The organism is Candidatus Scalindua japonica, assembly GCF_002443295.1.
GTDB lineage: Bacteria > Planctomycetota > Brocadiia > Brocadiales > Scalinduaceae > Scalindua > Scalindua japonica.
Map to the genome: position 1 here is coordinate 1 of NZ_BAOS01000013.1, position 57,671 is coordinate 57,671.

Genomic DNA, 57,671 nt, shown 5'->3' on the forward strand with positions numbered 1-57,671 from the left:
CTGGTGAGCTTGCGTACTACCACTCTGCTTTGATCCTTAGAAACCTTTTCGGCTAAGCTCTAGCTAAAGCAATATTCTTGTTGTCTGTTTTGGTATTTCTCATCCTGCGCCTAAACGTCTGAGGTGAGGTGCGCCGTTTGGCGTGTAAAATAATGGAAAAAAATAAAATAAGCAAAGAATCTGAAATCTTAAAAATCGCAAGAGATAAAGGCGTCACCTCCAGTGACTGGTTAGCAATTATTGTACTGAAATAAACCTTGATATTTGCACACTACCGTCGCCATAGTATAGATTATCATAAGTAAATCCAGCGAAAATATTTTTTAACTTGCTTATGTATTTATGCAGATCGACACTAAATTTGTTTGAAAATATGTAGTTTTCTCCCATGATTATTGTTCTTCGGTTGTATTCATTTACTTGATCGCGCTTAGCCAAATACGAGCCGGGTTCAAGATGATGCCCTGCAACGACTAAAGTATCAGAGCTAAGAGGAAATGTTAGTTCAACCCCCTTGATTGCCAAACCAACCCCATAGGGTTTTAAATCATCATAGTTTGGATGAAATAACGCTACAGGGTTATCGGAGGTAACAAATGAATCTGGCTCACTAGCATAGTAGATTTGATAGCTAAGTTGCGATAGTAGACTAATACTCTCAGGTGAAAAACCAACCTCTATCATTTTTTCTATAATTTTCCAGTTCGATATTTTGATGTTTAAAGTTTCGTCAATTCTCTTGGACTCAAACAACTGCTGAAGAACCTCAGGAGGAGAGCCAAACTTTCCAGATCGATACATAATCTTGAAAGTGTCCAAAATCATTTTTCTGTGGCTGTTTTCAATATACGTTGCAAATACAGGAATTCGATATCTCATTAAAGAAATTAATTCTGATAGTTCTCTTATTTGAGAACACGGAATGTCCTTTGAATCAACAATCGATTGAACTAATTTTGCTTGCTTTGATTCAATTGTTGAAAATAGCGATTCGATTGTTTTATGATCATGCTCCTGATCGTGATCCAAAGAATGATAATCGCGAATACAACCCGTATTTGTTATTGCCGGGCTGTAGTGTTTCTGGGATCCTTTTTTTTCAATCTGCCAGATATGAGGCTTCTTACCTTTTTGAGGTAATATTTTAAAACCCTCCAAATAAAACTGTGGCAGATAATGATGTTTTCCGTTTATTGCGATATATTGGGCAAATCATGGAAAACAAGCCAGGGTTCCACCACAAACTATCTTTGCCGTTTTATTTTCTGCACTTCAACTTACTCCAAATATCTATCCAATCAGATTTGTTTTTTTCTTGCTGGCTTAAAATCTGTTCAGTAATGGCCTGATGAACCGGCCCTTTGGCATCACTTCAATAATCCCGATTGCGGCCCTTACAATGTTTGTCAGTTTACGAGAAAGCCTCATTGTTATCAGTCCTTTTTCAAATGACAGTTTATCCATTGAGATCATATCCCAGTATCTTAGATTCATCAGATTTTTTAAAAATATTTCTCTTAATTCAGGTATCTTATTAAGGTCGATAGTATGTGTGCCATCAGGATTAACCGTGAGCGAATCCTGACTGAAAATACTATCTTTTAAACCATCTCCTTTATTGTAAAAAATGCTGATGACTGACAAACTAAACCAGAAGAGAATCTTTGAATAGTAATTATTTGCTTTTTCTATTTTCTTTTCACCAAATTTAAACGTAACACTTCTTTTGTTCTTGTTGAAGATAAAATGCTCAACCGTAAATGGCATCTTTATTACACCATCAAAAAGGTTTTTTTTAACTCTATTAAAAAAGAAGCCTTTCCATCTTCACAGAAAACACTGATCGACCGTAAGCCCCTGTCTTCAATAGAGACTTCACGAAGGTAATCATTGACAAAATCTTCCCTGACTTTAAGGACGCCATTGTCGACATCGAGTGATATATTTTTGCCAAGTCTGGCAAGTGTTTTCAAAAGTTCAATATAAGCAGGCAATTTTTCCCTGATCTCTTCAGAAACACCCTTCGCTCCCCTGCCTAATTTGCCCGCTATATCTTTAATAGACAACCTGCTGTCTTTCATTTTTATCAGCATACTCAAAAGACTCGGCATTTCATCTCATTCGATCCGCCCGGCCCAGCCGTTCGGACGGGAAGAATTCCAGTACTATTATCAGGTGATAGCCTTATTCGCAATGTCCCTGCGATAGTGAGCGCCGCCAAATGATATCTTACTTACCGCTTCATATACCTTTCTCTGCGCATCCTCTATACCGTCACCACAGGCAACAACGTTTAATACGCGTCCTCCATTTGTTATGATGTCCCCGCCTTCTGATTTCGTACCGGCATGAAAAACAGATATATCTTTCTGGTCCTTTAATAAATCCAATCCGATTATTTGTTTGCCACTTTCGTAACTACCGGGATAGCCGCCGGAAGCCATTACGACACAAACCGATGCCTGTGAATACCAATCCAAATCTACCTTGTCCAGCTCTCCTGTAATTGTAGCCAGCATAATCGGGATGATATCGCTTTTCATTCGGGAAAGTATTACCTGTGCCTCCGGGTCTCCAAAACGAACATTAAATTCCAGCACCATTGGGCCGGATGCTGTTATCATCAGACCAATATAAATGACACCTTTATAAGGTCTTCCTTCTCTATTCATTGCATGGACTGTCGGTACAAGTATATCTCTCTCTATCCGGAGATACAACTCATCCGTCATTATTGGAACAGGCGAGTACGCTCCCATACCCCCTGTATTTGGACCTTTATCTCCGTCAAAAACAGTCTTATGGTCCTGGGAACTCTCCATGGCAACGATATTTCTCCCATCAGTAAATGCAAGCAGAGAAACCTCTTCTCCCCTCAGACACTCTTCTATTACTACCTGATTTCCCGCGTTACCAAACACTTTATCCTTCATAATAGAGTCTATTGCCTGTAGCGCTTCATCATTCGTTTTGCATACAAACACTCCTTTGCCCTTACTTAACCCATCTGCCTTTACTACTATTGGCGCCTCTTTAGATGAGAGGTAACGCCTGGCCTGTTGATAGTCATCAAAACACTGAAAGTCTGCGGTTGGTATGTTATGTTTTTTCAAAAGACACTTTGAGAACACCTTACTATCCTCTAAGATTGCGGCTTTTTTATCAGGGCCAAAAACCTTCAATTCGTATTTACTGAAAAAATCCACAATTCCCTCTACTAAAGGAGCTTCAGGTCCCACAACCGTAAGGTCTATCTTCTCTTTAACAGCAAATTCACAAAGAAGGGCCGTCTGTTCTGCAGATATATTGATACATTCGGCAAGCTCTGAAATACCCGGATTCCCAGGCGCACAATATATCTTACTTACAAGTGGTGACTGTGCAATTTTCCAGACAATACTATGTTCTCTTCCGCCACTTCCAATTACCAACACCTTCATTATAAATTCAGCTCCTATTGGCCCATAAGGGCAGGTTGTAAAATTTTTCTTAGTACCTGACAAACGCTATTCTATTAATGTTAAATAATTTGAGCAAGTAAATTGTTAGAAGTATTAAATATCAGTAAATTTTTTATTGGAGAAATTCTATTGTCAATGTTATATTCAATGCGGGCTTGTCTATGTTCAGGTAAGAAACCAATCATAATAGTTTTTACGATCTAATAAATAATATTTAAATGAGTATTAAAAAGATTTTTCTTACAATTGGTATAGCTTTTTCTATATTCTTAATAACCCTTCCACTGATAAGTTACAAGTACCTTAAAACCGCAGTAAAGTCTGCTGCTTTTAATCATTTACTCACCGTCAGAGGGTTGTTAAAACATGAGATAGAAAATTATTTTCAGGAGAGATTTGGAGACATAAATGTCCTCTCCAGGAATCCGGTAATCGGACAAGCATTTTCCAGACTATCAAAGGCGTTTCACGCTTCAGGACTGGAAGGTGAACAATATGTGAAGATTTCTGAGCTTTATCATCCTTTGATGGAGTATTATTTAACCGACTATGGCTATGTAAACTTATATTTTGTTGATACCGATGGGGATGTGATGTATTCCATAATTAGAGAGGAATTTACGGGGACAAATTTATTAACCGGAAGATATAAACAATTCAGTATAGGTCAGATATACGCGAATGGTTTAGACGGAGTAGCGTTTGAGGACTATACATGGCATGAAGCCCTGGAAGAATTTACTTCATACTTTGCTGCCCCTGTATACGACGGACAAATGCTGTTGGGCGTTTTAATAATCGAAATCCCGTTTTCTCATTTGGATGCTATTATGACCAGGAGAGAAGGTTTGGGGGAAACCGGAGAAATGTACCTTGTAGGTGACGATAGCTATATGAGGTCAAATTCCAGGTTCTCTGAAGAACCTACCGTGCTTCAGAAAGAGGTGGATACTATAGCAACAAGAGAAGCATTAGACGGGATAGAAGGAAAAAGGATAATAGAAGATTATCGAAGAATCCGGGTATTGAGTGTGTATACACCGTTGGATCTTAAATTTGTCAATTGGGCATTACTGGTTGAGATAGATGAAGAAGAGGCGTTTGCAGCGGTTAATACTGTTGAAAAAAGAGTGACAATACTTGGCTCACTGATCGCAAGTATAACCTTCCTGTATATTTATCTGGTAACCAGAAGGAAGAAAATAGATATGATTGCTGAATCTTTAGAAGAAGAAGCCAACGCTTGAACACATACTGCTCAATCCATTATAGAATACGTAAAGCGAAATAGAATATGTTCCACTGTTTCAAGAGGATTCCAGGCTGGACTCCTCTTGAAACAGTGGTGTGTTGAACAAACCGAAATTAACAGTACGAATTATTCATCGAACGAGCAAACATTTTCTCTCTCTACTCAGCATAGCCTTATTTAATCGCTATATAACAGGCAATAAACCTAATCAGAACTTTTGTGAGTTTTATTTATTACTCTTTTATCTTCTTTGTTCGATTCTGTGTATATGCATCCTGAATCGCTATATAAGGGTCTATTTGATTCTCTACCAGACCCTCATAAGTATCTCCTTTATCTATGGAAATATCATTAACAGCAATATAGCCCTTGGCCCCTATAGTTGCATAAGGGCTGACGAAAGAGAGGAGCGTTACCGGATCAAGAACAGTATCTACTATAAGCCCAAAGGCATCACGGATGTTAGATGGGCCAATAAAAGGTAATTCAAGAAATGATCCTGGTCCCAGATCATAATTTCCAAGAGTCTGTCCAAAATCTTCATCCTTTAGATCAAGATGAAAGTATTTCTTTGCCGGGTCAGTAAACCCTGCTCCACCTATGGTGGAATTAATTAGAAAGCGTGAAAATTCTGTACCGGCACCCTTAAATTTCCCCTGAAAGATGCAGTTGAAAAAACGCCCTGGCATTCTGACATTTGTAAAAAAATTCCTGACACCTAATCGAGCGACTTCAGGTATGACTGTCTTGTAACCTTTTGATAAAGGCCTGAAAAAGTAATAGTATAATTTATCATTAAAAGTGAACATTGCCCTGTTATAAGTTTGAAATGAATCTTTAACTTTAACAAAAGTTGTTGCTTCCATTGATATGTCTACATAATCTATATCCCCATCGATATCACTAGTATTTGTAGCGTCACTACTCTTATCGGCTGCAACAGCATTAACACCACTACTCTTGTTTACAGCAGGTTGTGCCCTTGATGCAGTAACATCTTCTGCGAACAGTGAAATATTAAACGTGTACATTGTTAAAACAAAAAAACACATCAATAAAACCAATTTCCTCATCTGTAAACTCCTGTATTTATAGCGATCATTAAAAAAAATAATGTATTAAGAATATATTGTAAAATTTGCAAATATTTAATTCTATTATAATTACTACAACTTTAGTTCTCAAATTCTAGCAAAATACTTTCAAATTGGCTACGATAATTTTTGCCAGAATTACTCAAAGTATTTCTATACTATAGCAATAATAATACCAATATTTTACTTTCGCGTACAAAAGTGCACTGCAACACATAACACATTGTAATATAAGCTGTTACACCATAAAGAAAATCATATAGAAACAATGGCCTTGAATACTTGTTGCGAAAAAAGCGTAAAAACTGCGGCCCTACACACAACTATTTACCACCTAAAGCGAAATAAATGCATGTATCGAAAAAAAAGAGTAGCCAAGCTTTACGGCACATATCTATTTTCCAAAAGGCTTAAATGCTATTATCAATCGTGGCAGTAATGTCAATGCAGTGATTAGCGCAATAAACATGGCAAGACTGGTAAGAAGCCCAAAAAGAATCGTCGGAATAAAATATGATAAAACAAGGATAGAAAAACCGGCAATAATTGTGAGGGATGTATAGTACATCGCATTTCCTATACTTCCGTGACAACGATGCATTGAATTCATATAATCTCTGTCAACTTGATACTCTTCCTTGAACCTGTGAATGTAATGAATAGTATCATCAACTGCAATACCAATACTTATTGCTGCGATAGTGATCGTTATAAAGTCAAGCGGTAATCCAGCCAGTCCCATCACACCAAGAACCGCTATGGCAGAAATTATATTAGGTATAATTGCAATCAGCGCTATCTTTATTGAGCGAAATAATAATGTAAACATCACCATTAAAGCAAGCACAACAAACCCAATCGTTAATATCTGAGAACTGAAAAGGCTTTGAAGCATGTTATTATAGAGGACCATCATACCTGCCAGGTGATACTGACGCTTCTGTAAACCAAGTTTATTCTCCATATCAGACGTAATCTTTTTGAGCAGATTGTCCCTTTTTAAACCCTTCAAGGAATCTTTTATCCGCACAGTCAAACGAGCCTGGTTATCAGGAATGGATATATAAGGGGTAAGAGCCATATCTTTAAAATTGTCAGGTAATTGAGTATAAAGTAGTGCAAGCTGGAAATCGTCAAGAGGTTCTCCTTTAGTAAATTGCTCCGCAACCTTTAACATTGTCCCCAAAGATAAAACTTTTCCAATCTCAGGTAAACTATCAAGATAATCATGGACTTTCATAATTTTAGCCATTTTATCAGACGTGAACCAGTATTTGTCTGAATTATCCTCCTCATATAACTCATCAAATTCATCAAATTCACCAAATCCGTCATTCCCTTCAAACTCATCAAGCTCGTCAACTTCACCAGGTTCTTTGCCTGGTTCAGCAATTACATCGCTATTTGCAAAAGAAATATCGTTTGCGTTCTGGTCTGTTTGCTGGTCAGTTTCATTAAAATTCACAAGAATATCCAGGGGAGTCGTCCCACCAAGGTTCTGATCAATAACCTTTAAACCCTGATAAATCTCAGTTGACTCTCGAAAATAATCGATAAAACTATTTTCTACCGTCAGTCTTGAAACACCGGCAACTATCATCACTACCAGCAAACCGGTTACAATAAATACCGTTTTTGCATAATTCTGGGTTACGTTTGCCAGGAAACGAGTAAACCCACCACAAAACTGTCTGTCCTCTCTTGTTTTACCTTTAGGAAGTAAACAGAGGATAGCAGGAAAGAGAAAAAAAGTAACTACAAGAGATACTACAAGCCCGACACTCATCATAAGGCCGAAGTTAATAACGGGTAAAATATCACAAATCAGTAGAGAACCAAAACCGGCAACTGTCGTTAACGTTGTATACAGGCAGGGAATAAATTTCGAAAAGACAGTCTCCTTAACTAATTCCATTTGAGACCACTCCGGATTGTCTACCTGCAATTCTCTAAACCTGACAATCAGGTGAATAGTCAATGCCATGGTAATAATAAGCTGCAGAGAGATAAAGTTTGATGATATGACTGTCACCTCCCAACCAAAAATACCGAGAATCCCAATCATTGCAAGTACGGAGAGAGTACAACAGAGTACTGGTAAGACTATCCAGCAGATTTTTCTGAAAATAATTCCAAGAGCTACAATCAAAAAGATGATAATGCCGATTCCGAATACTTCAAGGTCATTTTTGACGAATGTGATCAGATCATCAGTAATCATTGAAATTCCGCCAAGAAACAACTCAGCATCCTCTCTATAACCATCCATTATTCTACGAACCGAGGCAATATCACTGTGCCTCTCTTTATCCATGCGGATTTTACACGCTCTATATTCACGATTAAGCGCCTCAAGTTCAGAATGCTCTGCCGGAGTGATTGTATTGGTGGCCAGTTTCTGCCGCAGGCCACCTCTCCTGGAGAGAATCCTGTCATACTCATCATCCTCAGCAAAATGGACCATCAGAGCAGTCATCTTCATATCAGTACTAACTAAAAGTTCCTGATAAATCGGACTATTAGCTATCTCTTCCCGTGCAAGCTGTAAATCAACGTTCGGACTTTCCAGACTCTTAATATTTGATATCAACTCCTTGATGGGAACAGGAGGATTTCTTAAAAGTGGTACGTCAAGGAGAGTAAGAACAGAAGATACACGCTTAATCTCTTTTAATTTATCTCGTAATGACGCAAGTTTAGCAAGGGTCTCAGGAGCAAAAATCCCTCCATCTGGCTTATATGTTATAAACATATAACTGTGTGAACCGTATGTTTTGCTTATTTTACGGTAATATTTGAAATCTTTGTCATTCTCCAGTATCAAAGAATCTGCTGAGGCATCTATCCTGAAGTGCCTCGCGTTATATCCGAGATATGAAAACACACCAACCAACACAATAATGACAATAATTGGTTTAGTCAAAATGTACCTGGTGTAGAAGTTAAGAAGAGATGATCGCATAACAGTTAAGTAGCTAAAGTAAGGTGAGAAACTATAAACGAGGATTGCTGTTACAACTCTTTATTTTCTTTTTTTTATTTTTCTCTCTCATTTTTGCCAGTAAATCTTCAACATCACCGCTATTGAGAATGTGGGTATACTGAGACCGGTATGTATGAACCAGACTGACACCTTCAATGGTAATATCGTAAACCTTCCACCCTTCTTTAGTATTGGACATTTTGTATAACATCGAATACTTCTTACCCTTTGACAGCAGGGTTGTTGGTATCTGGATCTTCTTTTTTTTCACCATAGTCGCAGGCTCAAAGACTACCTCTTCGTCGCTGAAAAGATCTAACTTGTCAACATAAAAACCCTGAAACAGTTCAGTGAACAGGTTTATAAACTCACCCTTCTGCTTGTCATTAAATGCAGACCAATGTGCTTTACCTATAGATAATTTTGCCATCAATGGAAAACTAAAGACTGTGTTGGTAATCTTAATGACTTTGGTTTTTTTCTGGTCCATTGTCATCTCTTTATCTAACATTATCGCAAACACTTTATCAACAGACGACTTTAATGTTTTTTCCGCATCAGTTTCAACTTCCGCAACTACAACTTTAGATAACAAGAGAAATAACAACATAAAACAAGAGATCATTTTCATAGTTTACACCTTTACCTTTAATTAGTTTTCACATTAGTTTCACGTATACGGTATATATCCTTATATCGCATGATTGTTCTTGAATACTACTGATTAAATTCTCAACCATCTTAACACATTCAAACGAGAAAAAGATACTCACAATTCTGTTTTTTATAATACATTTTAAACAATCCAATTAAATCATCAATAACTATTGTTGTCAAGAAAGGAAAAAAAGGATATCCAGACAAGCATTTAAAAATCATATAAAAAACAATAATGCTGCCCGTAAAACGTCAAAATCAGTAGAGAGAAAAACCTGATTCTTAACGCCACCATATTTTTGACCGCAGATATTCGATCCATTTGAGTATTTCATGCTCAACATTTACTGCGTCATTTATCATTTTATTAATGTCACTATCAGGAAATGTTGATTTTGTTCTTACTATTTCAAGCGAATAGATGCAAATCCTGACATTCTTTAATGAACGTTTGCAATTTGCTATATTTCCACATAGCGTATCTCTTTCGTATCCCATACCATGCCCTCCTGCTATTTTTGCAGGGACCATAGAAGACGCGGAAATGGCCTCTAAAACATCCTCATCAATATCAATTTCTTTACGGTTAGTAAAATACTTGCTTAGTTTAACATAAAGATCATAACTCTTTTTATAAGCAAAAATACTTTTTATGTTTTCAACATCTTCTTCTGTTGTTTCCTCATATTCTACAGCATTATCAAAAATTTGATTTATCTCATAAACAATGCATTCATCTATATCCTCACAATTTTCACATGATTCATCTTTATGGCCGCAATCTTCGTACTTATGGCCCCACCCCATCTCTTTCGCTATAAGGTTGTCACAATCAGGATCGTTATGTAACGTCTCAAACAACTCAAAGTATTTTGCGGTGCGAACATCAGCCTTCTGCAAGAACCTCTCCCAGTCTGCTTCATCCCAATCCTTGTTTTCGTAAAATTCTTCTTCTTTCATATGGAAGTATTTCCAAATTGTTATAATACTACTAAACAAAATATGGTGCCAGTTTCCCAAATAGGCCTTTAATAAATAAGCCAGTCTGGAAAATTGACACTACTGTTTAGATCAGGGAGTGAGCTTCCCATTTCTGCTTATAATGTTGTAGTAACAATCTCTCTGCATCGCCTCAAAACCCAGATCTTCTATTAATGAAATCATTTCCTCTTTACTCATACGATAATCCACCCCGGCAGCCCTTACCACATTCTCTTCAATCATTGTACTTCCCAAATCATTTGCCCCAAACTTCAATGCAAGTTGAGCAATCTTTGATCCTTGTGTTACCCATGACGCCTGAATATTTGGAATATTGTCCAGAAACAGACGGGAAACAGCAACTGTTCTGAGGTAATCAAATCCACCAATTTTAAAGCCTGTCATCTTCTCAGCAGATAAGAACAAGGCTGTATTCATTGGCTGGAATGTCCAAGGGATAAATGCCGTAAAGCCTCCGGTATCATCCTGTAATTGTCTGATCTTTTCAAGATGTACAATTCTCTCCTCCAGAGTTTCAATATGTCCGAACATCATTGTTGCCGTACTTTTTATTCCTGACAGGTGAGCTTCTCTCATTACACGCAACCATTCATCGGCAGAACACTTATACGGGCTTAATATACCTCTGCATCTGTCAGTAAGTATTTCAGCTCCACCACCGGGAATAGTATCAAGTCCCGCGTTCTTTAATAAGGCCAGGATTTCTTTTGAAGACAGATCATTCAGCTCCGAAAGATGCATTATTTCCGGAGGGGAAAAAGAGTGAATGTGAATATCAAACTTCTCTTTAATTGACGTTAAAAGATCGATATAAAATTCTATCTTCAAATCCGGATGCAAACCTCCCTGCATTAATATTTGTGTACCGCCAAACGAAATCGTCTCTTCAATTTTCTTAAAGATTTCATCTTTAGACAGTACGTAACCATCACTGTGATCATTATCTCTGTAAAAAGCACAAAACGTACAACCGGAAGTACAGACGTTCGTATAATTTATGTTACGGTCTACTACATATGTCCTGTATTGCTCGGGGTGGAGTTTCTGGCACAATCTGTCTGCTGCTGTTCCCAAACCTATCAAATCGTGTGAACCTATGAGGTTTACTCCGTCTTCGAAAGACAATCTTTTTTGAGAACAGATATTTTCAATCACCCTATTGATTGTAGAATTCAATCTTTACCCCATCCTTAACTTCTCCCATTTCGAGGGCGTAATTATAAAATGACTTAAGGCCACGAATTTCCTGCTCATCCAGATTATATTTAATCGACTCCTTGAGATACCAGAGACAACGCTCTTTTTTCATTCCCAGCCTGGCCGCTTCAACATCTGCGATTTCGTCTAAAGACTTAATTCCACACTCTTTTGCATCAATAATAAGTTTGCTGAGTCCTTGTAATCCGGATCCGGATTTTGCTACCCATACTGCGTAAACAAAAGGTAGCCCCGTTAACTCCTTCCACTCCTGTCCCAAATCCAAGACAATAAAACCCTCTTCCCGTACATTCATAGCATCGTCTCCAATGACAAGAAAGGCATCCGCGTATTCATTATAAATTTTCTGTTTGTCTTCCAGTACAATGTATTCCGGCTTCAAAGAGTACTTCTTGCCGAGAATAACTTTTGTAAGAACACACGATGTCATAGAATCTCTGTCCAGAGCAACAGTTCTGATTTTTTCAATTGAAGGCACTTTAATAAATAACTTCACACTTTCTACCAAACCATTTGAAGCGATGGCACTTCCCGGAATGATTTCATAACCGGTACTTCTAAAATATCCCACAGATGGCATTGAGATCAGGTCCAATTCATCATTTACAAGCATTTCCGGTAAAACCGACGGAACACCATACACGATATCTATCTGGTCTGCTTTTTTTAGAAAACCATATATAAATGGTTTCGCATTCATATATGGGACAACACCAATCTTCAATTTGTCCATTTTATTGAGTTTCTGTAATCCAAGTTAAAACCAAGTATTATATCTGTAAAGAGATAAGGAAGCAATGAGAAAGAGCAAATATTTATGGATTACAATAATTACAGGGCAAACCACCTGCTTTACCTGCATCCTGAGGTGATTCATATTCTACCAGATTTCCTGTATTATAGAGAACGGAACAATTCATTTTGTGATACACATTAGAGTCTTTTTGAGTAAATACATTATATGTTTTTCTTTCCAAAACAACTCCTTTATTTATGCCAGTGGAAGATGTTCTGTTTTCTCCTTTAGATTTGTCAGTCTTCAATACCTTCCGACGTTTCACCGTACGTACCGGACGTACAACATAGTAGTTGATATCATCGCTAATGTTACTCCAGTGCACGCTTCCGTTACCGAATTCTACGTCCCAGGCACCATCCGGCCCACAACTGTCGCCTGTCCAAATCCAACTTTGATTTATATCAAAAGCAGTATCTATATGCAGGCCATTAATCCTCTCACCCGGTTCTATTAAGGTTGCCGCTTCTTCTAAAGTCGGTAACCTCCAGTCATAATGGCCGGCATATCCTTTATTATTCAGTCTCTTTACCCATTTCTTCGCTTCTGACCATCCCATATATTTATCAGAGCCAGACTGGTGCCACATTAAGCCGGTTGCATTATCTATTACAACATTATCACCATTTAAATAACTTTTTTCATACTTATGTTTAATTGTACTGTAACCATAAAATCCCCATTTTTCATCACTACGAATTGAAATATATGGCATCGATTGTACTTCCGACACCGATAAATCAGAATAAAAAGAACGAAGCTCTACGTTTGATTCCTTAGCACCAATAACATCAACTATTTTACGTTTCTGGAGATCTGTTACAGGAGGCATTTCTGTATCTTCAACAATAAGCCATAGTTTTTCATTTTGCAGCATTGCCGAGGAGACTTCATCGCCTTTGAGCCTCTGTAAAATACCTGAACGCAACGGGCGCACAAAGCGAAAATTGAGGGTCGTATTCATCCATCCTACGCTACCTTTATGAAGCCGAACTTCCCACACACCTCTATTGATACCTATTGACCACACATCACTATCACCAGATTTGAAACTGTCGCCCGTCCATATCAATTTTTGTTTTTTATCAAATACAGAGTCAATGTATAGACCATCGTTATTCTTTGTCGATTCTAATAACGTTAAAGCCTCTTCTACGGTAGGCAATCTCCAGTCACTATATCCGGCATAACCTTTCTCGTTCAAATCAGTTAACCACGCACTTACTTTTTTCCAACCCAAATGTTTTTCAGAACCAGACTGGTGCCATGTTAAACCAGTAGAATGGTCCACTACAACCTGATCTCCATTTATAGTTTTTTCTTCGTAATTATGATTAACCGTACTGTGACCAAAAAAACCCCATTTTTTCACTTTTCGTATCGATTTATGAGGTAATTGTTGCACTTGAAAAGCCGTTAATTCAGTATAAGTCGAACGCAAGTGTATACCTGCTCCCTCTGTTGTCTGAATAATAGAAGAAGCAATAAAAATGAATATTTCTGCTAACGCAAATACTATTATTTTCTTTTTCATGCTATTTATTCATAATTAATAGGGAGGGTTATCATTTTTCTTCACAAAGAATGACAGGAAGGAGAGATGGATTAAATTCAGTAAAGCAGACATAGACCATCACATAAAGAAAACCAGAGAAGCTGTATACGATTGAAGGTTCTTCGCTTTGTTATAGAATAACAGAAACCCCGGCAGATTAACAAAATATCTTACAACATAACAGGAAGTTAAAGTACTATCCAATATATATCCAAATTAATTCTCAATCAAAATGATTTTTTTTGAGGTCAATCGAGAGATAGTTTCAGCGTAAGAGAGAATCACCTCTTTTTTAGGGTTTCTATCAAAATATAATTTGCCCAGCTCTTTACTGTTCAAACTCATCAGCCAATACCCTGCTCGAATTCCTTTACCCGTACCCCTTGCCGCTTCCCTCTGCATGGCAATAGTCTTACTATTACATACATTTTCCACTATAATTTCGTCTATTTTATCAAATTTAATTTTTTTTACCCAGATCTGGAAGAAGAATTTAAACCTGATGCAAATCTCCCCTAATTCTTTATCTACGACTATCTTTTTATCATAAAAGAGCAAAAAGAAACCAAGAAGAGGAAAAAGTATCAGTGTCCCAATAATAGCGAAAAAGAGGGCCTTATCTATAAATGAATTCGAATAGTAGAGAAGCCACAAATATATTGAAGCGGCTTTGTACATAATAAAAAAAACCACGCTTAGACCCAACATCATCACTCCCATTGCTTTGGGAAACCTGGAACGAGCCATAAGAACTTTGTTTTCATCTGTTTTCGTAATTTGTAATGTTACGACTAATCCCATAGACAGTTACCTTTCTTTGCGTGTTTTAACCGTGTAGATTTTAGCCGGTATCTAAAATGCGTCAACTAATTTTTAAAAAACATTGTTTTTTTATTTAAGAGGATTAGAATTATCACGTATCAGGAACACAGAAGCTGCGTATGGGGGTATCTGCGACACTCCCATTGCAAAAGGAGCCACAACTCCCTTTGTTTAAGGGGGATTAAGGGAGTTCTAATGAGCTGGCAAATATTTCTTTTGTGCCTGATACCACATGATATTTTTTCACGGACCCTAAATCGTGAGGAACTTAAAATCAATGAGTGAAATTACGTGGATTGAAGTAGATCTCAATGCGATTGAGCACAATCTTAAGAAAATTAAGAATAGAGTTGGATCGGAAACAAAAATCCTCGCCATTGTCAAAGCTGATGCATATGGACACGGTGCTGTCAAGGTCTGTCAGACTCTGGAACAAAATGGCACAGATATGCTTGGCGTGGCATATCCGGGGGAGGGGATAGAACTAAGAAAAAATAGCATTAATACACCCATACTTATACTGAACCCTGTTTTATCAGAACAGATAGAAGATGTTATACAACACTCACTTACAGCAACAGTAAGCAGTCTTGATATGGCTCATGAAATATCAATAACTGCAAAAAAATCTCAACGTAACGTAAAGGTTCACGTTGAGATAGATACTGGCATGGGAGGTGCGGGTCTTTGTCCCGACAAAGCTTTACATTTAATTAAAGCACTATTATTAATCGATAACCTGGAGATTGAAGGAGTGTTTACTCACTTCAACTCATCTGATGAAAGAGATAAATCTTTTACCTATGAACAAAATAGAAAATTTAAAGAAGTCATTAATCAGCTTGAAAATAATAAGATCATCATCCCATTAATACATGCCGCTAACAGTGCTGCAATACTAGATATACCTGATTCTCGATTTAATATGGTAAGGCCAGGGTTATTACTTTACGGTATATTCCCATCAAAACATGTATCAAGAAATATTGATTTGAAACAAGCCATGAGCTTCAAGACAAGGATAATTAACCTTAAGCAGCTCAACCCGGGAAGTGTGATTGGTTACGGCAGGACATATGAGATACAACGGCAGACAACCGTGGGGACAATACCAGTTGGCTACAAGGATGGATTCAACAGATGTTTTTCAAGCATTGCTAATGTGCTTATTAGTGGAAAGCGCGTCCCAATCATTGGCCGTGTCTGTATGGACAGGTGTTTCATAGATGTAACTAATCTTTCTGATGTAAAGATTGGAAGCGAAGTTTTACTACTGGGGACTCAGGACACCGAAACAATTTCAATAGAATCAGCAGCGAACTTAATAGGAACTATTCCATACGAAATTGCATGCAACATAGGAACAAAAACTCAAAAAAAGATGTATACATAAATACTTTCTACTGATATACTTAAGAAAGTCTTGACTTTTATTAATATTATGGTAATTTTAATGAATTTTGATAAATTCGTAATAGATTATGGCTCCTTTTATTGCACAGGAAAAAATATCTGAGATCCAGAGGTCTATAAATATAATAGATATAGTTTCTGACTATATTGCGCTTAAGCAAGCGGGAAAGAACCATCTGGGATTATGCCCGTTTCATCATGAGAAGACTCCATCATTCACCGTTAATGAAGAGAAACAGATATATAAGTGCTTTGGTTGCGGAGAAGGTGGGACCATCTTTAACTTTCTGATGAAACAAGAGTCTTTGACTTTTCCGGAGGCAGTTAATGTACTTGCAGAAAAAGCTAATATCAGAATTGATATAATTGGTAAAAAGGAGAAACATCAGGGTCCGAACATTTTATTTAAAGCTAATGAGCATGCAACACGCTTGTTTGTTGATATGTTATTAAAAACTAAGGAAGGTAAACGACCAAGAGATTATATTTCAAGCAGATCAATAAACGACAATTCAATCAGGAAGTTCAAGCTGGGATATTCTCCTAACCGTTGGGATTCGATATTAAACCTGTCAAAGAGATGGGGTATAGAAACAGAGTTACTTGAAAAAGCCGGGCTGATTATAAGAAAGCAGGATAAGTGTTACGACCGTTTTCGAAACAGATTAATGTTTCCTATTTTTGATTCTCAAAACAGACCTGTAGGCTTTGGAGCAAGGGCACTGGACAACTCATTACCAAAATATCTTAACTCTCCGGAAACACCAATTTTTAGTAAAAGTAAAACACTTTACGGGATTAATCTGGCTAAAGAGCCTATGAGAAAGAACCGGAAAGTCTTACTAATGGAGGGTTATACTGATGTTATAATAGCTCACCAGCATGGGATTGATTGGTCAATTGCAGTTCTCGGCACTGCGCTAACACGAGAACACGTGAGGATGTTAAAGCGTTATTGTGATAAGGCTATTCTTGTCTTTGATGCAGATACAGCAGGACAAAAATCTTCTGAAAAAAATTTGGATGTCTTTATAGAAGAGGATTTTGATGTAAATATTGTTCTTTTACCTGAAGGCTATGACCCATATGACTACATTGTTAAAAATGGTAAGCAGAAGTTCCTGGAACAAGTTGAAAAAGCATATGATTTTTTCAGCTTTAAAACAAAACTTTCAGAGAAAAAGTGGGACATGTCTTCAATTTCAGGAAGGACTTCTGCAATAGACGACATCCTATCAACCGTTATTAAAATCCCAGATATTTTGAAGCGTGATTTGACCATTAAGAGAGTCGCGGAAGAGATGTTTATTGATGAACTGCTTATTCGCAACCGTTTAAATACACTTAATGGTTCAACTAAGTTTAATGGTATAAAAAGAAGACAAACTGAGGCAAAACAGTCCCAGGATCAAATAGCAGGCAAATTAAATAAGACTAAATCAGCTGACTATCAGGTTGAAATGTCCATTCTTTGCTTAATGATCAACAGAAATGATTTAATAGAAAAGGTGGAGACGGAAATAGGCTTTGATAGTTTCAGAAACAACGAAATCCTGAGTATTGCGAAAAACATATCTGAAATATATTCTAATAAAGGGAAAGTTATATTAAGTGATATTTTCCCGATGCTAGATTCACCTGAGATGAGCAGAGAAATGGTTGATACAATCTCAAAACAGGAATCTTTGGAAGGGTGTCTTATCTCAGGAAATGCTGATACAGGGGAAAAAATGCTTAAAGAATGTATTCAGTATATCAGGAAGAAGAAAAACAGGAAGAGCCAGGAGCAGGCCAAAAAGAAAATGTCAGACTTGTACAGGTCACAAGGAAATAAACAAGAAGTTGACCAAATACTTGCCGGATTCCACAAAAAAAGTATTACTTTTCACTCTTTCAAAAAATCCGGATAAAATAACTTTCAGTACTTATTAAATAGGAGACTCTTTAAATGGACAAAACGAGTCAAAAGATTAAAGCACTTGTAATAAAAGGTAAGGAAAAGGGATTTTTAACTTACGAAGAATTAAATGACATTCTGCCGGATGACACTTTAACCCAGCCTGGAAAGATCGATGAAACATTGATAATGCTGGATGAGTTGGGTATAGATCTTATTGAAGAGTCTGAAATAGAGGCGCGTGATGCTGAAGATGACGATGATGATTCAAAAGATGATGCAAAATCTAAAATAAGTATAGTTGCAGGCGCTTCAGAAAAAATTGATGACCCAATAAGGATGTATTTAACACAAATGGGAGTCATTCCTCTATTATCACGGGACGAAGAGATAGCACTAGCCAAAAAAATAGAGATGACAAGAAAGAATTTTCATAGAAAAATACTTAAATCTGATTATTCACAAGAAGTATGTCTAAAGATACTGGATGATATCACTAATGGAGAGTTGCCTTTTGATCGTACCCTCGCAATTAATATCGAATTTGATAATCAGAAAGAAAAACTTCTTAAACAATTCCCAATACACTCAAAAGCATTGAGAACGCTTTTAAAGAAAAATAGAGAAGATTATGGTCAATTAAGACTTAAGAGGACTTCTGCAAAAGACAGGTACAGGCTTCTTAAAAATGTTAGAAATCGCCAGAGAAAAGGTTCTGCAATTATCGAAGAATTGTGCATACGCACTAAGAAACTACAGCCAATAATGAAGCGTTTGCAGGAAACTTCTTCCGGAATGAATAGTGCAAAGAAACAGATTTTATTGTGTGAAAAACGTGACAAGATGAAGGGTAAGTTAAAAGACCTGAAAGCCAAACTGAATGAATATGAAGATTTGATGCTTGAATCTCCTGAACGCTTAAGCCAACGAGTTGAATCCATCGAAAGAATTTATAGAGAGCATGAAATTGCTAAGAGGAAACTATCAAGTGCAAATCTGAGGCTGGTAGTAAGCATTGCGAAAAAATACAGAAATCGCGGACTCAGTTTTCTGGATCTCATACAGGAAGGAAACACTGGACTGATGAGGGCAGTTGACAAATATGAGTACAGAAGAGGTTATAAATTCAGCACTTATGCTACCTGGTGGATAAGACAGGCCATAACCCGCTCGATAGCCGATCAAGCAAGGACTATCCGAATACCTGTACATATGATTGAGACAATGAGTAAAATCAGAAACGTTTCTAAGAAACTATTACAAGAGAATGGTAGAGAACCTAGTATTGAAGAGATGGCAAAGGAAATAAAGATATCTGTGTCCGAAGCCAGAAGGGTGTTAAAAATTTCAAGACATCAAATTTCTCTAGACAGGACTGTGGGAGAAAGCGCTGATAGCGCTTTTGGTGATTTTATTGAAGATGATAAAGCAGAATCTCCTGTTTCTGCCGCCGCCCAGGAAATGCTTAAAGAGAAGATAGAAAGCGTACTGGACACACTTACTTATCGTGAACGGGAAATAATTAAACTCCGCTATGGAATTGGAGATGGATATACATATACTCTTGAAGAAGTTGGTAAAAGATTTATGGTAACTCGCGAAAGAGTAAGGCAAATTGAAGCAAAGGCAGTTAGAAAATTGCAGCATCCTATCAGAAGCAGAAAGCTGGAAGGGTTTTTAGATAGTGTCGGAGAAGGTAAGTAAATAACATATTTCACGGATACGGGAAGAGGTAATGATTGAAAAATTTGAAGTATTAAAAAGATTACAGTCGCTGAAAAATAAAATAAATGAATTAGAGGCATCTCAAGAACGCATGAAACAGGATGTCCAGAAAAAGAAAGACCAGATAGAGAACGAAAAAGCTGTTGCTGAAAAGAAACATGAAGAGAAAAAATCAGTGCAGAAGGAAATTGACAGAAAAGAACTGGACCTAAAAACTAATGAAGGGGAATTAACCAAGTATAATGTTCAGTTAAATTCTATCAAAACAAATAAAGAGTATTCTGCTTTAGTTTCTGAAATAGGTAGCAAAAAAGCAGATATGTCGATATTAGAGGATGAAATCCTGAACACGATGTCAAGATTGGAAACAACAAATCAAGAGTATGAGAAAGCAACAGAGCATCTAAGGAATGAAGAAGAAAGCCTGAAAAATCTTATAAAAAGTGTGGATGCTGAGATAAAGGAGGCGGATGAAGAGATTGAAAAGGTTAAGAAGGAACAGGAAAAGTACATAGACTTATTAGATGAACACTCACTAAAGCATTATAACCGGTTATCAAGTATAAAAGGTGGTAAAGCTATAGTGCCGGTAATTGGCAATGTGTGTGGTGGCTGCTTTATGAATATCAGAACACAAACATTAAACGCTCTTATGAGCAGTAAAGATCTTGTTTTCTGTCAAAGCTGCAGTCGAATACTCTATCTTGATGAAAATAACGATTAAGAAGCAGGCAGGATGACCGCTTCAATTATTATTCATATGTCTAATCGTTGAAGAGGAAAGTCCGAGCTCCATAGGATACAGCGCTCTGTAACGCAGAGTGGGAGTGATCCCAAGGAAAGTGCCACAGAAAATATACCGCCCTGCGTGAGAGGCTGAAAGACCATCCACAGGGTAAGGGTGAAAAGGTGGGGTTCAATATAGGACTTAATGTAAGAGCCCACCGCTCTCTGAGTGATTGGAGAGGCATGGTAAACCCCGCTGGGAGAAAGGCTAAATAGAGAGGAATAAAGTAATCCGCTTTTAAACCTCCGGGTAAGCCGCTTGATTCCGATGGTAACATCGGAACTAGATTAATGGTCATCGAAAACAGAACTCGGCTTATGGCCTGCTTCAGTTCTTATATAATGCTAAATCATAGATAAGACATTATCATTTAGCATTTTTTTTATTTTCTAACTTTTTTTAAAAGGACCAAGTGTTATGAAGAACATAGCTTTTATATTTGGTACAGTACTTGTTACTCTCAGTATGATTAGTAACAATGCAGTCTTTGGTTCAGGTGCTAAGTTGAATAAAAAGGTGGTGGCAGTGGTAAATGGTAGCAAAATAAGCCGTGATACACTTGCCAACGTACTGATAAATATATACGGAAGCGAAGGTCTGGAGCGTATAATAAGAAGAACTCTTGTAAAACAGGAAGCAAAGAAACGTAATGTTACGGTAACGGAAAAGGAAATTGCCGAAAGGATTGAATTACATATTAATGGCCAAATTCAACAACAAATGAAACAAGGCGGCTTGAAGGACGAGCAAGACCTTAAACGTGAACTTGAAAAAGCTGGTATGACCCTGGAGCAGTATAGAAAAAACATATCCAAGATGTTTAAACTTACGCATGGCCAGGTCGAAGCTGAGTTATTAGCTGAGAAAATTATAGAGCAAACAGTGAAAATTACAGACGATGAACTGCATGAAGTTTTTGAAGAACAACTTGGAGAAAAAATTCTTGCCAGGCAGATTGTGTTTCGTACTATGAGAGATGCGGAAAGCAACCTGGAAAGGCTTAAATCAGGAGCAAATTTTGAGTCACTGGCAAAGAAGGAATCTATTGATAGAAATTCCGCTTCTCGTGGCGGTAAAATGCGTCCCTTTGGTCCGCAAGGGGTTATGGGAAAAGCAGTAGCAAATTTAAAAAATGGAGAAATCAGTGATATCGTAAAGACTGATAGTGGATACCATATCATTAAGCTTGAAAAACGAATACCGAGAAGCACTAAAAAATTCAGTGAAGTAAAAGACGATCTCGTAAAGCTTGTCACTGTGCAAAAAGTACAAACCAGATTAAATCCATGGCTTATAAATCTTGCTGAAAGTGCAGAGATTACAAGGAATCTACCCGAATAAAAATCAGAATCCTTGATTACATCCAATTATTATGTAGAGATTTTTACATTATTTACATGGTCTTGTACATAATCATTCAGTGCTTCCATTGCAATTAAATTTGCTATACGTTTGTTTGCACAAACCTTATCTGCTTCATCCGTAAAAATGGTGACTAAATCCATTATCGTAAAATGCGTACCATCATGGATATTTACTATATTTGTATTTAGTCTGTTGGTTCTAATCGTATTTGTCATCCTGGCATCATCTGTATCATCGCTTAAGCTGTAGTATAAATTTTCTAACATAGTCTGTTCTCTCCTTTTTAGATAGATTATAACAATCTCTTTGACGCATATACACAGCAACAGAGATGCCGTTACACACTAATATTATTGTACTATTTTTTTGTTTTTTTAAGTGCTGAATTTTTAATAGTTTATGGATTGTAAAAAACCATAAACTTGATTTTATCGATTATATATTGATATGTCTTTGTTTAAAATTTATACTCTTTCTGCCTGATCAGTCTCGATATAGATATGCCTTACAACCCTTACACAAATAAAATCAGAAATTTGATTATATAAATAACGATATTTTAAGTCTTTGAAAATTAAGGATTTAGCCTGTTATTTTAGTTGACTGCATACTTGTTATCGTTATAATGTGCTTTTTAGAAATGAATATAATAAATAATTTTTTTTCAATAGAGTAAGTAATCTAATTAATAATGCTCTATTATAAATAAATATGTCAAAGACGGCGGCAATTATTCCTGCACGATATGCATCGACCAGGCTTCCAGGTAAATTAATTAAAAGCGAAGCCAGTGAACAAACAGGCAAGTATCTTATTGAACATGTATACAATAAAGTAATGGAAGCGGAAAAAGTTAATGAGGTTGTTATAGCGACAGATGACGAACGCATAGCTGAAGTGGTAAGGAGCTTTGGTGGATGTGTCAAAATGACGTCTATAAATCACTCTTCAGGAACAGACAGAGTTGCAGAAATAGCATCAACTCTTGATGTTGATTATGTCGTGAATATACAGGGAGATGAGCCGGATATTAAAGGGAGTATGATAGACGATTTGATTGACGCAATGTCTGGGGAAAAGGAAGCGGTTGTTTGCACATTTGCAAACACGATAAAAACAGTTGATGAGTTCGTTGACCCAAATGTGGTAAAAGTTGTAATAGATAAAGATAATTATGCATTGTATTTTTCCAGGGCGCCAATACCTTTTATCAGAGATGGAAATATTCATTCAAACTTTTCCATTGCAGAAGAACAAACCCTGGATGAAGTTTATTACGGAAGCAAAACATCATTTCATTTTTTAAAACATCTTGGTATATACATGTACCGTAAGGAATTTTTAATGGCATTTTCCAGCTTACCAATACCAGAGGAAGAAGAACTGGAAAAGTTGGAACAACTCAGAATTCTCTTTAATGGATATAAAATTAAAGTTGTCGTTACACCCTTCAACTGTGAGGGTGTAGACACACCAGAAGATTTCGAACGGTTTCTGGAGAAATATCGTAATGATTCTGTGTAATCTGTGGTTAATTTAATAGAGGTTTTTTATGACAAAGCATATATTTGTTACAGGTGGTGTTGTTTCCTCTCTTGGGAAAGGCTTAAATGCCGCGTCGATTGGCATGCTTTTAGAAAGTCATGGCCACAATATCAGTTTGCAAAAATTTGACCCCTATGTAAATGTAGACCCTGGTACGATGGGCCCCTTTGAGCATGGAGAGATTTATGTTACCGAAGACGGGGCAGAAACCGATCTTGATCTGGGCCATTATGAACGATTTACAAATGCAGTAACAAATAGGGATTGTAATTGTACTACAGGTTCAATTTATTACTCAGTGATAACAAAGGAACGTCAGGGAAAGTATCTGGGAAAAACCGTACAGGTAATTCCACACATAACGAATGAGATAAAAAATTGTATCAGTAAGCTGGCGACAACCGACACGGATATAGTAATCTCTGAGATAGGAGGTATTGTAGGGGATATTGAGAGTCAACCATTTGTAGAAGCAATTAGACAATTCGGTCGTGAAATAGGCAGAGAAAATGTTCTGTATATACACCTGACGTTGATACCTTATCTGCGTGCGGCAGATGAGATAAAGACAAAACCAACACAGCATAGCGTTGGCATGTTGCGACAAGCTGGAATTGAACCGGACATTCTGATATGCAGGACCGAAAAAGCTCTTTCCGATGAAATAAAAGAAAAACTTTCTCTTTTCTGTAATGTAGACAAAGAATCAATTATTGAGGAGCAAGATGTAAAACCATATCTCTATGAAATACCTCTGCTCCTCGTTAGAGAAGGGCTTGACAAAATAATATTAAAGAAACTCCATTTACATTCAAACGGAGACCACCTTGACAGATGGCTTAATATGTTGAATATACTGAAGAATGCACAGACTACTATTGAAATAGCTCTCGTTGGTAAGTATATCGCACATCAATCTGCTTACGAATCTATTTATGAGGCATTAACACACGGAGGTATCAGCAATGCGGTAAGGGTAAAAGTGAGAAGAATAGAATCCGGAGACATTGAAAAGGAAGGTGCTGAAAAACATATTCAAGGATGTAACGGAATTTTAATACCGGGTGGATTTGGAGAAAGGGGAATTGAGGGAAAAATAGAAGCGGTAAGATATGCGAGAGAAAATAAAATACCATATTTTGGGTTATGTTTAGGTATGCACTGTGCGTCTATAGAGTTTGCACGAAACGTTTGCGGCTTGAAGGATGCGAACAGTACAGAAGTCAATGCCAACACACCGGAACCAGTCATATGCCTATTAGAAGAGCAGAAAAATATTGAAAAAATGGGAGGTACCATGAGATTGGGCGCACAAAAGTGTAAACTTGAGCCAGACACCATTGCCCAAAAATGTTACGGTCAGGAAATTATTTCAGAAAGACACAGGCACAGGTATGAATTCAACAATAAATATAGAGATATTTTTGAAACTAAAGGAATGGTTTGCAGTGGTCGTACTATAGACAACGAATTGGTAGAGATAATAGAACTGAAAGACCATCCATGGTTTGTAGCCGTACAATTTCACCCTGAATTTAAATCTAAACCAACAAATCCTCACCCACTATTTAGCGAATTTATTAAAGCTTCGATAGATAATGGAAATAACAAATTTTAAAAAAACTTAAAATAATTAAATGGAGACAGAATAATGGATGATGACGGAAAATTGAAACAGTCGGGTTCCGATATAGATAATGAAGTATACGATACAGAACAATCAACAACTACAGAAAAAAACTTACCGAAAATCCCTGAGGCGAGTTTTTCCCTATTTATATCAAGCCTTGTTACTCAAGCATTAATAAGCATGGGAGAAGTGGACAATCCTTTTAGTAAAACAAAAAACCAGAATCTTGATCAGGCGAAGTTTACGATTGATACATTACAGATAATTAAAGACAAGACTTGCGGAAACCTTGCTGATGAAGAAGAAAAGTTGTTGGATACAGCTCTCTATGATTTAAGAATGAGGTATGTTGAAAAGTCCAAGTAATTTATTATTCCTGGATTAATTCAATAAGGCGTTTTGCCAGCTCTATATGACCCTTTTCTTCATTTCTTATCGATTGCAGAATATTGATTGCAGTTTCGTCTTCCAGTTTCTCAATACAGTCGTCATATACTGTTTTGGCATCTTTTTCAAATTGTAAAATTCTCTCGAAAATATCAAAGAGTGCTTCTCTAGAATACACTTTTATCACTCTCCTGGACATGTTGTATTAAATTCTCTACCATGGTCTTATGTCTTTGACAATCGCCGCTTAATTTATTCGTTATGTCACTTAACATCTCTCTTTTATCATCATCCAACCATTTGTAATATTTAAGTGAGTTAGCCGTATAAGTGTAAAAATGCTGAGCAATATCATCCTCGGTATCCAGAATATTATTTAAAATTTCTATAAATTGTTTCTTTTTAATCATAAGACAACTATAAACATTTGAAATAAGTACCTTTGTTAAATAAAATAGACTATAACAAACTGCCTTAATATAAAGCAAGCTTAAAAAAGCCCTATGACTTATCCATTTTTTGCCAGAAAAGATATAGACGGATTTTTTGGTCTCGCCATTGACAATCTTGTACAACTTATACTCATAGTAAGTCTCTGCAAGATGTTATGTGGTATGCCGGATGAACTCATCTTTGGAGTAATACTCCCCGGTGCTGCTATTTCAATATTATCAGGAAACTTTTATTATTCGTGGCAGGCCAGAAGACTGGCAATCAGTTTACAGAGGGATGATGTAACTGCATTACCTTACGGGATCAATACGGTCAGTCTTTTTGCCTTTATCTTTTTTATTATGGCTCCGGTTTATGATGACACCAGAGACCCATACATGGCGTGGAAGATTGGTATGATTGCCTGTTTCCTGAGCGGAATAGTAGAGATGCTGGGGGCACTGATCGGAAGTTGGTTGAGACGCGTTACACCAAGGGCTGCTCTCCTCTCTACACTGGCAGGAATTGCTATTACCTTTATCTCAATGGATTTTGCATTTAAGATATTTGATAAACCGATAATAGCCTTATTTCCACTTGCGTTCATACTTGTCCAGTATTTTTCGAAAGTAAGATTCCCTCTGGGTCTACCGGGAGGACTGATTGCTATTGGGATTGGTACAGGATTGGCGTGGATAATGGGTTATATGGATAATACAAGTATTGTGAACAAAGATGATTTTTTCCACTTTACACCACCTCTTTTTTGTGGTGGAAGCATGATAAACCTGATTCAAAGCAAATACTTACTGCAATATATTTCTATTATTATTCCGATGGGAGTCTTTAATGTAGTAGGATCTTTACAAAACCTTGAAAGCGCGGAAGCAGCAGGAGACAAATACGATACATTTCCATCTCTCCTGACCAATGGGATTGGTTCTGTTATTGCCTCGCTATTTGGCAGTTGTTTTCCTACAACAATATATATTGGTCATCCAGGCTGGAAAGCTATTGGCGCCAGAACAGGATATTCTATCTTAAACGGCCTCTTCGTTACCATCATTTGCTTAAGCGGATTTATAACCGTTATTCTGAAAATAGTTCCCCTTGAAGCTGGTATAGGAATCCTGCTGTGGATTGGGGTCGTAATAGTCGCTCAGGCATTTCAAGAGACGCCAAAGCATCATGCCATGGCAGTTGCCATGGGGCTCTTCCCCGCTATTGCCGCATGGGGGTTATTAATGGTTGAAAGCACTCTTAGATCAGCAGAGACTACACTTTTCATGATCGGTAAGGATGCGTTTACCAATAATCTGGCAATTCACGGAATGATATCACTTGAAAGAGGATTTATATTTACATCTATGATACTGGCTTCCATCTCTGTCTTTCTAATCGAAAAAAACTTCTTAATGGCATGTATCTGGTCGCTGGGAGCAGCGTTCCTCTCCTTCGTAGGTGTTATACACGCATATGAACTCACACCCAAAGGCGTTGTCAGTGTATTCGGATGTGGAGCAGCAAGCGATTTTGCTATAGGCTATTGTTCGTTTGCCATATTGTTCATAGCCATGCATTTCTATATTCATGGTAATGAACAAAATTAATTACTTAATTGGTATTATCTCAGCCCTTCGGTTTAATGCACGCCCTTCCGGAGTATCATTATCCGCAATTGGCTGTGTATACCCAAGACCTATTGTCGTAATTCGAGACGGATCTATACCCTTACCAACCAGATAGTCCTTTATTGCCTGAGCCCTTTTGCTGGAAAGGTCCATATTGTATTTCATTGAACCGATATCGTCAGTATGCCCCTCGATTCTTACCTTCAACCCGAGATTTTTTTCAAAATATTTTCTATATTATCCAGGTTTGAATTAAACTGTTGTTTTACACCCCATTTTTTATAATCAAATTGCACCCCCTTGACCACCCAGCAACCTCTATCATCAACGATAGCACCTATCGGAGTATTTTTACATTCATCACTATTATCATTAACCCCATCTCCATCACTGTCTATCTGACTAACTTTCTGGCATCCATATTGATCTACCACTACACCACTTGGCGTGCCTGGGCACTTATCAAATTCATCATACACTCCATCCCTGTCACTATCTTTCCGAATAATTTCAGGACATCCAGATTTATTAACCACCATGCCAACCGGCGTACCGGGACATTTATCAAACTCATCATACACCCCATCTCTGTCGCTATCTTTACGAATAATTTCAGGACATCCAGATTTATTAACCACCATGCCAACCGGCGTACCGGGACATTTATCAAACTCATCATACACCCCATCTCTGTCACTATCTTTCCGAGTAATTTCAGGACATCCAGATTTATCAACCACTACCCCAACCGGCGTACCGGGGCATTTATCAAACTCATCAAACACCCCATCTCTGTCACTATCTGACCTTCTAACATTTCTGACTTTAGGACAACCATGCTTATCCACCTCAATTCCGGCAGAAGTACCTGGACAGTTATCAATACTATCAAAAACACCATCTCCATCACTATCTAAATTACGGCCTTCGCCAGTTGTAAGAAATACCTGTTTTACAATATCAATCATATCTTCTCTGGTTTCAGTACCATCAATAGATGCAGAAAAACCACATTTGATCTCACTGGCAAGTTCTTTCCATAAAAACCTTGCCCTCAGGGTTGTTTCCTACCCAAACCGTATAAAACATGTCCCTTTCCCATAACGGTTTTCCAAGGCCCTTGCCTTTCCACGAGGATCACCTTCCAGATTCATACCATCACTTATAAAAATTACAGCACTATCACCTTGAACAGACCCCAGGGCAGCACTGACAGCTTTAATAGCGCGTCCTGCAGGGCTGTTACCTTCAGCAGAAAAACTCAGGCTATTCAAGCTTTGTTCCAAGCCGGATCTGGAGTAAGTAGTCGGCCCATATACAATCTCTGTCTGCCTCTTCAACTGATTGATTCCACGACCAAATGTCATGAGAGACCCGTTGATATCCATTTCAGGCATAGTATTATTCATACGCTTTAGAAAGTCTATAGCTACTTTAAACTTTGGAACTTCTCCTTCGTTGTTATACGGCATACTCATAGATGTTGAAGCATCAAGTATGATAAAAAAGTTGTCAATTTTCGGTACATATTCCCCCATTTGAAACGCTTCATCAAGATTATCACGGCGTGTTAAAAAATTTGGCTGAAATTGAAAACAACCTGTCAGTAACGAAACTAAAACTGTTAAAGAAAAGACAAATAAACGTTTTCTATTCATAATTAACCTCAAAAAAATAATCCCTGACACTTCCGGATATTCAGATAAAGATAAAATATAAAGGGTGATTAATTATTGTGGCTTTTCCTTTATGTTAAAAAGTGTACCATCGAACATGTTTTAGAGGAACAAGCCAAAAGATTAAAGTGAAAGATAACTCATGCAATGTGAAAAATCAAGTTTAAAGAGAAACAACTGATGTTTCATACAAGCACAAGTATGTTTTACAGGTCTTTTACTTACGAATCTGGCCTGTACCGTGGATAATATATTTGTATGATGTGAGTTCTTTCAGACCCATTGGGCCACGGGCGTGAAGTTTATCTGTACTGATGCCAATCTCTGCACCCATTCCGAATTCAAAGCCATCAGTAAAGCGTGTAGAGGCGTTAACATATACCGCTGCGGAGTCTACCTCATCGACAAATTTCTTAGCATTGGTTTTGTCTTCCGTTATTATGACATCAGAATGTGAAGACCCGTAGGCAGAAATATGTTCGATTGCATCATCGATAGAAGAGACAACTTTTATGGAAAGTATCTTTTCTAAGTACTCTGTTGACCAATCTTCATCAATAGCCAGTTGTATTCCAGGTACAATCTTACAACTCTTTTCACATCCCCGCAACTCTACAGCGGCATCTGACATACCTTTACAAACATCAGGAAGAAATGTCCCGGCTAATTTCTCGTGTACCAGCATAGTCTCCATAGCATTACAGGTACCCGGCCTCTGGAGCTTTGAGTTCAAACAGATTTCTCTTGCCATGTCCGGATCAGCGAACTCATCCACGTAAACATGACACACGCCTTTATAATGTTTTATAACCGGAATGGTAGAATTTTCAACAACGTTTCGTATCAGGCCCTCACCCCCTCGTGGAATGACAAGATCCGCAAATTCATCTGCCTTTAGAAGATACCCGACAGCATCCCGATCAACAGTTTCAATGACTTGAATAGCATTTTTATCCAGACCAACCTTTTCCAGGGCAGAGCTTATTTGCCTGTATATGGCAATATTCGAATGTATTGACTCCTTACCGCCACGAAGTATTGTTGCGTTTCCTGTCTTTAAACAAAGTGACGCTGCATCTGCTGTAACATTTGGCCGGGATTCATAAATAATGATAATAACACCGATGGGAACTCTGATCTTTTGAATCTCAAGGCCATTCGGGCGTACAACCTTTTCTATTATTTCACTAACAGGATCAGAGAGATTTATCACCTCTTTTATACCTTCAGCCATAGCTTCTATACGCAGCTCAGTCAGTTTCAATCTGTCTATCATAGCAGAAGTCAAACCATTTTCCTCCGCCGCCCTTAAGTCTTTTTCATTCTCGGCCATCAATATCTCTTTATTGTCAATGAGATTGAGCGCCATCTGCTCCAATGCGGCATTTTTTATAGAAGTATCAGCAATTGCTGTCTTTCGTGAGGCAGCCTTTGCATCTCTAACAATTTTATCTATATAAGCTTTAACGTTCATATTTATAAGAAAACAGTAAAAAAAGTGTGGCTATCACTATCATACCTAAAGGTACTTGCCACGGAAACGGTCCGTCAAATAAAAATGCTTCCAAACCACGAGTTTCAGTTGACCTCTCAGCATTGTCATTATCAGGATCTGAAATATTAAATTTATATTTTTTATACGTCACTTCCCCTTCTCTAGTATATCCATATTTATCCCTGGCTTCTCTCTCGACCTGTACAGGATCATCAACAAGTGCCTTATTTTCCTTTTTAAGCCTGTCGTTTTTTTCTCTTAAATACTCGACCTTTTGTGTAAGAATTTTTTGCGTTGTTTCAAGTTCCCTCCTCTCCTCTCTTTTCTGTGTGATGATAACAGAAAAAACAATTATTATTGAGGTTACTATAGAAAAGGTTAGAAGGAAGCGCTTTAGCATGTATTGGGGTTACTAAAGATTATTGCTAAAAAAATAGTTTTACTTTCAGTTTAGTTTCTTACTATAGAATAATTACCCGGTCTTTTTATCTGGGCGACCATCTTCACACACCCCGAATTTTTGAGATCTAAGGCCCGTTCATGAGTTTTTAATAACCTTAATGCCCATCTCTTCTCACTTTTGCGAATACCAACCATACTGTAAAAAGAATCCACAACGTAAGTCTCACATCAATCTACTTTTTCTTTAATAAAGATGCACCATAAACTGCCTTGTCCCCAAGCTCTTCCTCTATCCTCAACAATTGATTATACTTGCATATGCGGTCTGTTCTTGAAAGCGACCCCGCCTTGATTTGCCCGGCATTGGTTGCCACTGCAACATCAGAAATAATAGTATCTTCCGTTTCTCCGGAACGATGTGATATGACCGTGGTGAAACCATTTGATTTTGCCATTTCTATCGTCTGCATAGTTTCTGTCAGTGTGCCTATCTGATTAAGTTTGATTAATATTGAATTGGTTATTCCCAAATCAATACCTTTCTTCAATCTATTTATGTTCGTCACAAATAGATCATCTCCAACGAGCTGCACTTTATTCCCAAGTTTTTCCGTTAACGCCTTCCAACCATCCCAATCATCCTCTGCAAGACCATCTTCTATCGAATAAATGGGGTAGTTAGAGATCAGGTCTTCATAGAACGAAATCATACCTTCAATAGATTTCTCAGGATCAGCCTCAGCCTTTAACACATATTTTCCATCTTTATAAACTTCATTAGCGGCTGTATCCAGCGCCAGTAATACGTCCTTACCTGGCCCATAGCCGGCATTATTTATAGCTTCCATTATAGTCTCCAGGGCCTCCTCGTTACATTTCAGCTCCGGAGCAAATCCGCCTTCATCACCTACATTTGTATTATACCCCTTGTCGCTGAGTATCTTTTTTAAACTGTGAAAGACTTCTGCTCCAATTCTTAAGGCGTCCTTAAAGCAGCCAGCCCCTACCGGCATGATCATAAATTCCTGTATATCAAGGTTATTATCAGCATGCTCTCCACCATTAATAATATTCATCATTGGCACAGGCATAATGAAGTCATCTCTGTTTTCAATATAACTATACAACGGTTTATTTAGCATACTTGAAGCCGCTCTTGCGACAGCAATAGAGACACCCAGAATGGCATTAGCGCCCAGGTTGCTCTTATTTTCCGTACCATCAAGTTCTATCATAAATTTATCAATTCTTTCCTGTTCGGAAGGGTCCATACCCTTTATCTTCGGACCTATTACTTCTATAACATTATTAATGGCATTGGTAACACCCTTTCCCATATATCGCCCTGGATCGCCATCTCTCAGCTCACAGGCTTCGTGACGCCCTGTAGAAGCTCCTGAAGGAACAGCCGCACGACCAATGGTACCATCATCCAATACTATATCCACTTCAACTGTAGGATTACCCCTGGAATCGAGTATTTCCCTAGCAGCAGTTTTTTCTATCTTTGCCATAGCTAATCTCCTGTAAGTTAATATGAGAGTTTAATCCTGGTTTATAACAAATATGAACAAAACCTGTCAATTACAAATAAATACTTTACAAACAGTTTTGTCAACAATATGTAGTACCCGTTTCCCGGTCTGAATGACCCGTCTGAATCGCATAGCCTGGCGGGCAAGTCTGGCTGGTCAAACGGGCTTATATATGAAGACCGTTTGAAAATCTTGCCCTACATCAAGAACCAGACTAACTACAATCGCACAAATCATGTTCTGGATATATTAAAAGAAAGAGATTCAAGCCCTCTGCACTTCTGATCCGTGGAAGAGTATGTTTTCTTATGATTATTGCAAATTTACCAAACTTTCAAAAATGCAATGTAAATCATCTTGACTTAATAGACAAAACTTATAAACTACTGTACTGTAGCGTTTAAAAAATGGGTAGTAACAGAAATATATTTCAGGCTTGATTTACAAAATTTTATTATATAAGATCAGGGATGTGAACCATGCTCATACTAACCAGAAGATTAGGCGAAAGCATCTTAATTGAAAATAATATCAAGATAACCGTTATAGATATTAATAAACAGCAGATAAAATTAGGGATTGATGCGCCAAAGCACATCACTATCAACAGGGAAGAAGTCGCCAAAAAAGTCAAAGATGAAAACAAATTATCATCTGCATCAACGACAATTAATATTCCAAAAAAGTAGTTTTAAAATTTAGCGCACAAACATATCCTGAAAATTAGAAGGTAATCTTGTATCTACTGCAGTCTCTCTACACCTAAAAACACTGCCATTTTCAAAAAAGCCCTGCCAAGAAATGATCGCTTCATCTCAATCGCCTTGTAATTGCAGACCTCATCACAGCAAAAACAGCCAATACATTTATCTTCATCTACTATTACTTTACCTTCAGGCGCTGACATTGCTTTCGCCGGACAGTTTCTAATACACTCATAACATCTTGTACAATTTGGTTCATATACTGTAGAGACGCATGAGCAGCTATTATCAAACATTTTTGCAAGCAGAAAATCAGGAATATAGTTGGATGCAAAATCCTGTGCGGAACTGGACGGTTTTTTAAAATCATCAACTTTAACCTTGCTTATTTCCTCACCTGAAACATCTATCTCGTTCAAATCTGCAGTACCAAGCTTTCTGTCATGCGCGTACTTGATTATAGGCACTTTTACAGGATCAAAGCCAACTACCGTGCTAGCCACGGCATCCAATGCGACACCATCATAACCGGCAATTATTAACCCTACCTTTCTCGGATCTCCTGCATTAGGTCCGTTGCCCTCCATCCCGATTACCGCATCCATAATCGTGATATGTGGTTGGACCATCTCAAAAACATCAACCAATGCCTGGGCCATTGATCTATTTTTTGGCGCCAGAAGATGTACATTTTTTTTTCCGTTAGCAGGTATAGAACCAAACATATTCTTGATAGCGCCTGTGTATCTTGTAAGGCCGTGTGTTTTCAGTTTAGGGACATTCACTACAACATCTACGGATTTGACTGTCTTTGCAATCTTAAAATCTTTTAAGATCACAGCATTTTTATTTGTTATGTTAATAGCATCATCCTTATCAAAGTTTACGATAACAGCGCCAGTCTCTTCTGCAATCTTGTCTATCTGCGTAACTCTAAAAGCCTTATCTGTAGAACCGGTCCTTAGGCTGCCACAAGAATCTCCAATATATACCTTACACCCATAATCTCCCATAAATATATCAACAAGCGCCCTGATAACCGCAGGATGTGTATTAACCGCCCTCTCCGGCCCTAAAGAGGCAGACAGGAGGTTTGCTTTAAGCAGCACCTTCATTCCAGGTTTTACAATGGTTTCAATATTATCTATTAAATTTAAACATCTTTTCACCGCCGTGCTTACTTCTTCCAATTCATAATTATCACAACGTGAAATTGCGACTGTTGTCATCTTTTAATACCTTTAAAAGTTATTAATGTTTAATAATAAATGCCAGTAGTGTCCGGATGGTTTGTACATTTCTCCACTGAAGTGTATAGCATTATCAGGAATGAATAACAGCAACACATCAACTAAATTTCTCTTACCATTTCATCTAGTGGTTTTCGAAAAGTTGGTTCCGGAATGACCTTCGGGTAACCCAGGGGGGTTAAGATCAAGGGTTCTAAATTATCAGGTATGCTTAATACATCTTTTACCACATCAGGTTTAAAGGCGGCTATCCAACAGGTGCCAAGGCCTTCTGCATGAGCAGCAAGTATCAAATGATCCATTGCTATCGCCACATCAACATCAACGTAAACCTTGCCATCATTTCGTTTCCATGCAGTGCCCGGAGAAGCACACGCACAGATAATTACCGGTGCTGTAAAAAACCACTCCTGTGAGTAAGCATCTATTAATTTGTTTTTAACCTCTTCAGCTTTGACTACGACAAGTGAGAATGGCTGTCTGTTGGCAGCAGTTGGTGCAAGCCGAGCGGCATTAAGAATTCTCTTCAGTTTATCGTCTTCCACCGGACCCTCTTTATATGCCCTTATGCTTCTTCTTGTCTTTATGGTTTCATAGAAGTCCATTGAACATTCCTTTTATTATTTGGTTAATTTCACGGAAACGTCAGCTTTGCTATTCATCATTGTATACATGATCACCTCCGTTCTCACCGTTACAAGTTCCTTTTTCTCTGAGAAACAGGTAATTTTATCAAATCTGAATTTCTTTGACAAGAAAATTGCATATTGATAGAATCGCTCTTCATAGTATTTCAGCAAAGAAATACGTGCGAAAATCTGCCGTATCATACAGTTCAGTACGAACCGGCAGAAAATTCCACATTTCATTTTATACAAAAAAAGACAAACATGCGAGTTATAGTAGCAAAAACAGCAGGATTTTGTATGGGTGTACGTAAGGCAATGGACAGAGTATTGGATGCCTCTAATGAAAAGGGAGGCGATGATGGCTCCGTCTATACGGAAGGGCCATTGATACATAATCCCCAGGTACTTGAAAAACTGGAGGAGAAAGGTATCAAAGCGCTTAACGAAAATACGGATTTATCAAAAAGTACTGTAGTTATCAGGGCCCATGGTATAACGCCCAGGAGAAGAGAGGAACTTGAAGCATCAGGCGCCAAGATCTGTGATGCAACCTGCCCTCGCGTACAACGGGTGCAATCAATCATTGAGGAGAATACGAAGCTGGGATATTCCACTATTATCGTGGGTGATGAAGGGCATGCCGAAGTGGTGGGGTTACTTGGATATGCTGATGGAAACGGTTATGTTATCTCTTCTATTGAGGAAATTTCAGACCTGCCTGATTTAGAAAAAATTTGTATCGTTGCCCAGACTACTCAGGACATGAATACTTTTGCATTAATAGCGGAAAAGTTGAAACTTAGATACGGAAATAACAAAGTATTTGACACAATATGCAGCTCTACATCAAAACGCCAGGAAGAGGTAATCAACCTGAGCGAAGAAGTTGACGCAATGATTGTAGTTGGTGGAAGAGGTAGCGCAAATACAAATAGGTTGGTCCAAATTTCTGAAAATAAAGGCACACCTACATTCCTTGTTGAGACTGAAAATGAATTGAATTTCAAGAAGCTTGAAAATTATGGAGTTATTGGCGTTACAGCCGGCGCTTCAACACCTAACTGGCTACTCCAGAGAGTTGTTGATAAAGTACAGAATTATCAAGGCAAAAAAAACAGAAAAATACAATCAGTCAAGGAAAAAGCAATTACAATCTTAGTCGGCAGTTTCATGTATATCGGAATTGGAGCAACAAGTATCAGTTACTCAAGCTCCGTGCTGCTTGGTATAAACCCCAAGGTTAAATGCTGTACAATTGCAACTCTGTTTTTGTTTTCAATGTATGTTTTAAACTATTTTACTAACAAAGAGGCAGCCGCCCTGAGTGAGCCATCCAGATTCAAATTATACGAGAAATATCAAAGCATTTTCATGGTCCTCGGATTTATCGCAGCCATTTTATCTTTAGCTCTGGCATTTACGGTTAACATAGAGGCGTTCTTCTGTATCTTTTTTCTATCTCTGTTTGGAATAGCGTACAGAGCTTCTATAATTCCCAATAAGCTTTCCAGCATTTTCAGATACCGAAGCCTGGCACAGATTCCCGGTTCGAAAGAAATGTTTATAAGCATAGCATGGGCTGTGAGTACCGGTTTAATTCCTTTTCTGGAATCACCAGTTTCATCTGTGTCATCACTACCTGTTGTATTAGCATTTGTTTTCAGTATGGTTTTTATGAGAACAGTATTGCTTGATGTTAAGGACGTTCAAGGTGACAGAATAATTGGTAAGGAAACAATACCAATTGCAATAGGCAAGAATAAAACTAAGGCAATTTTAGTCATTTTATCAATATTGCTTACTATACTATTAATTATCAGCCCAATGATTGGTTGGACTTCAGAATTTTCCTATTACCTCATACCATGTGTTGCGTATGCATGTGGATATTTGTATCTCTATCACAAGCGCATTGTAACCAGTGGGCTAGCCTGTGAAATTATTACCGATTTTAATTTTATCCTTGCGGGTATAATGGTAGTAATCTGGCGCCTTGTTGTAATTTAATTGATTAGACTATTAAAGGCTATATATTTATGACATCAAAAATGAAGTCAGGAAAACTTTACTCTGTCGGCTTTAAGAAAAACACCAGAAGGAAAATGATTGCAGGACTTCTTGTTGTTTTTCCTGTTTTTATTACATTTTATGTAATAAAGTTTTTATTTACCATGATCGGTGGAATCCTGTCCCCGGTAGTAGTGAAAGCTATCGGTGTTTTTGGATTCTCTCCAAATAGTAAAATTGATGAGTTTATAATTATGTCAGTCGCGTTCGTACTCACATTTGTTTCACTTTATTTTATTGGTGTGGTAGCAACAAACTTTCTCGGAAAATTTATAATAAACTTTTTTGAAGCGATATTGAATAATGTACCCATTATTAAAAATGTATATACTTCATCAAAAAAACTGATCGAAATTATAAGCCTGCCAACAACAAAATCTTTTAAACGTGTAGTTATAGTTGAATATCCAAGGGTTGGAATGAAGGCATTTGCATTTGTTACCGGCAACTTGAAGACACAGGATGGATCAGAATTATCCAGTATATTTGTCCCAACAACACCAAACCCGACTTCGGGCTTTTTGATTTATCTTCCTGAACAAGATATAGAAGAAACTGACCTGAGCATTGAAGAGGGGATGAAATTGATTGTTTCGGGAGGGATATTAGTACCGAATCGAATGGAGACAAATACAGACAGACATACAAAGAAGTGAAGTATAACATCTGATACAGGCTAAATGAGAGGCATTTCTTTGCGCACAACCACTATACCACTTTCAGTTACCGTAAAACTGTTAGAATCATTCTCTTTATCATAACCAATGCTCATATAGTCAGGTATGTCTACAGACTTATCAATTATGGCTTTTCGTATCTTAACATGCTGCCCTATCCTGACACTCTCCATTATAATTGAATCGTAAATTTCAGAATTGGAACCGACTCTGATATCAGGGGACAAAACACATCCTTCCACCTTTGCACCGCTTATTATGCATCCTCCGGAAACAATAGAATTTAGAATCATATTTTTAGGTTCATTTGGTAAATCTTTCTGATATACTGTTTTGACTGGTGGGTATTGTGCCTTATAAGTGCGAATTGGCCAATTTTTATCATAAATATTAAATTCCGGTGATACCTGAACAAGGTCCATATTCGCCTTCCAGTAAGCGTCCAAGGTACCGATATCACGCCAGTAGCTTAAGCCACTGTTATTTTCGTCTGTAAATGGATATGCGTATACCCTTTTAGAATGTATCATTTCAGGTATAATGTTCTTCCCGAAATCATGATTTGTGTTTTGTTTGGCATCACCTATTATCGCTTTAACCAGGGTTCTGGTATTAAATAAATAAATTCCCATAGAAGCAAATGTGACCTCCGGATTGTTTGGCGAAGGAATTGGTACTGAAGGTTTTTCATGAAATCCAACGATCCGGTTCTCTTCATTTGTCTGTATTATACCAAATCTTTTCCCTTCATCCAGAGGGACATCCATGCATGCTATAGTAAGATCTGCTCTCTTTTCATGGTGGAAGCGTACCATATTTCTGTAATCCATTTTGTAAATATGATCACCGGAAAGTATCAAAACCAATTCCGGTTGCTCCTTTTCAAGTGTATATATGTTCTGGTAGACAGCGTCTGCAGTACCCTGATACCATTGATCACTGATCCTTTGTTGAGGAGGTATCTGTTCTATATATTCATCTAATTCATTATTAAAAATATTCCACCCAAGCCGCAAGTGCCTATCCAGTGAGAAGGATTTGTATTGTGTCAGAACTACTATTTTGCGCAATCCTGAATTGAGACAATTACTTAATGTAAAGTCTATTATTCTGTAAATACCTCCAAAAGGCACAGCCGGTTTTGCTCTGTCTTTTGTCAGTGGATAAAGCCTCTCCCCCTGTCCTCCTGCCAGAATAATAGTAAGCACATTATTTAAAGACATATTTTCACTCTTAAAAGTAATTAATTTGAAATAACTGATATTAAAGTTCGATACACCAGGAGCATCTGTTTATTATTTTCAAGAACCCTTTGCTTTCTTTGCCAAAACTTCTTTAACAGTTTTCTTTAGTTCTAAAAGATCTGAGGACTTAACTATATAAGCATCTGCAGCCCATGACATGAAATTATCTTTATAATTACTATAAGCAGTATTAATGACAACTGGAATTTCTCGATTTTTACTTAGGATCTTCCCCATTGTCTCAATGCCATCCATCTTAGGCATGTTAATATCCATTATAATAATATCAGGCTGCTGCTCATGAACTTTCTCCATAGCTTCTTTACCATCAGAGGCGGTTACAACTTCATAACCTTCCAACATTAATTCCTGTTCATAAAGTAAGCGTTGGTTCTTATCATCTTCTACAACCAGGATAGTTGTCATCGTTATGAACTCCTTTCTGCTATTTTTTTGGCAACGTTAGTACCATGGTTGTTCCTTTTCCGTGTTTGCTTATGGCATCTATTGTTCCACCATGGTCCTCAATAATTTTAAGGCTTACAGACAAACCCACACCGGTACCACTCTCTTTTGTCGTAAAGAATGGATCATAAATATTCTGTAATACACCCGATTGTATGCCTTTGCCGGTATCTCTAATATATATTTTTATTGATTTTTTTTCTGATTCTATATTCACATCAAGTGCTCCACCATCAGGCATTGATTCTACCGCGTTCATGAGTATATTAAGAAAGACCTGTTTTATTTGCGCAGGATCAACAGGTATTTCAGGTATACCTGTTTCATATCTCTTCTGCAGCTTTATATGCTTTTCCTGGAAATAGTTCTCCAGTAGCATACACGTATTTTCCATTATTACGCATACTTGAGTATCAACCTTTTCCGGCTTAGATGGCTTGCTAAAATCTGTAATATTATTTAGTATTTTTTCTAAACGCTTTACTTCCTCTATGATAATGTCAATGTTAGCTTTGATTTTAGAATTTGTAAAGGTAAAACGAGATAGCGTTTTTGCAAAACCTCCGATAGTAACCAGCGGATTTCTTATCTCATGAGCAACATAAGATGACATTGAACCAATAGCGGCAAGTTTTTCCGAGCGAATAAGTCTCTGCTGTGTTTCAGTAAGCTGATTAATTTTATCTTCCAGGCTTTTGTAGGTTTCAGCATTTTCAATTGCCAGTGATGCCTGATTGACAAACATTGTCAATGTATTAATACGATCCTCAGATATTGGCTCTGCAGTATAGGCATTATCTGCAACTATAACGCCTATGGGCTCATTCTTTGCTATCAGAGGAACACAGACAAATTCATTTACTCCAAGGGCCTTTCTGAATTCATCTGAAACACGCGTATCTTTAGCGGCATCTTTAACTATTACAGGCTTCTTCTCTTTTGTACAGATTGTAACAACTTCATCTGCATCTGCAAGTGAGTACACCATTAGTTTTGTCATAGTATTTAGAGGTGTGTCAATATTATGACTATAATCCAGGTTGTCAACTATATCTAATAGGGAATTATGACGACTTGACATCTCTTTCCAAATACGTGTAGCCTCTTCTGTGGAAGATGGCCCAATAGCTAATTTCCCATTCAAGACATTAAGTTCTTTATTAATCAAAAACAACATTGCTCTATTAAACCCAAATGAGTAATCTGCAGTTATGCATGTTAAGATCAAGTGAAGTAATTTATCGAGATGAAGTGTTCCCTGGGTTACTTCACCAAACTGTTGTAAGAGTAAAAGCCTATGTACCAATTTCTCGCTTTCAGTCACATCTACGGTTAAGAGCAGGATATTTTCAACTTCGCCGTCCTTACCTGCTATAGGGATGGCAATATGTTGAATGCACATCCTCTTTTTGGTTTTTGTTGTTATCCATGATTCAATTATATGACTCTCTTTCCCCTTCCTCACCTGTGTTGCGGGACACTTATCCGTTCCGACAACATTACAATGATAAATACCTGAACAATGACTACCAACAGGTGACTCTTCCAGGTTCAACCAATCATTTAACGTGTCATTTGCCCAAATTATTTTTGAATCCTTATCAATAAGACATAATCCTGCCCCTATGACTTCCATTATGTTATTGAATATTTCTCTCTCCTCCTGTATCTGCTTCTCCAGTATCTTTGATTCTTTATTCTCTTTATTTTTTACAGAGAGGTTTGCCGTCTCAACCTTTGCGTTCTTTAGTTGAGACTCAAGATTTTCACACATCTCTTCAAAGGACCCTAATAAATCGTTATCAAGTACCATGTCCTTAGACTCATTGAGTAACTTTTTGATCTTATTTACCGTCTCTCCAGGTCCAGAGAATAATAGTTTCTTTTTCATTGTTTTCTCAACAATTCAGCAGCTTCCTCAGGAAGCGTTGGATTAATATAAAACCCTGTTCCCCATTCAAACCCAGCAATGTTTGTAAGTCTTGGTATTATCTCTATATGCCAATGAAAAAATTCTGATTCGGTTACATTGAATGGTGCTGAATGAATTATATAATTATATGGCGGAAGGTCTAAAGCTGTCTCTAGCCTGCCAAGCACACCCTTTAAGACATTTGCAAGTTCATCTAATTCAAATTCCTGCAAGTTTTCAAAATGGCTTTTGTGATTTTTAGGAAGTATCCATATCTCAAAAGGAAATCTGGAAGCAAAAGGAGCAAAGGCTACAAAATTATCTGTCAAAAAGACGATTCTCCTGTCTGTATCTATTTCCTGGTCTATCATGTCGCAGAAGAGACATCTTTCTCTCTGTTGGTAAAATATTCTGGCATTTTCCATCTCATTTGCTACCAACTGTGGGACAATCGGTGTAACAATCAGTTGTGAATGAGTATGCTCAAGCGAAGCGCCTGCAGAAGCTCCGACATTTTTGAATAAAAGTCCGTAAACAAATCTTTTGTCGTTTTTTAAATCAACAAGACGATCTCTATAACACAATAAAACCTCTTTTACATTTCCATTTTCAAGCGATGTCAAAGACTGAATATGCCTTGGACTTTCTATAATAACTTCATGAGCACCGATACCACTCATCATATCATAGATACCTTCTACACACTTATTTTCTTCTCCTTCTATCTGAAGAGCGGGAAACTTATTTGGAACAACCCTTACCCTCCAACCACCGGTGTCTGGCATTGCTCCGTTATCTCGATACGCCAGTATCTCCGGTGGAGTCTTGTCCTCATTGCCTTCACAAAATGGGCAGAAACTGCTTTTAATTATTTGTTGGTTAGTCTTAAAATCTGATGGCCGTGTAGCTCTTTCAGTCGCCACGATTATCCAACATCCGGAAACAGGCTCCCTTCTTAATTCAGGCATTTATTACTCCTAAACTAATTGAAATTCTATTCTATTTTGAACCAGTATATTTTGCCAGAAAGCATCTATTTTGTTAATTTAATAGCAGTTTGTAACATACGCATTGTTGCCTTACATATTTTATTGTTAAGCCAAAAGATATCGACAAGTAGTATAATATATTTTAAGCGGATTTTAAAGAAACAATTGTTTTCCAGATTTTAATATTCAGGTCGTATACGATTTATGTATAATGCTAATCTCAATGTATCCTACTTATTCGGGTTAAGCATAACAATGAAAGATGGAATCAACAGAATTACAGGCAATGTACACAATATAGATCATATCACGGAACATGATATATATCTTCTAAAGGAAGGAAGCCATTACAGATTATATGACAAACTGGGCGCACATATCATTAACAACGGTAAAGATAACGGAGCAGCCTTTGCGGTATGGGCCCCTAACGCTGAACGTGTCTCAGTTACAGGTGATTTTAATGGATGGAACAGCGAGTCTCATGCACTGTATGCAAGGCAGGACGGTTCGGGAATATGGGAGGGTTTTATTTCTGGCATATCGGGAGGAGACATTTACAAATACCATATACATTCCAAATATAATAACTTCCGAGCAGAAAAAGGTGATCCGTTTGCGTTCTATTGGGAACAGCCGCCTAAAACAGCTTCAGTAGTTTGGAATCTGCATTATGAATGGAACGATAGTGAGTGGATAACAAACAGGAACCAACACAATTCTCTTAATTCTCCTTTCTCTGTATATGAAGTACATCTGGGTTCATGGAGACGGGTAATGAAAAGAGAAAATGAATTTCTTACCTATAGAGAAATAGCGCATGAACTTGCAGATTATGTAAAGGAGATGGAGTTTACCCATGTAGAGCTGTTACCTGTTACAGAGCATCCCTTCTACGGTTCGTGGGGTTATCAGACTACCGGATATTTTGCACCTACGAGCAGGTATGGGAGTCCTCAGGATTTTATGTACCTGGTTGATTATCTTCATCAAAATGGGATTGGTGTTATACTGGATTGGGTACCGTCACACTTCCCATCCGATGGGCATGGACTTGCCTATTTTGACGGCACACATCTCTATGAGCACGCTGACCCGAAAATGGGCTTTCATCCTGAATGGAAAAGCTATATCTTTAACTATAGCAGAAATGAGGTACGCGCGTTCCTTATAAGCAGTGCCATATTCTGGATAGAAAAGTATCATATTGATGCTCTGAGGGTAGATGCCGTTGCATCTATGCTCTACCTTGACTATGCACGTAAGGAAGGAGAGTGGATACCAAATAAATACGGAGGACATGAGAATCTGGATGCTATAAATTTAATAAAGAGATTAAACGAAGCTGTTTATATCTCTAATCCTGATGTTCAAATGATAGCAGAAGAATCAACTTCATGGCCAATGGTGTCAAGACCAACAAGTATCGGAGGCCTAGGCTTCGGGATGAAATGGAATATGGGATGGATGCACGATATTCTCAAATACTTTTCAAAAGATCCTGTTTATAGAAAGTCTCATCATAAAGAACTTACCTTCAGCATATGGTACGCATTTTCAGAAAACTTCCTGCTCCCTCTTTCCCATGACGAAGTAGTCCATGGAAAGGGATCACTTATAGGCAAGATGCCCGGTGATGAATGGCAGAGGCATGCAAATCTCAGGATTTTATTTGGATATATGTTTGCACACCCCGGAAAGAAACTACTATTCATGGGAGGAGAATTCGCGCAATTGAAGGAGTGGGACCATGACGAAAGTCTTGAATGGTCTAACTTGCAGTACCCACTCCACAAAGGTATTCAAAACTGGGTTAAAGACTTGAATCGTTTTTACAAGAAGGAAACGGCGTTGTATGGGTCTGATTTTGCGGAAGACGGCTTTGAATGGATAGACTTTAATGATTGTGAACATAGTATAATAAGTTTTATCAGAAAAGACAAGGATACTGACGACATAGTTCTCTTAGTTTGCAATGCCACCCCTGTGCCAAGGCATAACTACAATGTAGGAGTACCAAGTGGGGGTTTCTGGAAGGAAACCCTAAATAGCGATGCGGAAATGTATGGAGGAAGTGGTTGTGGTAATTTTGGTGGAATTCAAGCGGTAAAAAAAGCTGCACACGGAAGGGCATATTCACTCTCCCTGACCTTACCACCTTTAGGCATTTTATTTTTTAAAAACTCGAACTGATTATGAATAAACATATCTGCATACACGGCCACTTCTATCAACCACCAAGGGAGAACCCATGGCTTGAAGAGATCGAGTTCCAGGATTCGGCCTATCCATACCATGACTGGAATGAAAAGATTACGGCTGAGTGCTATGCCCCTAATACTGCTGCACGTATTCTTGATTCAGAGAATAGAATAATAGAGATAACAAATATATACGCTAAAATAAGTTTTAACTTTGGACCAACGTTATTATCATGGATGGAAAAATATAAGCCGGAGGTTTACCAGGCGATTCTCGATGCTGACAAGTTGAGTATGGTAAATTTCTCCGGACACGGTTCCGCAATAGCGCAGGCATATAACCATATGATAATGCCACTTGCAAATAAAAGGGACAAATATACACAGGTAAAATGGGGAATAAAAGATTTTGAAAAGAGATTTAACAGGTACCCGGAAGGGATATGGCTTCCTGAAACTGCCGTCGATATAGATACACTTGAAGTACTGTCAAGTCTGGGAATAAAATTTACGGTCCTTTCTCAGAGGCAGGCTGAAAGAGTAAAGAGAACTGGTGAAACAGAGAGTTGGATTGATGCCACCGAAGAAAAAATTGATTCCACTTTGAATTACCTTTGCCATCTACCTTCAGGACAATCTATCAATATCTTTTTCTATAATGGCCAAATCGCCCAGGAAGTATCTTTCGGCAATTTATTGAAAGACGGAGAAGGGTTTGCTGAAAGATTGCTTTCAGCATTTGATCATGACAATGATCATCCACAAATTGTTCATATCGCAACTGATGGGGAAACGTTCGGGCATCACCACAGATTTGGAGATATGGCGCTTTCCTATTGCCTGCATCATATTGAATCCGGCAATAGAGCACGGATCACTAACTATGGCGAGTATCTTGACAAGCATCCCCCGGCCCACATAGTTGAGATTATTAACAACTCATCCTGGAGCTGTGTACATGGTGTAGAACGGTGGAGAGACAATTGCGGCTGTAACTCTGGTGCAAATCCGGAGTGGGATCAAGAGTGGAGAAAACCATTAAGAGAGGCAATGGACTGGTTGAGGGACAGGATAGTACCTGTTTTTAGGAGTGAAGCGTCTAAATATTTTGAAGATCCATGGCATGTAAGAAATGAATATATTGAAATCATTCTTGACAGGTCCCAGAACAACATTGGATCCTTCCTGAAAAAATATGCGGTCAGAGAGCTTTCCAGGCATGAAATGATAAGGGCACTGAAGATCCTTGAGATGCAAAGGAACGCCATGTTAATGTATACCAGCTGTGGCTGGTTCTTCGATGATCTCTCTGGCATTGAAACAATACAAATAATGCAATACGCATTAATAACAATGCAATACGCAGAAGATCTGCAGAAATTGTCACTTAATCCTGAATATTTGAAGTTTCTACAGAATGTGCAAAACAACACATCAGACAACACCCTTGAAATCTATAAAATGTTTGTAGAGTCAGCCAGAAGCGACCTGCTGAGAGTGGGAATTCACTATTGCATATCCTCTCTCTTCGAAGAATATTCAGAAGATACAAAAATATTCTGTTATACGTCAAAGGGTGAGAAGTATAATAAAATCGGGGTGGAAAAACTAAGACTGGCTACAGGTAAAGTAATAATCACATCAGATATCACTCTGGATGCAAAAAACCTCTGTTTTGCGGCATTATATCTTGGAGACCAGAATATTAATGGAGGTGTGAAGGAATTTACAGGAGAGCATGAGTTTTCAATAATGCAGGATGAAATAAAAGATGCATTTGAAGATAGTATCACAGAAACTATAAGGTGTATGGATAAATATTTTAAAGACAACATCTACTCAATATTGCATCTCTTTAAAGATGAACAGAGAAAAATTCTGGATCAGTTAACTGAACTGACATATGATGAGATTGACAGCTCTTACCGCCGGATATATAAGAACAATTATGCAACAATGAATACCTTTCATGGTTTACAGATAAAGCTTCCAAAGCCTTTTTTTGTAGCAACAGAATATATACTGAACGAGGACATCAAACAACTGTTTAATGCAGAACCACTGGATGTCGATAGACTTGGAAAGCTAATAAACGAAGCAGAAAAGTGGAATATTACAATTGATACAACAACACTCAGTTATGTAGTGAGTTCATGGTTAAATAGAATAATGAATAAAATAAATAAGCAGCCAGCTGATTTACAACTGTTTGATATGATTGACAAAACCTTAGAGATAGTAAAACCATTATCTTTATCACTTGATCTCTGGAAGGTCCAGAACAATTGCTTTTCTCTATGGAATGACTGCTGCGGCATGATAAAGGACAAAGCGGAAAAAGGAGATAGTTTTGCCAATAGCTGGATAGAAAACTTTCTCAAACTGGGGTCTTATTTGAATGTAAAAGTATAGTATCTATTCACCTCAAAGCCGTAAAGAGCGCAAATTTACAGGAAATATTCTATATAACGTCTGAAATATACACAAGCAAGGATGACCCCTCTCTTTCGAGATGACTCCAAATGGAATCCTCTCAAAAGGGAGGTTGGTGATGCTATAGGCTAAAGAGAAAAACGTGAAAAAAAGAGGAAGTGGAATACTTCTCCATATTACATCACTACCATCACCTTACGGCATTGGAGATTTTGGAAGAGAGGCTTACCGGTTTGCAGACCTCCTTGCGGAGAGTAATCAAAGTTTCTGGCAGATACTTCCTTTAAACCAGACATCTGTTGTCTATGATAATTCTCCCTATAGTAGTGTTTCAGCATATGCCGGGAATACTATCCTGATAAGCCCTGACATAATGGTTGATGATGGATTTCTTTTGAAATCAGACATAGAAAACCATCCATCATTTCCCATGGAAAGTGTTGATTATAGCGCTGTTTTAAAGTATAAAAAAGAAATTTTCAGTATTGCTTTTGAGAAAAATAGAAGTCGTTTAGCTGAACACCATGAATTTAATAAATTTTGCAATGAAAATCTCAGCTGGCTGAAAGATTATAGTCTCTTTGTCTCCATAAAAAAACATTTTAACAGTATTGATTGGAGCAAATGGCCTGAAAATCTCAGGGATAGAAAAAAGAAAGAACTTAAGCAATGGGAAGAAAAATTACAGGAAAATATATTGAGAGAACATTTTCTTCAATATTTATTTTTCAAGCAGTGGCACTCTCTTAAAGATTATTGCGAAAGTATGGGTTTACAAATAATTGGAGACCTCCCTATTTACGTCAATTATGACAGTGCAGATGTATGGGCAAACCCGGAAATTTTCAAATTGAATAATGAAAAAAAACCTGTTTATGTTGCCGGTGTTCCACCGGATTACTTCAGCGAAACAGGACAACTGTGGGGACATCCTGTTTATGATTGGGCTGTTCTTAAGAAAACCGGATACTCATGGTGGATTAATCGAATAAAACACAATCTCAGATCTTTCCATATGTTTCGGCTAGACCACTTTAGAGGGTTTGTCGGTTACTGGGAAATTCCCGAAGGTGAAGAGTTTGCGACTAACGGACAATGGCAGGAAGCACCTGCCGAGGACTTTTTCAATACTCTTCTCAAGCATTTTGATAGTCTTCCTATTATTGCTGAAGACCTTGGTGTTATTACACCGGATGTAAAGGATATTATAAGACAATTTGGATTCCCTGGAATGAAGGTGCTGCTTTTTGCCTTTGGAGAAGACCTTCCCTCTAATCCTTATGCACCGCACAATTATACAAAAAACTGTGTTGCTTACACAGGAACACACGATAACAACACTGTTAAGGGCTGGTTTAAAAGTGAAACCAGTGCTGAAGAGAAAAAAAGAATTATTGATTATATTGGTCATGAAGTTTCAGAAGATCAAATACACTGGGAACTTATAAAACTTGTTATGAGTTCCGTCGCAAATATGGTTATAATACCAATGCAGGATATTATAGGACTTGAAGAAGATTCCAGAACAAATCTTCCTGCAAGTTCCAACGGAAACTGGAGATGGAGGTTTGTACCTGAAAGCTTATCTCCTTTAATAACAAAAAAATTGTCAGAAATGACAATTATTTATGGAAGAGGATAATTTGATTGTAGATTTCTTGCGTCGAAATCGCAAAAAATTAGTAACTGAAGGGAATAAATGAAAATGTTAATAACAGAAGAACACACAAATGGATCTAAAATTGCCTATTTCTCTATGGAAATTGGACTTAGAGATGAGATACCCACATTCAGTGGTGGTTTGGGAATACTTGCCGGTGACACTATTAAATCAGGTGCCGATTTAAATCTCCCTCTCGTTGCAGTTACATTAATATACCACAAAGGGTATTTTAAACAGGATATAGATGATCAGGGACGACAGATAGAGTTGCCTGCACAGTGGGAACCATCAGAAATCATGCACACTGTACCGGAAAAGACCACTGTCATAATTGAAGGCAGGACCGTTTATATACAGGCATGGGTCTATTTCGTTAAAAGCCCCAAAGGAGGTGAAGTCCCTGTTCTATTTCTTGATACTAATTTACAGGAAAATAGTGAAGAAGACAGATCATTAACCGATTATCTCTATGGAGGTGATGACAACTACAGGATTAAACAGGAAGTGGTACTTGGGATTGGCGGAGTCAAGATATTAAAGATTCTTGGATTTCAAATCAAAAAGTATCATATGAACGAAGGACACGCGGCATTCTTAACACTTGAACTTCTGCATCAATTAAAAAATAATCTAAATGATGTCTGGGACGAGTCTTACATATGGGACTTTGAAGCGGTTAAAGAATTGTGTGTATTTACGACACACACACCGGTCGAAGCAGGACATGATAAATTCTCTTACGATCTCTATAGAAACGTAATCGGTGACTATTTTCCGGAGAATGTCATACATGACCTTGCCGGAAATGATCACCTCAATATGACACTTCTTGCTTTAAATCTGAGTAATGACGTAAACGGAGTTGCCAAAAAACACGGTGAAGTTTCACAGAACATGTTTCCGGGTTATAAAATTAACTCAATAACAAATGGTGTTCACTCTTACACATGGACATGCGACAGCTTTAAAAAACTGTTTGATAAACATATACCAGGCTGGGCAAACGAACCGGAGTTATTTGTAAGAACTGATTTGATCCCTCCGGATGAGATATGGAATGCGCATTCCGAAGCCAAGAAAATACTCATTGACTATGTAAACTCTACCAATAATTTGAAAATGGATCATGAGACACTGACAATCGGGTTTGCAAGAAGATTTGCCACATACAAGAGGGCGTCCCTGTTATTTAATGACATTGAAAGACTTGAGGGAATTGCGTCCGGTAAAATCCAGGTTATTTTCGCCGGAAAGGCACATCCAAAAGATGAAGGCGGCAAAAAACTTATAGAGGATATCTTTGCATATTCAGAAAATCTAAAAGGGAAGATAAAGATTGCCTTTGTCAATAACTATAATATGGAAACTGCCATGAAAATAGTTTCAGGTGTAGATGTCTGGTTGAATAACCCAATCAGGCCCCTTGAGGCATCGGGAACAAGCGGTATGAAGGCTGCACATAATGGAGTCCTGAACTTCAGCGTTCTTGACGGATGGTGGATTGAAGGCCACATAGAAGGAGATACAGGTTGGTCTATCGGCCCTGAATCAACAGAAACTGTACCTGATGATAATGCGAACAAGATAGACACAGACGATCTTTATAACAAACTTGAACAAATTATTATCCCAACTTTCTATCAGAACAGAGATAAATGGGTTAAAATGATGAAAAGCGCGATTGGTAAAAATGCCTACTTCTTCAACACCCATAGGATGATGCTGAGATACGTCACAGAAGCATATATATAGTAGTTAACTTTACCGCAACTCACTGTCCAAATGGCTTTTCGGGTAGATAATGAGGAACTAAACCTGTCATGAGGTGAGGATATCTCACCTCTCGTTCCCAAGCTCCCAATTGGGAACGACAATGAGACAAAACTTTGCTTTGATAGAAGAATAATGAAAATTGCAGAAGTATCACCGGAAATAATTCCATACGCGAAAACAGGCGGCCTTGCAGACGTTGTGGGAACGTTGCCATTGTACCTTGAGAAAGCAGGGCACGAAGTTTCTATATTCATGCCGTTTTATAAGTCGGTAAAAAATTCCGGTATTGATATCAAGCTTCTGGATACCACTTTTGACATTCCAATTGGCGACACGGAACACACCGTCACTCTATGGAAAAGCATTCACCACAGTTCAAAAAACATTGTGATCTATTTCATACAACGTGATGAATATTTTGACAGGGACTCACTATACGGAACAGAATTCGGTGATTATCAGGACAACGCGGAGCGCTTTATTTTTTTCTCCAGAGCCGTAATCGAGGCTATTAAAAGGCTGGTATTACCAATAGATATTATTCATTGTCATGACTGGCAGACGGCATTAATACCGATTTATCTGAAGACTTTGTTTGCAGAAGATGAAAAGCTCTCCTCGATAAAAACAGTACTGACAATTCATAACCTTGCATATCAGGGGATGTTCCGGCAGGAAGAGATGAAACTCACCGGTTTAGACATGTCGCTGTTTAACTGTAAAAACCTGGAACACTGGAACAACATAAACTTCCTGAAAGGTGGAATTGTTTTTGCGGATATTGTAACAACTGTTTCTAAAAAGTACGCTGAAGAGATAAGAACAATAGAGTTTGGATGCGGGCTGGAAGGTGTCATAGAAGAGCACGAAGAGAAGCTTTACGGAATAATTAATGGTGTTGATTACACTGAATGGTCACCGGACAAAGACGATCTTATTTCTCATCAATTCAGTATTGAAGATATAAAAGGAAAGGCACAATGTAAAAAACACCTGCAAAATGAACTGGATCTTCCACAAACCGAAGCGCCTCTTCTTGGTATGATCAGCCGTCTTGCGGAGCAGAAAGGCGTAGATCTTCTGATTGTAATAATGGATGAGTTGATGAAGAGAGATCTTCAACTTGTAATTCTTGGCATAGGTGATGAAAAATACCATCAAATGCTTAAAGAATTTACTCCCAAATATAGTGAAAAACTTTCAGTGAACATAATGTTTGACAATAAAATGGCACATCAAATAGAAGCAGGCGCTGACATTTTCCTGATGCCTTCAAAATATGAACCATGTGGTCTGAACCAGATGTACAGCTTAAAATATGGAACCATTCCAATAGTGCGTGAAACCGGAGGTCTTGCAGATACAATAATCGACGCAAACGATGAGAACCTCAAAAACAGGACCGCTACCGGGTTCACCATGAAAGGCTATTTCGCCGCAGAACTCCTCCATGCAATAGACAGGGCGTTGGATTTGTATAAATTAGAAACACCATGGAAAGCCCTCAGAGAAAATGCCATGAAGCAGGATTGGTCGTGGGAGAAGAGTACAAATCAATATATTGAATTATTTAAATCAATATTGAAGTAAACCTGACGACTAAGAGTTCTCCAAATGCGGCCCTGCAGGCTGCAACCTTTGCGGGGCAATTGTATCCGAGTCGTTAACCAATACGCTTATCGGGGTTAATAGTGTCAATATCTCTGAAGATACAATTCAGAAGGGTATTGGTTCTATACCTTGCATACGAAGGCTGGAAATGTAATGACCAAGTACATCATGAAGAGCTGAAAATTGCAGCTATATTCAGAGTGGCAGGCCCTAAAGGGGAGAAGCTCTCAATGTCAGCAGTTTTGATAAATTCCTGCAAGAACGTTCTGTAAAGAAAGGCACAAAACAAAAGATAACCATTTTATTCTGACTGCTCTTGCCCGTTTGCAGTATCAACTTCTAACATACTATTTTTCTTAATAATCACGTTAAACAGTTTTTTTGCCAGTTGTCTATCAAGGATTCTTACTATTTTATATTGCTCCAGAGCAAGGCCTCTGTAATTTAAATGATGATAAATAATACCAAGAGTCTCATGTCCATCTGCATCATCAGGATTAATATTTATTGCCAGTCTGAGAGGATCAATTGCTTCTTCGTACATACCTAAACTGGCATAGGCATTACCAAGCGCCTTATACACCCTCACATCATCCGGACTAATCTTTATCGCCTGTTTGAGCGGACCAATTGCTTCTTCGTACATACCTAAACTGGCATAGGCATTGCCGAGGGCCGTTTGCACCCTTACATCATCAGGATTGACCTCTATCGCCCGCCTGCATGACACTATCGCTTCTTCATACATACCTGACTTGCTATAGGCCACACCGAGATTGTTATAAATGCCTATATATTCAGGATCAATTCTTTTAGCTTCATTGTAAGACTCAATCTCTTCTTCATGCATGCCCAATCTGCTATACGCAAGGCCGAGATTAAAATGAATTTCTGCATTATCAGGGGTAAGGTTTACTGCTTGTATAAAAGATTGAATTGCATCCTTGAACATGTCCGAGTTGACGTAGACGAGGCCAAGATGATAATGAGCATCCGCAAAATCAGGACGAAGCTTTATTGAATGTTTAAAAGATTTAATTGCATCCTCGTGCATATCTAATTTGCTATAGGCACAACCTAGATTATATTGGGCCTTGTAACCACGGTGAATCCCTATCACCTGCTTGAAGGTTTGTATCGCCTCTTTATGCATACCTGATCTATAACTGGTGCTACCAAATTTATTGAGTGACTCTAAAATACCAATATTTGCCTTGGAATTCCTGCCTGTTTCACCAAAGGAAACAGCAGGAATAAGGATTAGCAGCATTAGCGGAATTAATAAAAAATTGTAATATTTGAGTTTTGTGTAATTAGTCATTTTGTCACTGATCTTATAATAGTAAATCACATCTTATACTACTTAATCAATCATCAAAATCAAGAGGGAAAAGAGATGTATCATGTTACAACTCAATCACCACCCTGTTTCTCTTCCCGTGGGTGTTTGATCTTCTGCCAGTATTCCTTATATTCAAATTTCGGGCTGTGTTCAGGGTTATGGCAGATTTCACAGTTTTCAACACTCACCATACCATAATCCTGAGATTGTGTATCTTTGTGGTCGCTTCCGGGTCCATGACAACTTTCACAGCCAACTCCCTTCATTTCTGGTGTTAATTCTGTTGTTTCAAAACCGCTGAAGTAATTAAGACCAATAACGTGGCACGCTACACATTCAGGATCATACTCGTGTTCAGCATTTACTAATGTCTCATAAGCAGAAGCATGACCAGTCTCTTCCCAGTGCTTAAATATACTGTTATGACAGAGAGCACAATCATCATTTCCAGTAAATGAGAGGTTTGAAGGATGATCACTCTTAAAAACCTGCGCCAGCAATTCCTCATCCTGAAGTCTCTGCTGATATATCCCCAATAACATTGCGATATCAGATGAATCTGCAAATTTTTCATCCAAAGCTATTGTCTCAATGGCAGTTGAAAAACTATTATTATCTTCACTTGTCTGTTTCGGTTGTAGTGAAATAGAAATATTTCCTACATACTTTCCTTTTTCACCTACAGATGCAATGTATGTATTATTCACTTTTTGGTGATAGAGGTCAGGCCTGTCAACCATGTGGCCAGAGATTATCAATTCAAGTTCAGGATATTCTTCCGCAATTTTAACCGATTCTGCCATCTCCGCATGGGAAAGTAAGATTAAGAGATCTGTTTTATCATTTAGATCACTAAGCAAAGGCTTCAGTGATAAAACAGGGTCCATAACCTCTAAATCCTGAATTTCATTTTCAATTAGCGCCGGTGAAACTATTCCTAATATACCAACCTTAAAAATAGTTTCATTAGTCTTTATCTCCTTAACAACATACGGTTTTATGTTAAGGGCCCGTGTAGCAAGGCCGGTAATATTACTTGATATAAACTCTATATTACTTATCTGGGAAAGGTATCCCAGGAAATCAATTCCCATATTAAGATCCTTCTCTCCTATATTATGCGCAACATAGTCCATCAGGCCTAACGCTTCAAGCGCTGTTTCCATCTTGATTTCTTCTTGTCGACCAACTTTACCGGGTAGGTCCCCCATACTCAGGAGTATTAAGTCCTGGTCTTTTTTTCTCAATTGATTAATTAACGTCTGCCGTTTTGCAAACCCGCCAAGCTGCCCTTCCGAACACCCACAAGGCTCCAGATAACCATTTTCTTCACCTGTGAAAACAATATGTATCACAGGCAGAGATAACGTTTTATCCGGATCTTTACCGGTCTCATTTCCATAATGGTCATTGCATCCCTGATTAGACAAAGCCAGAAACATGAAAACAAAAACGATAATTATAAGAACGGGAATTTTACTGAAATTTCTGATCATTGTGCTTACTCCAACCCTACTCTACTTCTCCAATTATACGTACTAATGTAACAGGCTGTGTTTCACTGTTGGTGTGAAGCTCCAATACTCCGCCAATGTTTCCAATAGCCGCATCCGAATGTAATTTTACTTCGATTAAATAATGGGGATCCTTGCCCTCTTTTTTTTCAACGATTTCAGTGCTTATATAATCCGGAAAGGTTTTAATTTTTAATATTTCTATATTACTTTTATTAATCTTAACATATAGTTTGTGAGTCAACTCTTTTCCTTTAGTAACAGGGCCATAATAGATTTTTTTTGGATAAGTAGTGATATCCCCTGCTATCTCTCCAAAGAATGGAATATTAACCTTTTTTTGTATCTTGCTGTTAGTCTCCAGGTGTATTCCACCACTTATTCTCCCAATTTCAGGCCTGTATTTTAGCGTAACTTTGATCACATATTCCCCATTTTTTACCTCTGTTATTGAGGCATTAATAAATGGTTTGGAAGGCGTAATTTTATTTATCTTAAAATCATGTTCTGTTTGTGATTTAATTGTAACGGTCTTTATAGCTTCTTCATCTTTTGAAACTGAGCCAAAATCTATGTGTTCCGGATTAATAATCAGGTCCTTAATAATCTCACCGGAAATCGTTAACCTGTATTTCGGAGTACCCGGATCATTACTTGAAACGGTTATGCTTTTTGTAATATTCCCGATAAGAGAACCTGAAGAGAATGTCGTTTTGATCTCTCCGGTTCCTCCGGATGGAATAGTGTTATCAGATAGTACTACGGCAGTACACCCGCAAGAGGCTTTTACTTTTTTTATTTCCAGAATATCTTCTCCCCGGTTTTCAAATTTATAAATATGTTCAACCTTTTGACCCGTGTAAATCTGCCCAAAATTAAAATCAGGATTTCTGAAAAAGATTGTCGGACGTTGTATAATAGAAGTGGTAAAATCAGTATCGTTATCGTTACCGGAAACAGTGGCCGCATCCAATGATTTAACTCTTAAAGAAGAGTACCAGATGACGAGCAAAACAATTATGAATATTGTAAATGATGATTTTTTCATTACCTTATTATATAGAATGGTATGAATCAAAACAACTTTGTTTTTAGAGCTTGTATTGTTGTAATTACCATAATGGTAATTACTTACTCCACAACTTTATTTATCTATACGCCTGGAATGGAAAATTATTTGCTTCTGGTCAGGATGATAAACTTAAATCGATGGCAAACTGTATGCCTTCAACTCTGGTGGTATTTTACAATGGACTTTCAGAACTAATGGAGTTATAACATCATCTCCGCCTATTCATTTTTTCATTTTAAGAATTATATTATTATGTTTAAAAAAACATTTAACGTTATAGGCATAACTTTTATTCTAGTTGTCGGTTTTAAAGTCCACCTTTCTCATGGAGGATCAGCTACCCCTCCGTGGCAGATGTTTCGGCACGATTTAAGACATACCGGCACAAGCCCTTTTAGGGGAGCACAAACAAACAATCTTAAATGGAAATTTGCGGCAGAGAAAAGAATTACCTCTTCACCGGCAATTGCAGCGGATGAAACAATATATTTTGGTTCGGTAGATGGCAAGCTTTACGCGGTAAGTCCTGAGGGAAAACTTGTCTGGGCTTATCAGACAGAAGGGGAAGTGACTTCATCTCCGGCTATCGGGCTTGATGGTACAATATATGTCGGTTCGAGAGACAAAAAACTCTACGCATTAAATTCAGATGGCAGTCTCAAGTGGGCCTATGAAACAGAAGGTGAAATCTACTCCTCACCTACTATTGGAAAGAACAATACTATCTATTTCGGATCTGCAGACGGTAATCTGTACGCGATGGATACCAATGGGAAGATGAAATGGAGTTTTAAGAATAAGACATACAGTTCTATAAGCTCTTCACCGTCAATCGGGCCTGATGGCAGCATCTACTTTCTTATAAGCAAAGGTATTGTTTATGCTTTAGATACCGATGGAAAATTTAAGTGGAGCATCAGGATTGGCAGTAATATTTATCAATCATTTTCTTCACCTGCTGTTGATGAGAACGGGATTGTTTATCTTGGATCAGAGAATGGCATTGTGTACGCGATAAATCCTGATGGTACGATAAAATGGAGAATTAATACCGGAAAAAGCGTCCAGTCATCACCGGCATTAAGTAGCGACGGAACACTCTATTTCGGTTCTTATAATAGAGTGATATACGCGATCAACTCCAACTGTACCCTTAAATGGCAATTCAAGACTAACGGCTGGATTGAGTCATCACCTGCCGTAGATTCCGAAGGAACTACCTACATCGGTTCGACTGACGGCACTCTATATGCCATAGACACAAAGGGAAAACTGAAATGGAGTTATCAAACTGGTGGCTGGATTGAATCATCGCCATTAATAGGTTCGGACGGTACAATATATTTTGGCTCAAATGATAACCAT

The 57,671-nt window shown here is 37.9% G+C and carries 49 protein-coding genes and 1 other RNA gene (1 of these 50 running past the window's edge); 20 read left to right on the forward strand and 30 right to left on the reverse strand.

Features of this window, described 5'->3' with window-relative positions:
• Positions 1–237 precede the first annotated feature (237 nt).
• The 4 genes from SCALIN_RS07475 to purD form a co-directional block, all read right to left on the reverse strand.
• Complete coding sequence (locus SCALIN_RS07475) at positions 238–1,200, reverse strand: DUF4238 domain-containing protein (RefSeq protein ID WP_096893892.1); 963 nt, start codon at positions 1,198–1,200, stop codon at positions 238–240.
• Positions 1,201–1,323: 123 nt separating this feature from the next.
• Positions 1,324–1,767: a hypothetical protein gene (locus tag SCALIN_RS07480; protein WP_096893893.1), complete on the reverse strand. Its 444-nt coding sequence runs from the start codon at positions 1,765–1,767 to the stop codon at positions 1,324–1,326.
• 5 nt (positions 1,768–1,772) lie between these two features.
• Positions 1,773–2,111: a hypothetical protein gene (locus tag SCALIN_RS07485; protein WP_133111753.1), complete on the reverse strand. Its 339-nt coding sequence runs from the start codon at positions 2,109–2,111 to the stop codon at positions 1,773–1,775.
• 60 nt (positions 2,112–2,171) lie between these two features.
• Positions 2,172–3,440, reverse strand: a complete 1,269-nt coding sequence (gene purD, locus SCALIN_RS07490; protein ID WP_096894128.1) for a phosphoribosylamine--glycine ligase — start codon at positions 3,438–3,440, stop codon at positions 2,172–2,174.
• A gap of 239 nt (positions 3,441–3,679) precedes the next feature.
• Between purD and SCALIN_RS07495 the strand changes: the two genes are divergently transcribed.
• Positions 3,680–4,708 carry a cache domain-containing protein gene (locus tag SCALIN_RS07495; protein WP_096893895.1) on the forward strand — a complete coding sequence of 343 codons (1,029 nt, stop codon included), beginning with the start codon at positions 3,680–3,682 and terminating at the stop codon, positions 4,706–4,708.
• A 238-nt stretch (positions 4,709–4,946) separates the two neighbouring features.
• On the opposite strand, the gene SCALIN_RS07500 is transcribed toward SCALIN_RS07495, so the two are convergent.
• From SCALIN_RS07500 to SCALIN_RS07535, 8 genes are all read right to left on the reverse strand, one after another.
• Positions 4,947–5,786 carry an MlaA family lipoprotein gene (locus tag SCALIN_RS07500; RefSeq protein ID WP_096893896.1) on the reverse strand — a complete coding sequence of 280 codons (840 nt, stop codon included), beginning with the start codon at positions 5,784–5,786 and terminating at the stop codon, positions 4,947–4,949.
• A gap of 415 nt (positions 5,787–6,201) precedes the next feature.
• A complete protein-coding gene (locus SCALIN_RS07505) occupies positions 6,202–8,730 on the reverse strand; it encodes an efflux RND transporter permease subunit (protein ID WP_203415395.1) in 2,529 nt (842 codons plus the stop codon).
• A gap of 70 nt (positions 8,731–8,800) precedes the next feature.
• A complete protein-coding gene (locus SCALIN_RS07510; protein ID WP_096893898.1) occupies positions 8,801–9,421 on the reverse strand; it encodes a Tgt2/MlaC family protein in 621 nt (206 codons plus the stop codon).
• Between the two features lie 308 nt (positions 9,422–9,729).
• Complete coding sequence (locus tag SCALIN_RS07515; protein ID WP_096893899.1) at positions 9,730–10,407, reverse strand: hypothetical protein; 678 nt, start codon at positions 10,405–10,407, stop codon at positions 9,730–9,732.
• A gap of 111 nt (positions 10,408–10,518) precedes the next feature.
• The gene (gene mqnC / locus SCALIN_RS07520) at positions 10,519–11,625 is read right to left on the reverse strand and encodes a cyclic dehypoxanthinyl futalosine synthase (RefSeq protein ID WP_203415396.1); all 1,107 of its coding nucleotides are present in this window, start codon (positions 11,623–11,625) and stop codon (positions 10,519–10,521) included.
• Complete coding sequence (locus SCALIN_RS07525) at positions 11,606–12,400, reverse strand: menaquinone biosynthetic enzyme MqnA/MqnD family protein (protein WP_096893900.1); 795 nt, start codon at positions 12,398–12,400, stop codon at positions 11,606–11,608. The genes mqnC and SCALIN_RS07525 overlap by 20 nt, the downstream gene beginning before the upstream one ends.
• Before the next feature lie 82 nt (positions 12,401–12,482).
• The gene (locus SCALIN_RS07530) at positions 12,483–13,997 is read right to left on the reverse strand and encodes an Lcl C-terminal domain-containing protein (RefSeq protein WP_096893901.1); all 1,515 of its coding nucleotides are present in this window, start codon (positions 13,995–13,997) and stop codon (positions 12,483–12,485) included.
• A 237-nt stretch (positions 13,998–14,234) separates the two neighbouring features.
• Positions 14,235–14,819 carry a hypothetical protein gene (locus SCALIN_RS07535; protein ID WP_096893902.1) on the reverse strand — a complete coding sequence of 195 codons (585 nt, stop codon included), beginning with the start codon at positions 14,817–14,819 and terminating at the stop codon, positions 14,235–14,237.
• A 298-nt stretch (positions 14,820–15,117) separates the two neighbouring features.
• On the opposite strand from SCALIN_RS07535, the gene alr reads away from it, so the two are divergent.
• The 6 genes from alr (at position 15,118) to SCALIN_RS07565 (ending at position 22,003) form a co-directional block, all read left to right on the forward strand.
• A complete protein-coding gene (gene alr, locus SCALIN_RS07540) occupies positions 15,118–16,233 on the forward strand; it encodes an alanine racemase (RefSeq protein ID WP_096893903.1) in 1,116 nt (371 codons plus the stop codon).
• Positions 16,234–16,321: 88 nt separating this feature from the next.
• The gene (dnaG, locus tag SCALIN_RS07545; protein ID WP_096893904.1) at positions 16,322–18,163 is read left to right on the forward strand and encodes a DNA primase; all 1,842 of its coding nucleotides are present in this window, start codon (positions 16,322–16,324) and stop codon (positions 18,161–18,163) included.
• A 38-nt stretch (positions 18,164–18,201) separates the two neighbouring features.
• Positions 18,202–19,854, forward strand: coding sequence for an RNA polymerase sigma factor RpoD (gene rpoD / locus SCALIN_RS23615; RefSeq protein ID WP_096893905.1), 1,653 nt, complete (start codon positions 18,202–18,204; stop codon positions 19,852–19,854).
• 31 nt (positions 19,855–19,885) lie between these two features.
• Entirely contained in the window at positions 19,886–20,599 is a 714-nt protein-coding gene (locus tag SCALIN_RS07555; protein WP_096893906.1) for a zinc ribbon domain-containing protein, read from the forward strand.
• Positions 20,600–20,995, forward strand: an RNA gene (gene rnpB / locus SCALIN_RS07560) — RNase P RNA component class A.
• A gap of 84 nt (positions 20,996–21,079) precedes the next feature.
• Positions 21,080–22,003 carry a peptidylprolyl isomerase gene (locus tag SCALIN_RS07565; RefSeq protein WP_096893907.1) on the forward strand — a complete coding sequence of 308 codons (924 nt, stop codon included), beginning with the start codon at positions 21,080–21,082 and terminating at the stop codon, positions 22,001–22,003.
• Positions 22,004–22,032: 29 nt separating this feature from the next.
• Here SCALIN_RS07565 and SCALIN_RS07570 read toward each other — a convergent pair whose 3' ends face one another.
• Positions 22,033–22,293 carry a hypothetical protein gene (locus tag SCALIN_RS07570; RefSeq protein WP_096893908.1) on the reverse strand — a complete coding sequence of 87 codons (261 nt, stop codon included), beginning with the start codon at positions 22,291–22,293 and terminating at the stop codon, positions 22,033–22,035.
• A 445-nt stretch (positions 22,294–22,738) separates the two neighbouring features.
• On the opposite strand from SCALIN_RS07570, the gene kdsB reads away from it, so the two are divergent.
• Genes kdsB through SCALIN_RS07585 form a run of 3 tightly spaced genes read left to right on the forward strand, consistent with a single transcriptional unit; the run spans position 22,739 to position 25,568 of the window.
• Positions 22,739–23,551, forward strand: a complete 813-nt coding sequence (gene kdsB / locus SCALIN_RS07575; RefSeq protein ID WP_096893909.1) for a 3-deoxy-manno-octulosonate cytidylyltransferase — start codon at positions 22,739–22,741, stop codon at positions 23,549–23,551.
• Between the two features lie 28 nt (positions 23,552–23,579).
• The gene (locus tag SCALIN_RS07580) at positions 23,580–25,190 is read left to right on the forward strand and encodes a CTP synthase (RefSeq protein ID WP_096893910.1); all 1,611 of its coding nucleotides are present in this window, start codon (positions 23,580–23,582) and stop codon (positions 25,188–25,190) included.
• 33 nt (positions 25,191–25,223) lie between these two features.
• Positions 25,224–25,568 carry a DUF1844 domain-containing protein gene (locus SCALIN_RS07585; protein WP_096893911.1) on the forward strand — a complete coding sequence of 115 codons (345 nt, stop codon included), beginning with the start codon at positions 25,224–25,226 and terminating at the stop codon, positions 25,566–25,568.
• Between the two features lie 4 nt (positions 25,569–25,572).
• On the opposite strand, the gene SCALIN_RS07590 is transcribed toward SCALIN_RS07585, so the two are convergent.
• Both SCALIN_RS07590 and SCALIN_RS07595 read right to left on the reverse strand, forming a co-directional pair.
• A complete protein-coding gene (locus SCALIN_RS07590) occupies positions 25,573–25,767 on the reverse strand; it encodes a hypothetical protein (RefSeq protein ID WP_096893912.1) in 195 nt (64 codons plus the stop codon).
• The gene (locus SCALIN_RS07595) at positions 25,757–25,999 is read right to left on the reverse strand and encodes a hypothetical protein (protein ID WP_096893913.1); all 243 of its coding nucleotides are present in this window, start codon (positions 25,997–25,999) and stop codon (positions 25,757–25,759) included. The genes SCALIN_RS07590 and SCALIN_RS07595 overlap by 11 nt, the downstream gene beginning before the upstream one ends.
• Before the next feature lie 93 nt (positions 26,000–26,092).
• Between SCALIN_RS07595 and SCALIN_RS07600 the strand changes: the two genes are divergently transcribed.
• A complete protein-coding gene (locus SCALIN_RS07600; RefSeq protein WP_096893914.1) occupies positions 26,093–27,631 on the forward strand; it encodes a permease family protein in 1,539 nt (512 codons plus the stop codon).
• Here the strand turns inward: SCALIN_RS07600 and SCALIN_RS07605 are convergent, their stop codons facing one another.
• From SCALIN_RS07605 to eno, 6 genes are all read right to left on the reverse strand, one after another.
• Positions 27,632–27,859, reverse strand: a complete 228-nt coding sequence (locus SCALIN_RS07605) for an OmpA family protein (protein WP_203415397.1) — start codon at positions 27,857–27,859, stop codon at positions 27,632–27,634. It lies immediately after the preceding gene.
• Positions 27,856–28,620, reverse strand: a complete 765-nt coding sequence (locus SCALIN_RS22640; RefSeq protein ID WP_096893915.1) for a thrombospondin type 3 repeat-containing protein — start codon at positions 28,618–28,620, stop codon at positions 27,856–27,858. Before SCALIN_RS22640 ends, SCALIN_RS07605 begins: the two co-directional genes overlap by 4 nt.
• A gap of 99 nt (positions 28,621–28,719) precedes the next feature.
• A complete protein-coding gene (locus tag SCALIN_RS07615; protein WP_096893916.1) occupies positions 28,720–29,310 on the reverse strand; it encodes a vWA domain-containing protein in 591 nt (196 codons plus the stop codon).
• Between the two features lie 235 nt (positions 29,311–29,545).
• Positions 29,546–30,802 (reverse strand): glutamate-5-semialdehyde dehydrogenase, encoded by a 1,257-nt coding sequence (locus SCALIN_RS07620; RefSeq protein ID WP_096893917.1) that lies wholly within the window; start codon positions 30,800–30,802, stop codon positions 29,546–29,548.
• Positions 30,792–31,223: an FtsB family cell division protein gene (locus SCALIN_RS07625; protein ID WP_096893918.1), complete on the reverse strand. Its 432-nt coding sequence runs from the start codon at positions 31,221–31,223 to the stop codon at positions 30,792–30,794. The genes SCALIN_RS07620 and SCALIN_RS07625 overlap by 11 nt, the downstream gene beginning before the upstream one ends.
• Positions 31,224–31,458: 235 nt before the next feature.
• Positions 31,459–32,739: a phosphopyruvate hydratase gene (gene eno / locus SCALIN_RS07630; protein ID WP_096893919.1), complete on the reverse strand. Its 1,281-nt coding sequence runs from the start codon at positions 32,737–32,739 to the stop codon at positions 31,459–31,461.
• 500 nt (positions 32,740–33,239) lie between these two features.
• Between eno and csrA the strand changes: the two genes are divergently transcribed.
• A complete protein-coding gene (csrA, locus tag SCALIN_RS07635) occupies positions 33,240–33,449 on the forward strand; it encodes a carbon storage regulator CsrA (protein WP_096893920.1) in 210 nt (69 codons plus the stop codon).
• Between the two features lie 53 nt (positions 33,450–33,502).
• Here the strand turns inward: csrA and SCALIN_RS07640 are convergent, their stop codons facing one another.
• On the reverse strand, positions 33,503–34,693 hold the full coding sequence (locus tag SCALIN_RS07640; RefSeq protein ID WP_096893921.1) for a DUF362 domain-containing protein: 1,191 nt from the start codon (positions 34,691–34,693) through the stop codon (positions 33,503–33,505).
• Between the two features lie 122 nt (positions 34,694–34,815).
• The gene (locus SCALIN_RS07645; protein WP_096893922.1) at positions 34,816–35,319 is read right to left on the reverse strand and encodes a nitroreductase family protein; all 504 of its coding nucleotides are present in this window, start codon (positions 35,317–35,319) and stop codon (positions 34,816–34,818) included.
• A gap of 285 nt (positions 35,320–35,604) precedes the next feature.
• On the opposite strand from SCALIN_RS07645, the gene ispH reads away from it, so the two are divergent.
• Together ispH and SCALIN_RS07660 are read left to right on the forward strand one after the other, a co-directional pair.
• Complete coding sequence (gene ispH, locus SCALIN_RS07655) at positions 35,605–37,350, forward strand: 4-hydroxy-3-methylbut-2-enyl diphosphate reductase (RefSeq protein ID WP_096893924.1); 1,746 nt, start codon at positions 35,605–35,607, stop codon at positions 37,348–37,350.
• Between the two features lie 41 nt (positions 37,351–37,391).
• On the forward strand, positions 37,392–38,066 hold the full coding sequence (locus tag SCALIN_RS07660; RefSeq protein WP_162532209.1) for a DUF502 domain-containing protein: 675 nt from the start codon (positions 37,392–37,394) through the stop codon (positions 38,064–38,066).
• A gap of 20 nt (positions 38,067–38,086) precedes the next feature.
• Here the strand turns inward: SCALIN_RS07660 and glgC are convergent, their stop codons facing one another.
• The 4 genes from glgC to galT form a co-directional block, all read right to left on the reverse strand.
• Entirely contained in the window at positions 38,087–39,310 is a 1,224-nt protein-coding gene (glgC, locus tag SCALIN_RS07665) for a glucose-1-phosphate adenylyltransferase (protein ID WP_096893926.1), read from the reverse strand.
• A gap of 78 nt (positions 39,311–39,388) precedes the next feature.
• Positions 39,389–39,757, reverse strand: a complete 369-nt coding sequence (locus SCALIN_RS07670) for a response regulator (protein WP_096893927.1) — start codon at positions 39,755–39,757, stop codon at positions 39,389–39,391.
• Positions 39,758–39,776: 19 nt separating this feature from the next.
• Positions 39,777–41,687, reverse strand: coding sequence for a PAS domain-containing sensor histidine kinase (locus SCALIN_RS07675; protein WP_096893928.1), 1,911 nt, complete (start codon positions 41,685–41,687; stop codon positions 39,777–39,779).
• Positions 41,684–42,676, reverse strand: a complete 993-nt coding sequence (gene galT / locus SCALIN_RS07680) for a galactose-1-phosphate uridylyltransferase (protein WP_096893929.1) — start codon at positions 42,674–42,676, stop codon at positions 41,684–41,686. The genes SCALIN_RS07675 and galT overlap by 4 nt, the downstream gene beginning before the upstream one ends.
• A 276-nt stretch (positions 42,677–42,952) precedes the next feature.
• Between galT and glgB the strand changes: the two genes are divergently transcribed.
• From glgB to glgA, 5 genes are all read left to right on the forward strand, one after another.
• Complete coding sequence (gene glgB / locus SCALIN_RS07685; RefSeq protein WP_096894131.1) at positions 42,953–44,890, forward strand: 1,4-alpha-glucan branching protein GlgB; 1,938 nt, start codon at positions 42,953–42,955, stop codon at positions 44,888–44,890.
• A 2-nt stretch (positions 44,891–44,892) separates the two neighbouring features.
• Positions 44,893–47,310 (forward strand): DUF3536 domain-containing protein, encoded by a 2,418-nt coding sequence (locus SCALIN_RS07690; protein WP_096893930.1) that lies wholly within the window; start codon positions 44,893–44,895, stop codon positions 47,308–47,310.
• Positions 47,311–47,473: 163 nt separating this feature from the next.
• A complete protein-coding gene (gene malQ / locus SCALIN_RS07695) occupies positions 47,474–48,973 on the forward strand; it encodes a 4-alpha-glucanotransferase (protein ID WP_096893931.1) in 1,500 nt (499 codons plus the stop codon).
• Between the two features lie 63 nt (positions 48,974–49,036).
• Positions 49,037–50,746 carry an alpha-glucan family phosphorylase gene (gene glgP / locus SCALIN_RS07700; RefSeq protein ID WP_096894132.1) on the forward strand — a complete coding sequence of 570 codons (1,710 nt, stop codon included), beginning with the start codon at positions 49,037–49,039 and terminating at the stop codon, positions 50,744–50,746.
• Positions 50,747–50,899: 153 nt separating this feature from the next.
• Entirely contained in the window at positions 50,900–52,357 is a 1,458-nt protein-coding gene (glgA, locus tag SCALIN_RS07705; protein ID WP_096893932.1) for a glycogen synthase GlgA, read from the forward strand.
• A 322-nt stretch (positions 52,358–52,679) separates the two neighbouring features.
• Here the strand turns inward: glgA and SCALIN_RS07715 are convergent, their stop codons facing one another.
• From SCALIN_RS07715 to SCALIN_RS07725, 3 genes are all read right to left on the reverse strand, one after another.
• Positions 52,680–53,699, reverse strand: coding sequence for a tetratricopeptide repeat protein (locus tag SCALIN_RS07715; protein WP_096893934.1), 1,020 nt, complete (start codon positions 53,697–53,699; stop codon positions 52,680–52,682).
• A 92-nt stretch (positions 53,700–53,791) separates the two neighbouring features.
• Positions 53,792–55,216, reverse strand: coding sequence for a multiheme c-type cytochrome (locus SCALIN_RS07720; protein WP_096893935.1), 1,425 nt, complete (start codon positions 55,214–55,216; stop codon positions 53,792–53,794).
• A 16-nt stretch (positions 55,217–55,232) separates the two neighbouring features.
• A complete protein-coding gene (locus tag SCALIN_RS07725; protein ID WP_096893936.1) occupies positions 55,233–56,282 on the reverse strand; it encodes a DUF1573 domain-containing protein in 1,050 nt (349 codons plus the stop codon).
• 276 nt (positions 56,283–56,558) lie between these two features.
• Between SCALIN_RS07725 and SCALIN_RS07730 the strand changes: the two genes are divergently transcribed.
• Positions 56,559–57,671 carry the 5' portion of an outer membrane protein assembly factor BamB family protein gene (locus SCALIN_RS07730; RefSeq protein ID WP_096893937.1) on the forward strand. It continues 21 nt past the right edge of the window, so 1,113 of the gene's 1,134 nt are visible here — the first part of the coding sequence; it begins with the start codon at positions 56,559–56,561; the stop codon falls past the right edge of the window.

Coding starts and splice junctions, on each gene's coding strand:
- SCALIN_RS07480 (WP_096893893.1), bottom strand. CDS start 1,767: ATGCCATTTACGGTTGAGCATTTTATCTTCAACAAGAACAAAAGAAGT.
- SCALIN_RS07485 (WP_133111753.1), bottom strand. CDS start 2,111: ATGCCGAGTCTTTTGAGTATGCTGATAAAAATGAAAGACAGCAGGTTG.
- purD (WP_096894128.1), bottom strand. CDS start 3,440: ATGAAGGTGTTGGTAATTGGAAGTGGCGGAAGAGAACATAGTATTGTC.
- SCALIN_RS07495 (WP_096893895.1), top strand. CDS start 3,680: ATGAGTATTAAAAAGATTTTTCTTACAATTGGTATAGCTTTTTCTATA.
- SCALIN_RS07500 (WP_096893896.1), bottom strand. CDS start 5,786: ATGAGGAAATTGGTTTTATTGATGTGTTTTTTTGTTTTAACAATGTAC.
- SCALIN_RS07510 (WP_096893898.1), bottom strand. CDS start 9,421: ATGAAAATGATCTCTTGTTTTATGTTGTTATTTCTCTTGTTATCTAAA.
- SCALIN_RS07515 (WP_096893899.1), bottom strand. CDS start 10,407: ATGAAAGAAGAAGAATTTTACGAAAACAAGGATTGGGATGAAGCAGAC.
- SCALIN_RS07525 (WP_096893900.1), bottom strand. CDS start 12,400: ATGGACAAATTGAAGATTGGTGTTGTCCCATATATGAATGCGAAACCA.
- SCALIN_RS07530 (WP_096893901.1), bottom strand. CDS start 13,997: ATGAAAAAGAAAATAATAGTATTTGCGTTAGCAGAAATATTCATTTTT.
- SCALIN_RS07535 (WP_096893902.1), bottom strand. CDS start 14,819: ATGGGATTAGTCGTAACATTACAAATTACGAAAACAGATGAAAACAAA.
- alr (WP_096893903.1), top strand. CDS start 15,118: ATGAGTGAAATTACGTGGATTGAAGTAGATCTCAATGCGATTGAGCAC.
- dnaG (WP_096893904.1), top strand. CDS start 16,322: ATGGCTCCTTTTATTGCACAGGAAAAAATATCTGAGATCCAGAGGTCT.
- rpoD (WP_096893905.1), top strand. CDS start 18,202: ATGGACAAAACGAGTCAAAAGATTAAAGCACTTGTAATAAAAGGTAAG.
- SCALIN_RS07555 (WP_096893906.1), top strand. CDS start 19,886: ATGATTGAAAAATTTGAAGTATTAAAAAGATTACAGTCGCTGAAAAAT.
- SCALIN_RS07565 (WP_096893907.1), top strand. CDS start 21,080: ATGAAGAACATAGCTTTTATATTTGGTACAGTACTTGTTACTCTCAGT.
- SCALIN_RS07570 (WP_096893908.1), bottom strand. CDS start 22,293: ATGTTAGAAAATTTATACTACAGCTTAAGCGATGATACAGATGATGCC.
- kdsB (WP_096893909.1), top strand. CDS start 22,739: ATGTCAAAGACGGCGGCAATTATTCCTGCACGATATGCATCGACCAGG.
- SCALIN_RS07580 (WP_096893910.1), top strand. CDS start 23,580: ATGACAAAGCATATATTTGTTACAGGTGGTGTTGTTTCCTCTCTTGGG.
- SCALIN_RS07585 (WP_096893911.1), top strand. CDS start 25,224: ATGGATGATGACGGAAAATTGAAACAGTCGGGTTCCGATATAGATAAT.
- SCALIN_RS07595 (WP_096893913.1), bottom strand. CDS start 25,999: ATGATTAAAAAGAAACAATTTATAGAAATTTTAAATAATATTCTGGAT.
- SCALIN_RS07600 (WP_096893914.1), top strand. CDS start 26,093: ATGACTTATCCATTTTTTGCCAGAAAAGATATAGACGGATTTTTTGGT.
- SCALIN_RS22640 (WP_096893915.1), bottom strand. CDS start 28,620: ATGATTGATATTGTAAAACAGGTATTTCTTACAACTGGCGAAGGCCGT.
- SCALIN_RS07615 (WP_096893916.1), bottom strand. CDS start 29,310: ATGAATAGAAAACGTTTATTTGTCTTTTCTTTAACAGTTTTAGTTTCG.
- SCALIN_RS07620 (WP_096893917.1), bottom strand. CDS start 30,802: ATGAACGTTAAAGCTTATATAGATAAAATTGTTAGAGATGCAAAGGCT.
- SCALIN_RS07625 (WP_096893918.1), bottom strand. CDS start 31,223: ATGCTAAAGCGCTTCCTTCTAACCTTTTCTATAGTAACCTCAATAATA.
- eno (WP_096893919.1), bottom strand. CDS start 32,739: ATGGCAAAGATAGAAAAAACTGCTGCTAGGGAAATACTCGATTCCAGG.
- csrA (WP_096893920.1), top strand. CDS start 33,240: ATGCTCATACTAACCAGAAGATTAGGCGAAAGCATCTTAATTGAAAAT.
- SCALIN_RS07640 (WP_096893921.1), bottom strand. CDS start 34,693: ATGACAACAGTCGCAATTTCACGTTGTGATAATTATGAATTGGAAGAA.
- SCALIN_RS07645 (WP_096893922.1), bottom strand. CDS start 35,319: ATGGACTTCTATGAAACCATAAAGACAAGAAGAAGCATAAGGGCATAT.
- ispH (WP_096893924.1), top strand. CDS start 35,605: ATGCGAGTTATAGTAGCAAAAACAGCAGGATTTTGTATGGGTGTACGT.
- SCALIN_RS07660 (WP_162532209.1), top strand. CDS start 37,392: ATGAAGTCAGGAAAACTTTACTCTGTCGGCTTTAAGAAAAACACCAGA.
- glgC (WP_096893926.1), bottom strand. CDS start 39,310: ATGTCTTTAAATAATGTGCTTACTATTATTCTGGCAGGAGGACAGGGG.
- SCALIN_RS07670 (WP_096893927.1), bottom strand. CDS start 39,757: ATGACAACTATCCTGGTTGTAGAAGATGATAAGAACCAACGCTTACTT.
- SCALIN_RS07675 (WP_096893928.1), bottom strand. CDS start 41,687: ATGAAAAAGAAACTATTATTCTCTGGACCTGGAGAGACGGTAAATAAG.
- galT (WP_096893929.1), bottom strand. CDS start 42,676: ATGCCTGAATTAAGAAGGGAGCCTGTTTCCGGATGTTGGATAATCGTG.
- glgB (WP_096894131.1), top strand. CDS start 42,953: ATGAAAGATGGAATCAACAGAATTACAGGCAATGTACACAATATAGAT.
- SCALIN_RS07690 (WP_096893930.1), top strand. CDS start 44,893: ATGAATAAACATATCTGCATACACGGCCACTTCTATCAACCACCAAGG.
- glgP (WP_096894132.1), top strand. CDS start 49,037: ATGTTAATAACAGAAGAACACACAAATGGATCTAAAATTGCCTATTTC.
- glgA (WP_096893932.1), top strand. CDS start 50,900: ATGAAAATTGCAGAAGTATCACCGGAAATAATTCCATACGCGAAAACA.
- SCALIN_RS07715 (WP_096893934.1), bottom strand. CDS start 53,699: ATGACTAATTACACAAAACTCAAATATTACAATTTTTTATTAATTCCG.
- SCALIN_RS07720 (WP_096893935.1), bottom strand. CDS start 55,216: ATGATCAGAAATTTCAGTAAAATTCCCGTTCTTATAATTATCGTTTTT.
- SCALIN_RS07725 (WP_096893936.1), bottom strand. CDS start 56,282: ATGAAAAAATCATCATTTACAATATTCATAATTGTTTTGCTCGTCATC.